Origin of the sequence: Thermodesulforhabdus norvegica, from assembly GCF_900114975.1 — a bacterium.
GTDB lineage: Bacteria > Desulfobacterota > Syntrophobacteria > Syntrophobacterales > Thermodesulforhabdaceae > Thermodesulforhabdus > Thermodesulforhabdus norvegica.
Genome location: NZ_FOUU01000009.1, coordinates 1 through 57671 on the forward strand (window position 1 = coordinate 1; position 57671 = coordinate 57671).

At 52.5% G+C, this 57671-nt stretch carries 51 protein-coding genes, 2 tRNA genes, 2 other RNA genes and 1 pseudogene (1 of these 56 running past the window's edge); 22 read left to right on the plus strand and 34 right to left on the minus strand.

Annotated elements, in window-relative coordinates:
* The 3 genes from BM091_RS11015 to BM091_RS11025 all read right to left on the minus strand — a co-directional run.
* The coding region (locus BM091_RS11015; RefSeq protein ID WP_093394564.1) for a helix-turn-helix domain-containing protein at positions 1 to 261 on the minus strand (261 nt) is incomplete at its 3' end.
* Positions 206 to 1057 (minus strand): exo-beta-N-acetylmuramidase NamZ family protein, encoded by an 852-nt coding sequence (locus tag BM091_RS11020; RefSeq protein ID WP_177193624.1) that lies wholly within the window; start codon positions 1055 to 1057, stop codon positions 206 to 208. The genes BM091_RS11020 and BM091_RS11015, both read right to left, overlap by 56 nt.
* The gene (locus tag BM091_RS11025) at positions 1047 to 1589 is read right to left on the minus strand and encodes a hypothetical protein (RefSeq protein ID WP_093395804.1); all 543 of its coding nucleotides are present in this window, start codon (positions 1587 to 1589) and stop codon (positions 1047 to 1049) included. Before BM091_RS11025 ends, BM091_RS11020 begins: the two co-directional genes overlap by 11 nt.
* Positions 1590 to 1694: 105 nt before the next feature.
* Here BM091_RS11025 and BM091_RS11030 point away from each other — a divergent pair, with 105 nt between their 5' ends.
* Together BM091_RS11030 and pyk are read left to right on the plus strand one after the other, a co-directional pair.
* Entirely contained in the window at positions 1695 to 3092 is a 1398-nt protein-coding gene (locus BM091_RS11030; RefSeq protein ID WP_093395805.1) for an FAD-binding oxidoreductase, read from the plus strand.
* Positions 3093 to 3143: 51 nt separating this feature from the next.
* On the plus strand, positions 3144 to 4589 hold the full coding sequence (pyk, locus tag BM091_RS11035; protein WP_218148885.1) for a pyruvate kinase: 1446 nt from the start codon (positions 3144 to 3146) through the stop codon (positions 4587 to 4589).
* A 51-nt stretch (positions 4590 to 4640) separates the two neighbouring features.
* On the opposite strand, the gene tyrS is transcribed toward pyk, so the two are convergent.
* The 16 genes from tyrS to BM091_RS11120 all read right to left on the minus strand — a co-directional run bounded on the left by tyrS (position 4641) and on the right by BM091_RS11120 (position 21932).
* The gene (tyrS, locus tag BM091_RS11040; protein ID WP_093395807.1) at positions 4641 to 5924 is read right to left on the minus strand and encodes a tyrosine--tRNA ligase; all 1284 of its coding nucleotides are present in this window, start codon (positions 5922 to 5924) and stop codon (positions 4641 to 4643) included.
* A 12-nt stretch (positions 5925 to 5936) separates the two neighbouring features.
* On the minus strand, positions 5937 to 7496 hold the full coding sequence (gene rny, locus BM091_RS11045; RefSeq protein WP_093395808.1) for a ribonuclease Y: 1560 nt from the start codon (positions 7494 to 7496) through the stop codon (positions 5937 to 5939).
* Positions 7497 to 7625: 129 nt separating this feature from the next.
* A non-coding RNA gene (ssrS, locus tag BM091_RS11050) (6S RNA) lies at positions 7626 to 7802 on the minus strand.
* Positions 7803 to 7980: 178 nt separating this feature from the next.
* A complete protein-coding gene (glmS, locus tag BM091_RS11055; RefSeq protein ID WP_093395810.1) occupies positions 7981 to 9825 on the minus strand; it encodes a glutamine--fructose-6-phosphate transaminase (isomerizing) in 1845 nt (614 codons plus the stop codon).
* Positions 9826 to 9906: 81 nt separating this feature from the next.
* Positions 9907 to 10323: a F0F1 ATP synthase subunit epsilon gene (locus tag BM091_RS11060; protein ID WP_093395812.1), complete on the minus strand. Its 417-nt coding sequence runs from the start codon at positions 10321 to 10323 to the stop codon at positions 9907 to 9909.
* Positions 10324 to 10344: 21 nt separating this feature from the next.
* Positions 10345 to 11751, minus strand: coding sequence for a F0F1 ATP synthase subunit beta (gene atpD / locus BM091_RS11065; RefSeq protein ID WP_093395813.1), 1407 nt, complete (start codon positions 11749 to 11751; stop codon positions 10345 to 10347).
* 35 nt (positions 11752 to 11786) lie between these two features.
* Entirely contained in the window at positions 11787 to 12662 is an 876-nt protein-coding gene (gene atpG, locus BM091_RS11070) for an ATP synthase F1 subunit gamma (RefSeq protein ID WP_093395815.1), read from the minus strand.
* 36 nt (positions 12663 to 12698) lie between these two features.
* Positions 12699 to 14222, minus strand: a complete 1524-nt coding sequence (atpA, locus tag BM091_RS11075; protein ID WP_093395817.1) for a F0F1 ATP synthase subunit alpha — start codon at positions 14220 to 14222, stop codon at positions 12699 to 12701.
* Positions 14222 to 14773 (minus strand): ATP synthase F1 subunit delta, encoded by a 552-nt coding sequence (gene atpH / locus BM091_RS11080; RefSeq protein ID WP_177193625.1) that lies wholly within the window; start codon positions 14771 to 14773, stop codon positions 14222 to 14224. Before atpH ends, atpA begins: the two co-directional genes overlap by 1 nt.
* On the minus strand, positions 14770 to 15342 hold the full coding sequence (gene atpF / locus BM091_RS11085) for a F0F1 ATP synthase subunit B (RefSeq protein ID WP_093395820.1): 573 nt from the start codon (positions 15340 to 15342) through the stop codon (positions 14770 to 14772). Before atpF ends, atpH begins: the two co-directional genes overlap by 4 nt.
* Before the next feature lie 22 nt (positions 15343 to 15364).
* Positions 15365 to 15793, minus strand: a complete 429-nt coding sequence (locus tag BM091_RS11090) for a F0F1 ATP synthase subunit B (protein ID WP_093395821.1) — start codon at positions 15791 to 15793, stop codon at positions 15365 to 15367.
* A gap of 262 nt (positions 15794 to 16055) precedes the next feature.
* On the minus strand, positions 16056 to 17180 hold the full coding sequence (gene rodA / locus BM091_RS11095; RefSeq protein ID WP_177193626.1) for a rod shape-determining protein RodA: 1125 nt from the start codon (positions 17178 to 17180) through the stop codon (positions 16056 to 16058).
* 521 nt (positions 17181 to 17701) lie between these two features.
* Positions 17702 to 19525, minus strand: coding sequence for a penicillin-binding protein 2 (gene mrdA / locus BM091_RS11105; protein ID WP_093395826.1), 1824 nt, complete (start codon positions 19523 to 19525; stop codon positions 17702 to 17704).
* Positions 19522 to 20016 carry a hypothetical protein gene (locus BM091_RS11110; RefSeq protein ID WP_093395827.1) on the minus strand — a complete coding sequence of 165 codons (495 nt, stop codon included), beginning with the start codon at positions 20014 to 20016 and terminating at the stop codon, positions 19522 to 19524. Before BM091_RS11110 ends, mrdA begins: the two co-directional genes overlap by 4 nt.
* Before the next feature lie 27 nt (positions 20017 to 20043).
* Positions 20044 to 20880: a rod shape-determining protein MreC gene (gene mreC, locus BM091_RS11115; protein WP_093395829.1), complete on the minus strand. Its 837-nt coding sequence runs from the start codon at positions 20878 to 20880 to the stop codon at positions 20044 to 20046.
* A gap of 20 nt (positions 20881 to 20900) precedes the next feature.
* Entirely contained in the window at positions 20901 to 21932 is a 1032-nt protein-coding gene (locus tag BM091_RS11120; protein WP_093395831.1) for a rod shape-determining protein, read from the minus strand.
* Between the two features lie 352 nt (positions 21933 to 22284).
* Between BM091_RS11120 and BM091_RS11125 the strand changes: the two genes are divergently transcribed.
* The 5 genes from BM091_RS11125 (at position 22285) to BM091_RS11150 (ending at position 27381) form a co-directional block, all read left to right on the plus strand.
* Positions 22285 to 22884, plus strand: a complete 600-nt coding sequence (locus BM091_RS11125) for a tyrosine-type recombinase/integrase (protein WP_177193627.1) — start codon at positions 22285 to 22287, stop codon at positions 22882 to 22884.
* Positions 22885 to 23037: 153 nt separating this feature from the next.
* On the plus strand, positions 23038 to 23247 hold the full coding sequence (locus BM091_RS11135; protein WP_143083139.1) for a hypothetical protein: 210 nt from the start codon (positions 23038 to 23040) through the stop codon (positions 23245 to 23247).
* Positions 23248 to 23795: 548 nt separating this feature from the next.
* Positions 23796 to 24401, plus strand: coding sequence for a transcriptional repressor LexA (gene lexA, locus BM091_RS11140; protein ID WP_093395837.1), 606 nt, complete (start codon positions 23796 to 23798; stop codon positions 24399 to 24401).
* 18 nt (positions 24402 to 24419) lie between these two features.
* Positions 24420 to 26966: a DNA polymerase III subunit alpha gene (locus BM091_RS11145; RefSeq protein WP_093395838.1), complete on the plus strand. Its 2547-nt coding sequence runs from the start codon at positions 24420 to 24422 to the stop codon at positions 26964 to 26966.
* The gene (locus BM091_RS11150; protein ID WP_093395840.1) at positions 26932 to 27381 is read left to right on the plus strand and encodes an OB-fold nucleic acid binding domain-containing protein; all 450 of its coding nucleotides are present in this window, start codon (positions 26932 to 26934) and stop codon (positions 27379 to 27381) included. The genes BM091_RS11145 and BM091_RS11150 overlap by 35 nt, the downstream gene beginning before the upstream one ends.
* 26 nt (positions 27382 to 27407) lie before the next feature.
* On the opposite strand, the gene BM091_RS11155 is transcribed toward BM091_RS11150, so the two are convergent.
* The 8 genes from BM091_RS11155 to BM091_RS11190 all read right to left on the minus strand — a co-directional run bounded on the left by BM091_RS11155 (position 27408) and on the right by BM091_RS11190 (position 32003).
* On the minus strand, positions 27408 to 27803 hold the full coding sequence (locus BM091_RS11155; RefSeq protein WP_093395841.1) for a hypothetical protein: 396 nt from the start codon (positions 27801 to 27803) through the stop codon (positions 27408 to 27410).
* A 159-nt stretch (positions 27804 to 27962) separates the two neighbouring features.
* Positions 27963 to 28040: transfer RNA gene (locus tag BM091_RS11160), tRNA-Pro, on the minus strand.
* Between the two features lie 59 nt (positions 28041 to 28099).
* Positions 28100 to 28654 carry an NUDIX hydrolase gene (locus BM091_RS11165; protein WP_093395843.1) on the minus strand — a complete coding sequence of 185 codons (555 nt, stop codon included), beginning with the start codon at positions 28652 to 28654 and terminating at the stop codon, positions 28100 to 28102.
* Entirely contained in the window at positions 28651 to 29397 is a 747-nt protein-coding gene (locus tag BM091_RS11170) for an SIR2 family NAD-dependent protein deacylase (RefSeq protein ID WP_093395844.1), read from the minus strand. The genes BM091_RS11165 and BM091_RS11170 overlap by 4 nt, the downstream gene beginning before the upstream one ends.
* Positions 29394 to 30188: an ATP-grasp domain-containing protein gene (locus BM091_RS11175; RefSeq protein ID WP_093395846.1), complete on the minus strand. Its 795-nt coding sequence runs from the start codon at positions 30186 to 30188 to the stop codon at positions 29394 to 29396. The genes BM091_RS11170 and BM091_RS11175 overlap by 4 nt, the downstream gene beginning before the upstream one ends.
* Positions 30166 to 30861: a hypothetical protein gene (locus BM091_RS11180; protein ID WP_093395847.1), complete on the minus strand. Its 696-nt coding sequence runs from the start codon at positions 30859 to 30861 to the stop codon at positions 30166 to 30168. Before BM091_RS11180 ends, BM091_RS11175 begins: the two co-directional genes overlap by 23 nt.
* Positions 30862 to 30901: 40 nt before the next feature.
* Positions 30902 to 31855: a tRNA (guanosine(46)-N7)-methyltransferase TrmB gene (gene trmB / locus BM091_RS11185; protein ID WP_177193628.1), complete on the minus strand. Its 954-nt coding sequence runs from the start codon at positions 31853 to 31855 to the stop codon at positions 30902 to 30904.
* Between the two features lie 73 nt (positions 31856 to 31928).
* A tRNA-Cys gene (locus tag BM091_RS11190) sits at positions 31929 to 32003 on the minus strand.
* Positions 32004 to 32204: 201 nt separating this feature from the next.
* Here BM091_RS11190 and BM091_RS14570 point away from each other — a divergent pair.
* The 10 genes and pseudogenes from BM091_RS14570 to BM091_RS11230 all read left to right on the plus strand — a co-directional run.
* Positions 32205 to 32369, plus strand: coding sequence for an IS1/IS1595 family N-terminal zinc-binding domain-containing protein (locus BM091_RS14570; RefSeq protein WP_425443313.1), 165 nt, complete (start codon positions 32205 to 32207; stop codon positions 32367 to 32369).
* A complete protein-coding gene (locus BM091_RS14575) occupies positions 32353 to 32478 on the plus strand; it encodes a helix-turn-helix domain-containing protein (RefSeq protein WP_425443314.1) in 126 nt (41 codons plus the stop codon). The genes BM091_RS14570 and BM091_RS14575 overlap by 17 nt, the downstream gene beginning before the upstream one ends.
* Positions 32459 to 33208 (plus strand): ATP-binding protein, encoded by a 750-nt coding sequence (locus BM091_RS11200; protein ID WP_177193629.1) that lies wholly within the window; start codon positions 32459 to 32461, stop codon positions 33206 to 33208. Before BM091_RS14575 ends, BM091_RS11200 begins: the two co-directional genes overlap by 20 nt.
* A gap of 31 nt (positions 33209 to 33239) precedes the next feature.
* Positions 33240 to 33836 (plus strand): SNF2-related protein, encoded by a 597-nt coding sequence (locus tag BM091_RS14145; RefSeq protein ID WP_218148886.1) that lies wholly within the window; start codon positions 33240 to 33242, stop codon positions 33834 to 33836.
* 90 nt (positions 33837 to 33926) lie between these two features.
* Positions 33927 to 36089 carry a helicase-related protein gene (locus BM091_RS11205; protein ID WP_218148887.1) on the plus strand — a complete coding sequence of 721 codons (2163 nt, stop codon included), beginning with the start codon at positions 33927 to 33929 and terminating at the stop codon, positions 36087 to 36089.
* The gene (locus BM091_RS11210) at positions 36086 to 39457 is read left to right on the plus strand and encodes an Eco57I restriction-modification methylase domain-containing protein (RefSeq protein ID WP_093395852.1); all 3372 of its coding nucleotides are present in this window, start codon (positions 36086 to 36088) and stop codon (positions 39455 to 39457) included. The genes BM091_RS11205 and BM091_RS11210 overlap by 4 nt, the downstream gene beginning before the upstream one ends.
* A 143-nt stretch (positions 39458 to 39600) precedes the next feature.
* The gene (locus tag BM091_RS14445; protein WP_093395853.1) at positions 39601 to 44676 is read left to right on the plus strand and encodes a DEAD/DEAH box helicase; all 5076 of its coding nucleotides are present in this window, start codon (positions 39601 to 39603) and stop codon (positions 44674 to 44676) included.
* Between the two features lie 169 nt (positions 44677 to 44845).
* Positions 44846 to 45157, plus strand: coding sequence for a type II toxin-antitoxin system Phd/YefM family antitoxin (locus BM091_RS13975; protein ID WP_093395855.1), 312 nt, complete (start codon positions 44846 to 44848; stop codon positions 45155 to 45157).
* On the plus strand, positions 45132 to 45578 hold the full coding sequence (locus BM091_RS11225; protein WP_093395856.1) for a type II toxin-antitoxin system VapC family toxin: 447 nt from the start codon (positions 45132 to 45134) through the stop codon (positions 45576 to 45578). Before BM091_RS13975 ends, BM091_RS11225 begins: the two co-directional genes overlap by 26 nt.
* Before the next feature lie 418 nt (positions 45579 to 45996).
* Positions 45997 to 46593 (plus strand): annotated as a pseudogene (locus BM091_RS11230) (DUF3387 domain-containing protein); the annotation flags it as partial.
* 110 nt (positions 46594 to 46703) lie between these two features.
* On the opposite strand, the gene BM091_RS11235 reads toward BM091_RS11230, so the two are convergent.
* The gene (locus BM091_RS11235; protein WP_093395858.1) at positions 46704 to 46958 is read right to left on the minus strand and encodes a hypothetical protein; all 255 of its coding nucleotides are present in this window, start codon (positions 46956 to 46958) and stop codon (positions 46704 to 46706) included.
* Positions 46959 to 47257: 299 nt separating this feature from the next.
* Between BM091_RS11235 and BM091_RS11240 the strand changes: the two genes are divergently transcribed.
* Together BM091_RS11240 and BM091_RS11245 are read left to right on the plus strand one after the other, a co-directional pair.
* On the plus strand, positions 47258 to 47689 hold the full coding sequence (locus BM091_RS11240) for a pyrimidine dimer DNA glycosylase/endonuclease V (RefSeq protein ID WP_093395859.1): 432 nt from the start codon (positions 47258 to 47260) through the stop codon (positions 47687 to 47689).
* The gene (locus BM091_RS11245) at positions 47686 to 48738 is read left to right on the plus strand and encodes a DUF4236 domain-containing protein (protein ID WP_093395861.1); all 1053 of its coding nucleotides are present in this window, start codon (positions 47686 to 47688) and stop codon (positions 48736 to 48738) included. The genes BM091_RS11240 and BM091_RS11245 overlap by 4 nt, the downstream gene beginning before the upstream one ends.
* 121 nt (positions 48739 to 48859) lie before the next feature.
* Here the strand turns inward: BM091_RS11245 and ssrA are convergent.
* Positions 48860 to 49219: a transfer-messenger RNA gene (gene ssrA / locus BM091_RS11250) on the minus strand.
* Positions 49220 to 49470: 251 nt separating this feature from the next.
* Between ssrA and BM091_RS11255 the strand changes: the two genes are divergently transcribed.
* Entirely contained in the window at positions 49471 to 50157 is a 687-nt protein-coding gene (locus BM091_RS11255; protein WP_177193630.1) for an HAD family hydrolase, read from the plus strand.
* Here BM091_RS11255 and BM091_RS11260 read toward each other — a convergent pair.
* From BM091_RS11260 to purM, 4 genes are read right to left on the minus strand one after another with little or no spacing between them, the layout of a single operon-like run.
* Complete coding sequence (locus BM091_RS11260; RefSeq protein WP_143083141.1) at positions 50154 to 52154, minus strand: transglutaminase TgpA family protein; 2001 nt, start codon at positions 52152 to 52154, stop codon at positions 50154 to 50156. The two genes, BM091_RS11255 and BM091_RS11260, sit on opposite strands and share 4 nt — an antisense overlap.
* Entirely contained in the window at positions 52120 to 52965 is an 846-nt protein-coding gene (locus BM091_RS11265) for a DUF58 domain-containing protein (protein ID WP_093395865.1), read from the minus strand. Before BM091_RS11265 ends, BM091_RS11260 begins: the two co-directional genes overlap by 35 nt.
* Before the next feature lie 32 nt (positions 52966 to 52997).
* Positions 52998 to 53948 (minus strand): AAA family ATPase, encoded by a 951-nt coding sequence (locus tag BM091_RS11270; protein WP_245735357.1) that lies wholly within the window; start codon positions 53946 to 53948, stop codon positions 52998 to 53000.
* A complete protein-coding gene (gene purM, locus BM091_RS11275; protein ID WP_093395866.1) occupies positions 53948 to 55030 on the minus strand; it encodes a phosphoribosylformylglycinamidine cyclo-ligase in 1083 nt (360 codons plus the stop codon). Before purM ends, BM091_RS11270 begins: the two co-directional genes overlap by 1 nt.
* A gap of 169 nt (positions 55031 to 55199) precedes the next feature.
* Here purM and mltG point away from each other — a divergent pair, with 169 nt between their 5' ends.
* Positions 55200 to 56288, plus strand: a complete 1089-nt coding sequence (gene mltG / locus BM091_RS11280; RefSeq protein WP_093395868.1) for an endolytic transglycosylase MltG — start codon at positions 55200 to 55202, stop codon at positions 56286 to 56288.
* Positions 56288 to 57130 (plus strand): NTP transferase domain-containing protein, encoded by an 843-nt coding sequence (locus tag BM091_RS11285; RefSeq protein ID WP_093395870.1) that lies wholly within the window; start codon positions 56288 to 56290, stop codon positions 57128 to 57130. Before mltG ends, BM091_RS11285 begins: the two co-directional genes overlap by 1 nt.
* Here the strand turns inward: BM091_RS11285 and BM091_RS11290 are convergent.
* A protein-coding gene (locus tag BM091_RS11290; protein ID WP_093395872.1) for an ABC transporter ATP-binding protein crosses the window boundary here: on the minus strand, positions 57097 to 57671 show its 3' portion. Its footprint extends 217 nt past the window's final position; the window shows 575 of its 792 coding nt (coding positions 218-792); the start codon falls outside the window, past its right edge; it ends in the stop codon at positions 57097 to 57099. The two genes, BM091_RS11285 and BM091_RS11290, sit on opposite strands and share 34 nt — an antisense overlap.

Here is a 57671-nt window from a genome sequence, read left to right on the forward strand (position 1 = left end):
CAGTTCACCGATCTTTTCCCTGTGCCGCTTGAGCTCCTTCTGGTAGACCGCCTCCATGGATTTCGGATTGACCTTGAGGGCCTGTGTGCCGAACTCAATGAACGTATCGATCCATTGCTGGATCTCGCTCTGCTTCAGATCGTGCTCGCGCGCCACGTCCACGATGGTCTTGTGACCCTTGAGGACCTCCAGCACGATCTCCCTTTTACGATTGGCTGTCCATCTTTGGATACGAACCGGCTTGACGACTTTCCCTTCCATCACGCTCCCCCTTTCCAGGACCAGATTTACCTCTTATTACTGGTCCAGTCCAGTTGGGGGTCACTATACCCTCCAATAAAACCATTCCCGGATAGACAAGAGCCGTCTCGTAAGACGGCATGTTCGGAGAAGGAAATATCCAGCGAAGACCCGTTTCCGGATGGTGCAAGTCCGGAGACCAATTCTCCATGGTTATTACCTGGATGTCCACGTCCAGACCTTTTTCCATGGCCACCCACAGTGCATACTCCCCGGGAGTCAGTCCATGGCGCATGGGAAGGAGATACCTACCGACAAAGGATCGATAGCCCGGCTCCACTACGTTGCCTTCAACGACATCTGTCCCGATCGGATTGGGACGATCCAGGATTATTACGCGCACATCGCGTCCGGACAGAGCCTCCAGCACCAGCCCCATGGTCGTCATGTAGGTGTAAACCCTTGTTCCTACATCCTGCAGATCTACAAGCAAATAATCGATATCTTCAAACAGCTCAGGTGGAGGGGAAAACATGGGCCCGTAAAGGCTATAGATGGGGATCCCAAGAGCGGGATGGAATTCGTGGCCGGACTCTATCATGTTTGCCTGTTTTTCCGAAAAGAAACCGTGCTGAGGTGAAAGGATAAACCGGAGCCTAATCCCGTTTTTTACCAGTTCTTCAGGAAGCGGCCGTAAAGTTCCCGTAACCGATGCCTGATTACAGAGCAGTGCAACGGAACCTAAGCGTAGCCTCCGGGGCAAATTTCTGATCAGCCTATCACAACCGAGAACCGTCGCGGCCATTTTAGAAATCAACCACGCCGGAATCTTCTAAATAGGATATCAATTCATTGGCCCTTTCGTAAGCCCTGTCGTTTTCCCTATCAGAAAATACGCTAACCTTTCCCGACGGTAAAACCGCTACCTGAAGGACAACCGTGTCAGTTTCCTGATCTTTCGGCTTTACCTCCAGAATCTCAATTCCCCCGGATGATGACTGTCTTCTCAGGACGGTATATTTATGCTCGAGCAACTCACACACTCTCTTGACGTAAAGGCCACCCGCATAGGTCCGCAAAATACGCCTAATTTCGTTTCCCCAGTCTTTAACTTTCTTTACGTAAAAAGGATGGGGTTCGAACTCAAGATTCCCGTCTTTAAAAAATATTTTACCACCTTCACACCTCAAAAGGATTCCTTCAAAGCTTTGCGGCTGATCGGGTGGCCGACCTGTTTTTTTCTTTACATATTCCGTAAGTATTAAAAGCACTGACTTAGGGGGAATAAGCTTGAGCAGGCCGGGTTCTCTCAGCTGGCCTATAGCCAAAGGCCTTCTGGCATCTGACATACTGTGTTCCTCCAGAATAAAAGACTTCAGAGCTTTTTAAAAAAGCCGATTGAATGTAGAATAATTTCGACTAAAAATCTACGGTATCCATGACCAGAGGGTAAAATGAATCCTGAGAAGTTCGTCCGGGAATTGGAATCCATATTTGATTCCGACGCTGTTCTAACCTCATCTGAGGATTTAGTTGCTTACGGCTACGATGCCAGCAGGCTTCAGGGAATCCCTTTATGCGTTGTCTTTCCATCATCGTCACAGCAACTCTGTGAGCTTTTTGATAGATCTGTCCGTTACGGAATTCCCGTCTTCCCTCGAGGTGCGGGAAGTGGAATGACAGGGGCGGCCGTGCCATTAGAGCGCGGTATTGTCGTTTCTATGGAAAGAATGAACCGGATCATAGACATTGATACGGAAAACATGACCTGCGAAGTCGAGCCGGGTGTGGTTACGGGAGTCCTTCAAGCGGAAGTAGAGAAATACGGCCTTTTCTACCCACCGGATCCTTCCAGCCTTCAATTTTCCACAATCGGGGGGAACGTGGCTACAGGAGCAGGAGGTCCAAGGGCGGTCAAATACGGTGTAACCCGCGATTACGTTATGTGGCTTGAAACGGTTGTTCCAATAGGGCGAGTTATAAAAACCGGGAGCAAGGCTATAAAAAGCGTGGTCGGATACGATCTCACAAGGCTGCTCGTGGGATCAGAAGGAACACTGGGTATATTTACCCGCATAGGTTTAAGATTAATACCTGCTCCGGACCCCTCCTGGCTAATACTTGTGACCTTCTCTTCTCCACATGCCGCTGCTGATCTCGTATGCAACATTCTCAAAAGCCGCTTTATTCCTTCCGCTCTGGAATTCATGGATTCCAGCGTTCTGAATATAGTCGACACATCAGGAATAGCCATACCACCGGGAACTGAGGCGGCAATTCTTATAGAAGTAGACGACCCTTTGTTTGTGCGTGAAAGGGTTATGAAAGACATTCATCACCTCTGCCGCATTGGCGGCGCTCTGTCGATTGAACAAGCCAGAAGCGACGAAGAAAAGGCCCGACTGTGGAAGCTGAGACGGTCAATCTCCCCGGCTTTATCCAAAATACGGATCGGGAAAATCAACGAAGATGTAGCCGTCCCCCGGAAGGTTCTGCCGGACCTTGTGGTCAGAATAAGGGAGCTCTCAAGAGAGGTCGATCTGCCCATACCCGTTTTCGGCCATGCAGGCGACGGAAATCTGCATGTGAATATCATGTACGATCCGAAAGATCCCGGCGAGCGCACCCGGGCTCAGACTGCCGTTTCGAGACTCTTCGAAATAGTTCTCAACTTAGGAGGCACAATATCCGGGGAGCACGGTGTTGGAATTGCCAAGACTCCTTTTGTAAGAAAAGAACTGTCCGATGACACCCTTGAACTGATGTGGAAAATAAAGCGGGCATTCGATCCCAGAAATATCCTCAATCCCGGGAAATTATTCATCCCTAATCATGCCTTCATAGGCCGTTAATTAAACCGTGGCAGAAGTCGTCCTGACAAAAGAAAACCACGGAGAAAACCGATGAAACCGGACATAAGAAGAACAAAGATCGTGGCAACCGTCGGGCCGGCCAGCTCTTCATCGGGCATGATAAGACAGTTGATAGAGGCGGGCGTTAATGTATTCAGGCTGAATTTTTCCCATGGAGACCACAGGTCTCATGAAGAAGTAATCGACACAATTCGCAGGGTTTCTTCTGAAAGGCACCTACCGGTAGGGATCCTGCAGGATCTTGGCGGTCCCAAAATTCGGCTGGGAGTGCTCAGCAGAGATCCCCTGATCCTGCCTTCAGGTACTTACGTGCATCTTTTCCCAGGATCAGTCTCCAATCGCGATGAATTTATACCCGTACAATACCACTTTCTGTTGGAAGATATCTCCGAAGGGGATCCGATCTTAATGGCAGACGGCACTATTGAGATGTTGGTGGAAAAAAAAGAGAAGGAATCGCTCATTGCGCGCATAATCGTGGGAGGGATCATTCGATCCTACAAAGGGGTTAATCTACCATCAAGCAATCTTCGTATCAAAGCTTTCACCGACAAAGACCACGACGATCTCATTTTCGGCCTCAAAAAAGAGGTTGACTTCATAGCGCTTTCTTTCATACGTCATGAAGATGATCTCAATCCCGTCTTTGACGCCTTAAAAGATCAGGACTACAGGCCGGCCGTAATTGCCAAGATCGAGAAACCTCAGGCCGTCGAGCGGCTGCAACAAATCCTACAGAAGGTCGACGGTGTAATGGTTGCAAGAGGGGATCTCGGCGTTGAGATGCCACTGGAAAGGGTCCCCATACTCCAAAAAGCCATTATTGAAGCGGCGCGTCTCAAGGCCAAACCGGTCATAACGGCAACACAGATGCTTGGAAGCATGACGGACAACCCCCGACCAACTCGGGCAGAAACATCCGATGTCGCGAATGCCATACTAGACGGAACCGATGCCGTGATGCTATCTGAAGAAACGGCCCTGGGACGGTATCCAATTGAAGCCGTTAAGACTATGCACAGGATAGCGGTGGAAACGGAGCGGCACATTCAACACCTGCTAAGGGGCGAAACGCTCCGTTCTTCACCAGGAGTATCATCAGGGGACAACACCGATGTTAATGAAGCCATCGGAAAGTCGGCCTGTACCATAGCGGAAGAGCTTGAAGCAGTTGCCATAGTTGCATCAACAGAATCCGGTACCACCGCACGCATCGTATCGAAGTTTCGCCCCAGAGCGCCAATAGTGGCAATTACCCATGATGCCTATACGTACAGAAAGCTGTCTCTATCCTGGGGGGTCTTCCCGGTTCTCACACCTAAATTTGCCACGACCGACGAAATGTTTGACCTAGCACGAAAATGGGCCGTGAGTCAGGGAATAGCGCGTTCTGGAGACGTTCTCGTTATCACGGCAGGCGTTCCTGTAGGAATCAGAGGCACAACAAACCTCATTAAGGTACTAAAGGTAAGTTAACCGGAGCCGTCTCCATCCCGTAAAGGTGAGTGTATCATCCCGCAATGCAGATTAAGCGACAACAACCCTCTTGATTTTTTTCTTCCCCGCTTTGAGAACAATTGAACCGTCTTTCACAAACTCACCGGTTACGACGGTGTTGATATCCCTGATTCGTTCTCCGTTGATGTAAGCTCCGCCTTGAGCAATAAGCCTGCGGGCAGCACTTTTCGATTCACAAAGCCCGGCTTCGTAAAAAAGATCGTAAACAGGTATGCCCTCCTCCAGACGATCCTTCGGCAGGTTCCAGGAAGGCATTTCCTTTTTATCCACCTCAATCCTTCTGGGAATTGAACTTCCGGGAAGAATATCAGGGGCAATATCTACGGTCCCGAAAGCACTACAGGCAGCCCTGTAAACCTCTTCGGCTTTGTCTTTACCGTGTATCAGCGCAGTTACTTCATAGGCAAGTATGCGCTTACAGGGAATAAGTTCTTCACCCTCCAGCGACGACAGAGCATCAATTTCTTCGACAGGCAGGAATGTGAACATCTTCAGGAATCGGACAACGTCTCTATCGTCTACGTTAACCCAGTACTGGTAAAAGTCAAAGGGAGACGTTCTCTCGGGGCTGAGCCAAACTGCACCCTGCGCAGTCTTTCCCATCTTGGCGCCGGATGCGGTAGTTACCAGCGGAAAAGTCAGTCCGTAAGCCTGTTTGCCCAGTTTCTTCTTTATCAAATCAATTCCCGCGACTATGTTTCCCCACTGATCTCTCCCTCCCATCTGCAGAAGACAGTCGTACTCCCGGGCAAGGTAATAGAAATCGTAAGCCTGTAAGAGCATGTAATTAAACTCTATGAAATTCAAACCCGTTTCCAGTCGCTGTCGATAGCTTTCTGCGGCAAGCATACGATTCACGCTGAAGTGACGCCCTATATCCCTCAGGAATTCGATATATTTCAGCTCCACAAGCCAGTCAGCATTGTTCAGAAAAAGAGCTTTTCCGTCAGAAAAATCGATCAACTGTGCCAGTTGATCCTTTATACACCTCGCATTATGTTCCAGTTCATCCCGGGTCATAAGCTTTCGCATTTCCGTTTTTCCACTGGGATCACCAATAAGCCCCGTCCCACCGCCCAGGATGGCGATGGGTCTATGGCCGTATCTCTGCATGTGAACTAGTGCAAAGATGGGCAGCAGGTGTCCAACATGAAGGCTATCCGCCGTCGGATCGAACCCCACGTAGCAAACGGCCGGGTGTGAAAGATATTCTTCCAATCCATCCCTATCGGTAACCTGCTCGATAAACCCACGTCTTTCGAGCTCGCCAAGAACCGTACCAGTTTTGCCCACCAGCAAACCTCCTTACTTAGCGTATTCAATGGCACGAGATTCCCGTATGACGGTGACCTTAATCTGACCCGGGTAGGTCATTTCGGCTTCAATGCGCTTCGCTATGTCACGACTGAGCAACACTATATCCGCATCGCCAACAACATCACTTTCAACCATAACTCTCAATTCTCTACCCGCCTGAATTGCGTAAGCCTTGCTCACACCGGGGAACTCACGGGCTATCCTTTCCAGCTCCTCGAGCCTTTTCACATAAGTCTCCAGCAACTCCTTTCTGGCTCCCGGTCTCGCACCGGAAAGGGCATCGGCAGCCTGTACCAGGACGGCCAGCACAGATTCAGGCGGTACATCATCATGATGTGCGGCTATAGCATGAACAATAGTCTGCGATTCACCGTACTTCTTAGCCAGGTCGGCTCCGATAAGAGCATGCGGGCCTTCAACTTCATGATCAACAGCCTTCCCTATGTCGTGCAGAAGCCCTGCCCTTTTTGCTTCCTTCTGATCCAGTCCGAGTTCTGCGGCCATAATCCCGCAGATAAAGGCCACTTCCAGTGAATGATTAAGCACATTCTGCGCATAACTGGTTCGATACTTAAGTTTACCCAGCAGGCGAATGAGCTCCGGATGCAGACCATAAACCCCTACATCAAAAGTCGCCTGCTCTCCTGCCTCCTTTATCGCCTGCTCCACCTCTTCGGTCACTTTCTCCACAACTTCTTCAATCCTTGCGGGGTGAATACGACCGTCGGAGATCAACCTTTCAAGAGAAATCCTCGCAACCTCACGCCTTATGGGGTTAAACGCCGACAGTATAACCGCTTCTGGAGTGTCGTCTATGATCAGATCCACCCCCGTTACGGCCTCAAGAGTTCTGATATTGCGGCCTTCACGACCGATGATCCGGCCTTTCATTTCTTCGTTAGGAAGAGTAACCACAGAGACGGTTTTCTCCGCTACATAATCTCCGGCATAGCGCTGTATCGCAAGGGCAATAATGTCACGAGCCTTCCTATCGGCAATCTCTCTGGCCTCGGCCTCAATCCTCTTAATAAGCATGGCCGCATCTCTTTTGGCCTCCTCTTCAATAGACTCTATCAGCATCTCCTTCGCTTCCTGGACCGACATTCCGGCTATTCGTTCCAGAGTCCGCCTCTGTTCCTCCATGATTAGCCGAATTTCCTCTCTCTCCGCAGCTATTTCTCGCTCACTCCGCTCAATCTCGCGCTCACGAGCCTGCAAGGCCTTTTCTTTCTGCTCCAGCTGTTCGGCTTTTCTCTCAAGGTTTTCTTCCTTCTGAACCAGCCGCTTTTCAAGGATCTGCAATTCCCGACGGGTATCTCTGGTTTCCCGCTCAAATTCGGCCTTCATCTGCAACAGCGTATCCTTCGCCTGAAGGATCGCCTCTTTTTTTATTGCTTCGGCCTCTTTTTTGGCACTGGCTACAATATCCCTGGCCTGATCTTCCAGATCCTGAATCTTTCTCTGCTGAACCAATCGATATACCAGAACGCCGGTAGCCGCACCCACAACGAGGCCGATTAAAAGAATCAACACCGTTCCACCTGACATATGCGTGTCCCCCACGACAGTTAATTTGAGCCACCCATCGGCGGCCGTAACAGTAAAACCGAACGAAAGGACCTGATATCTCGGATCAAACTATAAGGTGATGCTGGGAGGGCTACACAGGAAGAATAATCAGTCCCCGGGATGCCGTGTCGGCAGTCGGTCTTGAACCGATTCGTCTAGGTGGGCGCCACATTACTCCTTCAGGCAATTCCCGAAGGAATTGCACACCAGAGCAAGAGGCGGCTCCCTCGTCTCATGGTGTTGGCTCAGGGACCTTTCTACCAATCACCAACATCCCAGGGACTTCTTCAAATCCTCAAGCAACTTACCCTTGACTATATCCTAAAACCCTGAAACTTCAGGGCGTGCTCCCGATGCATCACCCGTTTATCCGAGCATCCTTGCACTAGAATTCTATGATTCTACTCGCCATTCAGTCAAGCGAATTATGCCACCTGGTGTCAATCACGACAAAGAAGGAGTTTCACTCAACGGTTACGCTTTTAGCCAGGTTTCTGGGTTGATCAACATCGGTGCCCCGTTCAACGGCAACGTAGTAAGCAAGGAGTTGCATGGGCAACACAAAAAGTAAAGGGCTCAGTAAATCATGGCATATCGGAACTTTGAAGATGTAGGAGAGCTTACTTTCAAGACCTGCCTCTTGGGCAGCAAGTTCGTCTGCTACTAGAAAGACTCTACCACCTCTGGCCTCAACCTCCTGAAGGTTGCTTCTTATTTTTTCGCCAATAACTCCGTGCTGCATGAGGCACACAACCGGAAGGTTTTCGTCTACCAGTGCTATCGGGCCGTGTTTCATTTCTCCTGCGGCATAGCCTTCCGCATGAATGTAAGAAATCTCTTTGAGTTTCAGAGCACCCTCAAGGGCTATGGGAAAGAGAACGTGCCTCCCCAGATAGAGAGCACTCAGAGCATGATGAATATCCATCGCCCAGTCCTGCAGTATTTCATGACTTCCCAGAATCTCTTCCATAAGTCCCGGCATCCTCAGAAGATCTTCTTTAAACCTCAGGTGCAAATCGGTTTCACCCGCATTCCTGACGCAGGAAGCGTAAAGGACCATTAAGGCAAGAGCTGCAAGCTGGGCCGTAAAGGCCTTGGTCGAAGCAACTCCAATCTCCGGCCCGGCATGGGTATAGATAACCGCATCGGTCATTCTAGCAAGGCTACTACCTACAACATTTACAATGCTGCAAGTGGGACATCCAGCATCCCGGGCCAACGATATTGCACCCTTCGTATCTGCCGTCTCTCCCGACTGGCTAATGCCCACTACAAGAGTTTTGCCGTCAAGAATCGGATCCCTGTAGCGGAATTCCGAAGCAAGCTCCACATTGCAGGGGATTCTGAGCATTGATTCGAACATATATTTCCCGACCAATGCCGCATGGTAAGATGTGCCACAGGCCGTAAAAACTATCCTCGACACATCTTTGAAAACCTCTTCCAGAAATGTTGCATACGGCAGGACGACCTTACCCGTTTCGAAGTTCATGTAGGGCTTTATCGTGTCCGAAACTGCCCTGGGCTGTTCGAATATCTCTTTCTGCATAAAATGCCGGTAATTGCCTTTCTCTGCAAGAACCGGGTTCCAGTCCACCGTCTCCAGAGGACGCGCTACCGGAGCACCGTCACGGTCGGTAATTTCAAACCCATTCCTCCTTATGACCGCAAAATCACCCTCCTCTAGGTAAACCACCCTGTTCGTAAAAGGAAGAAGGGCGGGAACGTCGGAGGCTACATACGTGCCGTCTTCAGAAGAACCAATGACCAGCGGGCTTTCCTTACGAGCTGCGAACAATACATCGGGCATGACATCGCACAGAAAAACCACTGCATAGGTGCCTCTGATATTTTCAAGGCACATTCTTATGGCCTCTCCAGGGCTTGCTCCCTGCTTCCAGAAGAGATTTGCAAGGTGAACCAGAACCTCCGTGTCCGTGTCGGACTCAAAGATACAACCCTGATCTTCAAGCTTTTTCCTGAGATCAAAAGCATTCTCTATGATGCCATTATGAACCACCGTGAAAGGCCCAGCTTTATGGGGGTGAGCGTTTAGTTCAGAAGGGGCACCGTGCGTTGCCCAGCGGGTATGTCCGATACCGACAGAACCACGGATTTCAACCTGCTCAACCTTACTCACCAGGTTCTCTATTTTTCCCTCCGACCTGACCCTAATCGTCGTTTTATTCCAGGGGTTCCATACCGCAATGCCGGCACTATCATAACCCCTATATTCGAGTCTTCTGAGACCTTCCAATAGAATCGGAACGACTTCACGAGTTCCCACATAACCTATAATGCCGCACATACCGCACCCCCATAAAATAAAACCCTCCCTCGTCATGACACGAGGGAGGGGACACCTCAAATAAGGTTGATCGACCTGCTTTTATCGTGCCGTTCCGGCCTTTTCTGCCACCTTAAGGCGTGCCAAAGCCCTTTGAAGTGCCGCCTGAGCACGAGCGAACTCCAACCTATCCTTGGCCTCCTTCAGGCGACGTTCGGCTCTTTCCTTAGCCGCTCTCGCACGTATCACATCGATATCGGTAGCCTCTTCAGCAGCCGACGCAAGAACCGTAACCTTGTCAGGGAGAACCTCAGCATACCCTCCCATAATCGCCACGTATCGCTCACGCCCGTCTACTTTAAACCTCAGCTCACCGATCTTAAGCTTCGTCAGAAAAGGGATGTGGTTCGCCAGAACACCGAACTCTCCCATTTCACCGGGAGCCACAACTATATCGACCATCTCGCTCACGACCTTGCGCTCAGGCGTAACTATTTCCAGTAAAATTTTCTCAGCCATCGTCTCTCCGCCTACATGCTATTAAGCAGCCATCTGACGTGCCTTCTCAACTGCTTCCTCAATGGTACCAACCATGTAGAAAGCCTGCTCCGGCAAGTCATCGTACTCACCGTCACAGATTCCCTTGAAGCCCTTGATGGTATCCTCAAGCTTCACGTATCGACCTGGAGTACCCGTAAAGGCTTCAGCAACATGGAAGGGCTGTGACAGGAACCTCTGAATCTTTCGGGCCCTTGCTACGATTATCTTATCTTCTTCGGACAGCTCATCCATACCCAGAATAGCAATGATATCCTGCAGGTCCTTATACTTCTGAAGGATCTGCTGTACCCTTCGAGCCGTCGTATAGTGTTCTTCACCCAAGATATTGGGATCCAGGATCCTGGAAGTTGAGTCAAGAGGATCAACGGCCGGGTAGATTCCGAGCTCAGCAATCTGTCGGGAAAGAACCACTGTTCCATCGAGGTGAGCAAAGGTCGTTGCCGGAGCGGGGTCCGTCAGGTCGTCCGCAGGAACGTAAACGCACTGAACGGATGTAATAGATCCCTTGGTCGTAGAAGTAATCCTTTCCTGAAGCTCGCCGAGATCCGTACCAAGAGTGGGCTGATAACCAACTGCAGAAGGCATACGACCCAGCAGAGCAGATACTTCGGCACCCGCCTGAGTAAACCTGAAGATGTTATCAATGAAGAGCAACACATCCTGACCTTCCACGTCCCGGAAATATTCGGCAACCGTAAGAGCCGTCAGGGCAACACGAGCTCTTGCTCCCGGAGGTTCGGTCATCTGTCCGTAAATAAGTGCTGCACGGGGCAAAACGCCCGACTCTTTCATCTCAAGGTAAAGGTCGTTACCCTCACGGGTTCGCTCACCTACACCTGCAAAAACCGAGATACCACCGTGCTCCATAGCAATATTGTGGATCATTTCCATCATTATAACGGTCTTACCAACCCCGGCACCGCCGAACATCCCCATCTTACCACCTCTGGGGAACGGAACGAGAAGATCTATGACCTTGACGCCCGTCTCAAGCACCTTAACGCTAACGTCCTGGTCGGTAAAAGCAGGTGCCGGCCGGTGAATGGGCCAGTACTCTTCGGCATGCACCGGACCCTGCCCATCAACGGGGCGACCAACGACATTGAGAACCCTGCCCAGCACAGGCTTACCAACAGGGGTTACAATGGGCTTACCCGTATCTTTGACGGGCATACCCCTCACAAGACCGTCGGTGAGGTCCATAGCAATGGTTCTTACAACGTTATTTCCAAGATGCTGGGCGACCTCAAGAACCAGGTTGTCTTCCTCATCGCTAATTCCCGGGTTGCTTACAAGCAATGCCGTCAAAAGAGGGGGAATTTTTCCCTCTTCAAACTCAACGTCAACAACGTTTCCTATTACCTGAGCGATCTTCCCGATATTCATACCTTTCAGGCCTCCTTATGCAGGCTTACCCTGCACTATTTTTTCTTCAAAGCTTCGGCTCCGCCCACAATATCCATCAATTCTTTCGTGATCGAAGCTTGACGTGCTTTATTGAAAACCAATGTTAAATCTCTGACCATCTCATTGCAATTGTTCGTTGCGTTGTCCATGGCGGTCATACGAGCGGCGTGCTCACTGACCGCGGTCTGATAGAAACTCTCCAGGATCTGCACATAAACATAGTTGGGCAGAAGATCATTCAAAAGCACTTCATGAGAGGGTTCAAAGATGTAGTCGATCTGACGATCCTCATCACCTCGAGACTCCGGCACCACAGGCAGCAGTCGAATGAGCGTGGGAACCTGCCTGAGCATGCTCACGAACTGAGCATAAATCAAATAGACCTCATCTGCCTCACCGGTCTGAAACAGCTCTATGACCTCACGCCCCAGATTGTAAGCATCCTCATAATTGGGCTTATTCAACAATCCCGTATATCTCTTCCTTATTGCAAACCTTCTCTTACGGAAATACTCGTGCCCCTTACGCCCCGCGCAGATCAGCGTAACTTCCTTGCCTTCAGCCGCCTTCTCTTCCATGAACTTCTCGGCCAGCATTATCAGGTTATTGTTGAAGCTACCACAGAGACCGCGATCCGCCGTAAGGAGCACCAGCTCGATCTTCCGCACTTCTTCGCGTGGGGTAAGCAATTCAAAGGTGCCGTCCTGCTCCACTCCGGCCGCAAGCCTTTCAATCACTTCACGAAACTTATCGGCATAGGGATGAAACTTCTCCATGTTGGCCTGCGCACCGCGGAGCTTAGCGGCCGCCACCATGTTCATGGCACGAGTAATCTGCGCCGTCTTCTTAACGGCTTCAATCTTGCGCTTTATGTCTCTCAACGTCGCCATAAGACCAACTCTCTTTCACTCTGTCGTGTCACGTTTCTACTGACCAGCCTGGAAGATCTCGCTAAACTCCTTGAGCGCCTTCGTCATCTTCTCGTCTAACTCCGGAGTGATCTCCTTCTTTTCCTTTATTTCCGCAAAAATCTCGGGATACTTGTTCTCAATAAAGGAATGCAACTGCTGTTCAAACTCCGTAACCTTTTCAACGGGCAGAGGATCCAGGAATCCACGAGTTCCCGCAAAGAGCGATACTATCTGTTTTTCAACCGGCATGGGCTGATACTGAGGTTGCTTCAGCAGTTCCACCAGCCTCATACCCCTGTTGATCTGCGCCAAAGTCGCCTTATCTAGGTCGCTACCGAACTTGGCAAAAGCTTCGAGCTCTCGATACTGAGCCAGATCAAGACGGAGCCTTCCTGCAACCTGCTTCATGGCCTTAATCTGAGCCGCACCTCCAACACGGCTTACCGAAAGACCGACATTGATGGCCGGTCGAATACCGGCATAAAAGAGACCCGCTTCAAGGTAAATCTGCCCGTCGGTAATGGATATAACATTCGTCGGAATATAAGCAGATACGTCTCCTGCCTGAGTCTCAACTATTGGAAGAGCAGTCAGGGATCCGGCGCCAAGCTCGTCGTTCAGCTTGGCAGCACGCTCCAGAAGCCTGGAGTGATTGTAGAAAATATCGCCCGGGTATGCCTCACGTGCAGGAGGACGCCTGAGCAGCAGCGACACCTGACGGTAAGCAGCTGCCTGTTTCGAAAGGTCATCGTAAATAATGAGGGCATGCTGACCACGGTCACGGTAATACTCGCCCATGGCGCAACCGGCATAGGGAGCAATGTACTGCAGAGGAGCCGGGTCGCTGGCGCATGCGGCAACCACGGTAGTGTATTCCATAGCACCATGGCGCCTGAGGGTTTCAACCACCTGGGCAACGGTCGATTTTTTCTGGCCGATGGCTACGTAGATACAGATAATCCCGCTGTCCTTCTGATTCAAAATAGCATCAATGGCGATAGCAGTCTTACCGGTCTGACGATCGCCGATGATAAGCTCTCTCTGCCCACGCCCTATGGGCGTCATCGCGTCAATGGCTTTAATACCCGTATACATTGGTTCGTTTACGGGCTGACGGGCAATAACACCCGGCGCCAGGACTTCGATGCGACGGAACTCTTTAGCTTCGATGGGACCCTTTCCGTCCAGAGGATTCCCAACGGGGTCCACAACACGACCGATAACGGATTCTCCAACGGGCACCTGAGCAATACGCCCGGTGCGCCTTACCAGATCGCCCTCCTTAATGTGGATGTCTTCGCCCAGAATGGCGACACCCACGTTGTCTTCCTCGAGGTTGAGGGCTAATCCGTAGATCGGTCCATGCTCGGTCGGGAACTCAAGCAACTCCATGGCCATGCAATTTTCCACCCCGTAGACTCGGGCTATACCGTCGCCTACGGAAATCACACGGCCAGTCTCGCTGAGCTCAACCGCCTTCTCGTACTCCTTAATCTGCTCCTTAATAATTTGGCTTATTTCTTCTGCTCTGATCTGCATTAACCCAACTCACCTCTCTTTAATGTTTCTTTAATATTCTTCAACTGCGTCCTAACACTTCCATCCCATACCAAATCGCCCACACGGGCGACAACTCCACCAATAAGCTCCGGATCCTTGTTAAACTCAACAACTATCTTTTTACCGACTACCTTGCCAAGAGCTTCGGCAATAAGATCAAGAGTGGCCTCGTCGAGGTCAACCGCAGCCGTAACCTGAGCACGAGCTATATTTTCACGCTCGTCCTGAAGCTTCCGGTAGTAGGAGACAATATCAGAAAAGAACTTTATCCTCTGCTTCTCCACCAGAAGGCGCACAAAGCGATACATAACCGGCGACATCTCGGTTATCTCGGCTACCCGATCAACCGTACTGAGCTTGACATCCTCGGGGTACATCGGACTTACCAGCACCCTCTCGAACTCCGGCACCTCCCGAAACAGGGCAAGAACCTGCTCGAGCTCCTGCCCGTACTCATCAACCCTGCCTTCCTCAACGGCGACCTCAAAGATCGCCTTAGCATACCTTTTGGCTATGGCTTGGTTTCTCACTTCGCCTCCACCACCTTTATCATGAATTCTTCAACCAACCTTGTCTGATCCTCATCACCAATACGCTCTTTTAACATATCCTCAGCAGCCTTAACCGTAAGCTCCGCCACTTCCGCACGCAGAGCCTCCTTGGCCGCCTTCATCTCCTGCTGAATGGCCAATTGAGCCTGCTGTTTGATATACTCGGCCTGACGCTCAGCAGCCTCAATAATCTTTGCCCTTTCACGCTCCCCCTGCTCTACGTACTCCTTTACTATCTTTTCCACTTCCTGATCTAAGAGCGCCAGCTTGGCCTTGTATTCGGCACACTTCCGCTCCGCCTCTTCTTTCCTCTTCTCCATCTCTTCGAGCAACTGCTGGATGTTCCTTCGTCGGGCAGTAAAGTAATTCACAATAGGTTTTTTCAACAACTTATAGAGCACTCCGACAAGAATTGCAAAATTTATGCACCTCAGAAGTAAATCACCCCAGTTGGCTCCGTGTTCGGCGCCCTCCGCCGCCCACACCCGCCCGGCAAGTACAACTCCCGTAAAAACAACCACCGTGCCATACCTGACCAAACCCTTCATATCAACCACCCCTTTAGTGTAATTAAACCACACTGCGCCCCAGGATCTTCCGGACCACCTCCAGGGAAAATACCTGAATCTGATCTCTCAGCTCTTGTATTGCCTTCTCCCTTTCTCTACTTATTTCTTCACGAACCTTTGCCACCTGTTCGGCTGCTTCCTGGTAGGCTTTCTGAAGCAACTCCTTCTCGTATGCCCGGGCTTTCTCTTTATACTCCTCAATCTTCTGTCGTCCCATTATTCTGGCGTTCCGAATTGTTTCCTCGAATTCACGCAAAGCCTGTTCAGCTTCCTGCTGCGCCTTCTCAATGTCGCTTTTCTGGCTCAAAACGAGCTTATTTCTCTTTTCGACAATCCTGCGGACCGGCCTGTAAAGCAAGATGTTCATTACTGCAAGAAAAACCAAAAAATTTACCATCTGGACCAAAAGAGTCACATCAATGCTTATCATCGCCCCATCCTTCCTCTTAGATCCCCTATCTGATTGAACCTGTTACTTCGAAAAGCGCTATTATCGAAGGGAGCGGCAACCGCTCACCCAATCGGCCAGATCTGCATCTTTACATGGCGTTGTCATACCGGCTATTGCCGTTAACACAATATTTAGATGATTGCAAGCAAAAAGTACAAAAAATCACAACGTAGTTAGCGCCTAAGGTCACACTTCACTGTCAGGTCCCCACCCATTAGAACCACTATTAACATTGCCACATCTACCTGCCTTTCGAAGCCCGATAGTTAAAGCGTCTCATAGCCACGTTTTCTATCAGGCCCACGGCAATCCAGTTGCGCACCATAGCAGAACCTCCATAGCTTATAAAGGGTAAAGGCATACCCACCACCGGAAGAAAGCCCAGGACCATCCCGACATTAATGATGACTTCCCACATGAAAATTGCCGTCACACCCATGGCAATCAACGATCCCATTCGATCCCTGGCACTCAAAACACACCAGAAACACCGATATAACAACAGGAGATAGAGGCTCAACACCGCACAGACCCCCGTAAAGCCGAATTCTTCGGCCCAAACGGCAAAGGCGAAATCCGTATGCCGCTCCGGAAGAAAACGAAGCCTGTGTTGCGTCCCCTTAAGATAACCCTTACCGGATAGTCCCCCTGAGCCGATTGCAATTTTAGACTGGCGGACATGATATCCCGTCCTTTGGGGATCTTTATCAGGGTTAAGAACCGCTTTTATTCGATCTTTTTGATATTCCTTCAATCCGTAATTCCAGACAGGATAAGCCACCATCAGAAGGAAAACCATTCCACCAATCAGCCACCTTTTCCTGACGCCCAACACGAAAAACATGGTACAGCAAATCAACCCCAGTGCCAGAGCCGTCCCCAGATCCGGTTCTATCGCAATCAGAATAAAAGGCACCAGCACCATGATGAGGAACTGTGCCACTTTGCCTGCACCGGGATACAGGGTGACTCCATCGGAAGCTCCCCAGGCCGCCACGGTTATGACCATTATAACCTTTACAATCTCAGACACCTGAAACCTGATCGGGCCTAAAGCAATCCATCGCAGAGCACCATGGCTTTCTTCACCAATAACAAGTACCAGAATCAGCAGTATCACTCCGATTACGTAAAGTGGTATGCTAACAATGCTCAGATGTTTGTAATCAAAAGAAACCAGACCAAACATGCAAATCAGCCCGATAACTATCCACAATCCCTGTTTCACCAGGTAAGAATTTAAAATACCTTGTGAGCCGGTCACATAGGTGGCACTGTAAAGATTGACCAAACCTACGGAGGAAAGAACAAAGGCAACGAAAAATATAACCCAATCGAAGTACTCAATCAGCCTGCGGTCTATCAACCGACACTTCCTGACTCCCCGAACTGCAAATCGCTGCAATTCGAGGCCGGGGTATTTGTCATCCGCCTTTCAGCACGGCCCGAAGCCCCGGCTGGCGGTATTTTCAGGCCGTCCGTAGCACCCGCACCGGATATAGGAGCCGATAATCTCGCCGCTCCGACAACCTTCCGACCCTTCTGCTCGGAGACTTATTCCCCTGTGTAGGTCCCCTCCGGGCAAACCGGATCACCCCCAAAGCCTTTATCCAGATGGCCCAAGCCATCTCCCAGTCCCTATATTTCCCAACCGGCTTTTCTGATCTCACCTCCAAGCCGGTTTCTTTTCCAGGAATTGCTCTTGTCCTCGAGCTTTTTATTCAATTTCTGCCGCCGTAAAAGAGCACATTCCAGAAACTCACCTTTCGTGAGAAGGTTTTGACAGTTCCGGGGTACCTCATGCCGGAAGCCAGGACCCCATATGGCATCCTGTGCAGTTAACCGAAACCGTTCCATACCGACTACAACTTTATCCTGCTCTACAGGTTAACCGTTGTGATTTTCCCGCTGTAATTGGAAATATTTTTCTATTACAGCTTTAACCACCGGAGCCGCTGCAGAAGACCCATGACCTCCGTGCTCAATGATCGCCACGGCTACCACCTGCGGATCATCGGGAGGTGCATAACCTGCGAACCAGGCGTGGTCTCTGAAATGCTCCGGCATCGACGATTCATCCCCGCTCAACTTAAGGCCCACAACCTGCGCCGTGCCGGTCTTACCCGCTATTGGTATGGCTTCACTCCAGATCCCATGAGCCGTACCACGAGGGTCCTTAACAACATCTTCAAGGGCTTTTTTTACAAGACTTAAGGCCTTCTCGTTGGTAATTACTCGCTCGTGAATTGTATCCTCCCGTGCACGAAAGCCGTTTCCCTCAATCCTTTCGACAATGTAAGGCCTGACGAGGTATCCATTGTTGGCTATTGCCGCATAGGCTCTGGCCAGTTGAAGGGGCGTAACCAGCACGAACCCCTGTCCAATTGCGACCGATAAGGTTTCACCTTTTTGCCACGGCACGCCGTAGTGCCTTTTTTTCCAGGAAGTTGTGGGTATTAACCCGGTCCGCTCACCGGGAAGCTCCACCCCGGTTAATTCACCAAATCCCAGGAGTTTGGCGTAACGGGCTATCGTATCAACCCCCAATCTGCTCCCCACCTGATAAAAATAGACATCGCAAGATTCCACAATGGCTCTATGTAAATCCACGTATCCGTGTCCTCCTCTTTTCCAGCACCTATAGGTTCTGTTCCCGAGCCTGTGATAACCGGGACACCAGATAGTTTCATCGGGTTTCACAGCTCCGGTATCAAGTGCCGCAAGGGCGACAAAAGGCTTAAAGGTGGACCCCGGCGGATAACCGACCTGAATCGCCCTGTTCAGGAAAACATGACGGGGATCTCTGTGCAGGTCATTCCACTCTTCGGAGTTTACACCCCGAACGAACAGATTGGGATCATAGGAAGGAGAGCTAACCATAGCTCGAATAGCCCCGGTCTTTACGTCCAGTACAACAAGAGCCCCTTCTTTATCCCTCATTATTTCGGATGCGTAACGCTGTAGCTCCCAGTCCAGCGTAAGCCATACATTCCTGCCCGGGATGGGGTTTTCCCTATCCAATACGCCCAACCGTCTCCCGAGGGCATCAACCTCAACGGCCTCCATCCCGTTTTTTCCCCTCAGAACGGACTCGTAAACCCGTTCCAGTCCGGTTTTGCCTATCCAGTCACCGACGACATATCCGGCATCCTCGAGCCTATTGAGTTCTTCCCGGTTAATTTCCCCCAGATACCCAACAATATGAGCCCCTACTTCCCGCCACGGATAGTTTCTAACAGGCTGGACGGAAACAAAAAGCCCGGGCAATTTGTGTTTATAGGCCTCAATACGGGCAAGACAATCTTGATCAACGTCGCCAAGAAGCTTTACGGGGATATGCTTTGGGATGTTCTGGTATTTCGACAATTCGTTCACCAGATCTTCCGTTTTTACATTACACAGATTTGAAACGGCCACGGTTATTCTTTCGACGTCGGCTTCTTCTCTGGTAATATAGATGTCATAAGACGGTCTGTTATCCACAATAACTCTTCCGTAAGCATCAAATATAACACCTCTGGGAGCAATAATTCGCTCAAACCTGGTATGGTTATTTTCAGATTTTTTCTTGTACTCATCCCACTTTATCACCTGGTAGTAGTAAAAGCCACACAAATACAGGACAATAACACAGCAGAATATTATCGCCAATGCGTAAACGTTAATCACAACGATATTGTTCTGCTCTCGAAGTATCACATTCTTATTCATGTTCTTTCCTGGTACATAAACCTTACAAGCGACGCAATAAATGGGATTCCTAAAATTGTTGACACAAGAACTTTAGCAAGCCATGCTTTTAAAAAAAACTCTATTCCAGCTTCAGGCCACAGTCCCTGAGCATAAAGAGCTATAAAGATCTGTTGCAGTGTGACGTAAGCAACAATCAGCACAGCATGAAAAAAAGGAGAATAGATATCCATATGGTCTGAAGAGACCCTCATTATCGAAGCAATTATTACATAGCTTGCCACATGGAACCCCCAGAGCTTACCGGCGAGGGTATCTACGAAATACCCGACTGCCACGGCAACGATAAGATGTGCAAGAGGTGGCAACATAAAACCAAGGGCAACGACGAAGTAGAAGAAGAGATCGGGCCTTATCGAGGCCGGGACATGCAGGTAAGCAACCAACCAGCTTAAATACAGGACCAGAAAGAATACTATCGTTATTCTGAGAGTTATGCCGGTTCTCGCCATTACGATTTTCTTCCAAGGACCTTATTTTCAGGGGAATCCAGGCGGCAACGATGGTTCCTTCAACAAAACGAGCACCTCATCGAGATTCCCTATCTCCATTACGGGCCTGACCTCTATGAACTGGAAAATCCCTACAGGATCCGGATAGACTTTGGTTACTATTCCGGCTTTAAGACCTCTGGGAAAGATCCCGTCTTTTCCGGTGGTGATGACAAGATCACCGGGTCTCACATCGGCATCATTTTTCACGTATTTCACGTAGCAGAGTCCCGGTTCCCCACCCACAAGTATTCCTCTAACGCGGCTACGCTGGACCAACACGTCAACGGCACTGGCGGGGTCCGTAACAAGCATAACCCTCGCAAAGCGAGATCCACTGTTCAATATTCTGCCCACGACGCCTTCGTAACACACGACGGGCATATCAGGCTTTATACCGTCAAGGCTTCCTTTGTTTATAATAACGGACTGGAACCAACCTGTAAAATCGTGAAAAATGATCGAGGCCGTAACCGAAGGGACTTGAAGCTGATCACGAAACTCGAGAAGTCGCCTCAGTCGCTGATTTTCCAGATAGGCTTCTCTATAATCAACAAGAAGTTGTTCCAATTGAGAAATTCTTTTCTTTAGTCTGTAGTTTTCTTCTCTGACTCCGACAAGATTTATATAGGAATCCCACAGATTATTTATCCCATTGGCAAGCCTTGTCCATCCCTCGGCCAGTGGACCCACACCGTGCAGAACCAGCCTCTGGAGAGTATCCAAGCGGCTTGTCTTAAAATTGAGGGAAAAGAGATAGAAGGCCACTATTATGAAAAAGAGCACGAAAAAAAAACCTCTAAGCCGCCGGATCAGTTCCCACATGCACCATCCTTAATCGGAAGTTACATCAGCACTTCTCTTAATCTATCAATATCTTCCAGAGCCTTTCCGGAACCCAGGACAACCGCCGTCAAAGGATCCTCCGCTACACTGACCGGCAAGCCCGTTTCACGTCTCAGAACATAGTCCAGGTTTTTTAAAAGGGCTCCTCCTCCCGTAAGCACTATTCCCCGGTCTACGATGTCAGCGGCGAGTTCAGGCGGGGTTTGTTCCAAAGCCATCTTAACCGTTTCCACTATTGTATCAATTTGCTCCTGGATGGCTTCTCTGACCTCATCGGAAGATATTTTAACGGTTTTCGGTATCCCATCAACGAGGTTTCTACCCTTAACCTCCATGTACTGCGGTTCCCCGTCCATATATGCATTCCCCAGGGTTATCTTGATCTGTTCCGCCGTGCGTTCACCAATCAGGAGATTATATGTTTTTCTGATGTACTGAAGAATTGCGGCATCCATTTTGTCACCACCGACCCTTACAGAGCGACTGTAAACAATCCCGGCGAGCGAGATTACCGCAACTTCCGTTGTGCCACCTCCAATGTCAACGATCATATTGCAAACAGGTTCTGTTATGGGAAGGCCGGCTCCGATGGCGGCCGCCATTGGTTCTTCTATGAGATAAACCTCTCTTGCTCCTGCAGATTCCGCCGATTCCTTAACCGCCCTTCGCTCCACCTGTGTCACACCCGAGGGCACGCACACAATTACACGTGGCCTCACAAGAGACCTGCGGTTATGTACTTTCCTGATAAAGTATCTCAGCATCGCCTCGGTAATTTCAAAATCGGCGATAACTCCGTCCTTCATGGGTCTTATGGCCACAATATTTCCCGGAGTCTTTCCGAGCATCATTTTGGCTTCCGTACCCACCGCAACTACCCTGTCTCCTCCTTGAGCATCTCGCTTTATTGCCACAACAGACGGCTCATGAAGGACGATGCCCCTTCCTCTTACGTAGACAAGCGTGTTGGCGGTACCCAGATCTATTGCAAGATCGTTAGAAAACCATCCCAGAATTTTACTCAAAATCATAGTCTATACGCTCCCCGTAATATTGTTATGCTGCATAAAAACGGTGCAATCATTTTAAAGAAGATATGAGGGTTTGCACAAGTTTTGTTTTCCAGAGGAAAGCAAACTGAAGTTTAGGGAATCATGAGTCTAAAGAAGGCGATGGTGCCGGAGCGGAAACCGTTGCCGTCCTGAAGTTCTGGAAATACGGAGCGTTAGCGTAAGGTGTGTTTCCAGTGATGGCCCGTCTGTTTGCCCTGGAATTTCTCCGGCGTGGCCCCTGCCGGCGCAGCCCGAAAGCCCGACCTTCACAGCCCGACTCTTCTTTCATAGGAAACCGGTGGGGAAATTTTAAAAACTGAGATTTTCTAAGTTGCTGATTTTACTGGTCGGGGCGAGAGGATTTGAACCTCCGACATCCTGCTCCCGAATCTGTCTGATTGCCCTTCACTGCGGCTTACGGTTCGGCGAGATAGCAAACCTTACCTGGGGAGACATAGACCTTGCAAGCGGGGCAATCTACATCCGGGACCCCAAGAATAACACCACCCGTGTGGCCTACATGACCGATGCCGTGTCGAAAATGTTCGCTTCCAAAACCTCCGGACAGCCGGACGAATTTGTTTTCAAAGACAAAAAACACGGCAGGAAGATCCAGAAAATCTCCAAAGCCTTCGTGAGAAGCGTAAAAGCCCTGGGGCTAAACGAAGGCATCCAGGATCCCCGAATGAAGGTATGCTTTCACACACTGCGCCACACGTTCGGGTCCTGGCTCGTAATAGCCGGTGTTCCGATCTACACCGTCAAAGAGCTCATGGGACACAAGACACTCGCCATGACGGAGCGTTACGCACACCTTGCAGCAGAAGCCCAGAGAAAGGCCGTAAAAGAGCTCGAAAAGGTAGCCGGCAGGGTAAACCCCGACAACGCAATATCCTTTGCAGAACCCGGGGAACAGGGCCATGAGCAATGAGTTAGAACACGTAAAGTACTGCTTGAACATTTTGCAGAAGAAAATCTGGAAGACGACACCGGCATATTCCTTCCCAGACACCTGCAAGCCCTGGAACGCTTTAGGAATCACCCCGAAACGAAAAAAATCCGGCTTCAGATCCTCCGGCAGGAAATGTGCCGTTTTTTTTTGCACATGATCCTTACGGTGCCGAACTATCCGGGGACAACGGCCGACATCGAATACCCGTACATGGTGCGCAGGATATTCGGTAAGACGATCACCGCCGTGGTTCGCATTGGCAAAAACAAACTTAAAGGAGACAGGGCCCGCAGGATGCGGGCTACCATAGGCGGCGGGGAGGGTACCCTCCGGAGCACTTGACCTTCAGAGCCTGCGTGCCGAACACCGTGAGCATACCGACCCACCATTGAACTTTGTTCTGTTTGAGATCCTGCTTGGGCGCCTCGTCCAGGGATGGTCTTGTGCCCCTTTAGGACTTCCGGCATGATATCTTTTTTACGATTGGCCCTTCACCTGCGGATACGAATCCGCAAACGCCTTTCCCTTTCATCACACACCTCCTTTGCATGATCGAATTTACCTCCTACTACCGGTGCGCTTCAGCCGGGGGTCACTATACGGACGCTTCGGATTTGCTTGCTCCGGTAGCCTGAAGCGGCCCCGGAGTCACGATGGGAATTTCAAAATCTGGGATTTTTACAAAATTTTTTATTCTTGCAGCAAAACCGAAAGGGGGGATAAGTCCGCAGGAGAATTGTAGTTTCGCCATGTCGCTTTTGGGCAGGTTCAAAGCGGATCATTGCTACAATCGATTTTAATTGCCTGCGGAAACAAAAATCTGTATAAATGTTAATGCATAAATATTTATGGTATAGAAATCACCGCACAGAACGACAGGGCTTACGATCATGAAAAAGCTAACCAGAAAGCAGACGGAAGTTTTGAACTTCCTCATTCAGTATCAGAAAGACCATGGCTTTCCTCCCACTATTCAAGAAATAATGGAAAAATTTGGTTTTTCATCGCCGAGAACGGCGGCCAGCCATCTGGATAGCCTTGAAAAGAAAGGGGCAATAAGAATCTCACGGGGGAAAGCAAGGGGAATAGAGATACTAACTGCCCCTTTCGGGGGTGTGCCCCTCGTCGGGAAAATCCCGGCCGGTTTTCCCGAAGAAGCCATTGAAGACTTTCGGGAGGTTATTCCAATAGATCCGGGCTTTTTCGGCTCAGGGGTAAAGTTCGCCGTCAGGGTAAAGGGTGATTCGATGGAAGGGGCTGGAATAAGAGACGGAGACATCGTGATTATTCGCCAACAGAGCAGCGCAGAGAATGGGCAGATCGTTGCGGCAATTGTTGACGGAGAAGTGACCCTGAAGAGGATTAAAAAATATCCCGACGGAAGGGTGGAATTGAGGCCTGAAAACCCTTCTTATAGGCCTCTTGTTTTCAGGCACCCCCAGTCGCCTCAAATTGTTGGAATAATGGTGGGTCTCATTAGAAAATCCAGTATTTAAAAAGCATTTGGGAAAATAATGTTTTGCCACCTCCATGTCAGAAGTGCTTTTACATTTCTTTTCGGAACTTTTACTCCCGAACAGCTTGTACGTAGAGTAAAAGCCCTGGGAATGTCTTCTGTTGCTATTACCGACAGAGGAGGGCTTTACGGTGCAGTAAAATTCGTGAAAGCAGCAAATCGTGCAGGTATAAAACCCATCCTGGGTATTGAAGCCCCCCTGTCGGATGGAAGCATACTGGTTTTGATTGTTAAAAACAAAGAGGGCTACAGCAACCTTGCCCGTCTTATAACCGCGACAAAATTGGCACAAAGGGACGTATTTTCTCTTGATGACATAAACACTTATCACCGAGGGCTCATTTGTCTTACCGGAGGTCGGGACGGAAGGGCGTGGAAGCTTATCAGAAGCGGGAAGCTTGTCGAGGCAAAGGAATTTCTTGGGCTTTTAAAGGATATCTTCGAAGCAGATCTTTATGTTGAGATACAAAATCACTCCATTAAAACAGACATAGAAGTTTCGGGTGAGCTAATGCGTCTGGCTAAAAAAATCGGTTCCAAAACTGTTGGTACCAACGCCGTAACCTTCTTGAAAAAGGAAGACTTCATAATTCATCAGATTCTCGTGAAAATACAACAGACAGTTCACCACAGAGCAATATCCCCTCTACCATGCGACGAATTTTATTTAAAAAGCGAACAGGAGATGTCCTGTGTTCTTCCTCCGGAAGTTTTTCACGCAATCGGTGAAGTGGTTGAAAAGGTCGATTTCACCATGGAACTTTTCAGGGTGCACCCACCGAAGGTATTTGACCGTGATACAGAAAGGCTAACAGAGCTATGTTTTAGAAATCTGGCTGTCAGGTACAAGCCGGTAACACTCGAGGTTCTGAGAAGGCTTGAAAAGGAACTTAATCTTATTTTTTCGAGGAATTTCTCCAGCTATTTTCTGGTAGTTTACGATGTCGTTTCCTGGGCAAGAAATCGAGGAATACGCTTGAGTATCCGGGGTTCTGCCGTGGGCTCTCTAGTAACCTATCTTCTTTTTGGAGGTCCTGACCCCATTGAACATAATCTTCTTTTTGAAAGATTTCTAAACGAAGGGCGCTTCGACCCACCCGACATAGATGTTGACTTTGATTCGGAACGAAGAAACGAGGTTATACGATACGTGTTCCACCGTTTCAAAGGCAAGGCCGCTTTCGTTTCAACCCTATCAACCTACAGGGCAAGAGGTGCTGTAAGGGATGTTGCGCGAGCCATGGGAAGGCATCTCGGAGAAGTCTCAGAACTTACAAAGTTTCTCCCGTATCATCTCCGCCCGAACGAAATTAACGAGGCTTTAAAAAAATTACCTGAGCTTGCAGAAAGCCCACTGCACGAAGAAAATGAGCTCGTGAGGCTTGTAGGAAACCTAAGCGGTCTTCCAAGACAAATTTCCACACACCTCGGGGGTATCATCCTCTCTGAAAGTCTATTGGACATGGTGCCTCTTGAGCTTTCCCCTTCCGGTTTTCCTTTATCCCAATATGACAAAGATGACATTGAAAAACTGGGACTTCCCAAGTTTGATTTTCTTGGACTTAGAATGCACACGGCCATTTCTAAAACCCTTTCCTACATAAAAGAAAACGGTAAAGCACTGGATTTGGATAACATCCATCTTAATGATTCAGACACCTACAGGTTATTATGCTCAACCGAGACTGTGGGTGTTTTCCAGCTGGAAAGTCCTGGCCAGAGGCAGCTTTTAAGCAGATTACAACCGAAATGTTTTTCAGACTTAATGATTGAAATTTCACTTTTTCGCCCGGGCCCGATGCAGGCAAAAATGGCAACCCCTTTCATAAGGCGCAAACACGGGAAAGAACCCGTGGAATATTTTTGCCCTGAGCTAAAGCCTATTCTTGAAGAAACCTACGGGATTCTCGTCTATCAGGAGCAAGTTTTGAAGATGGTGGCAAAGTTGACAAACTCCAGCCTGGAATGGGCAGATGTATTCAGGCGTTCCATGACCCATGATAGAAGCCCTGAGGAAATGGAAAAACTCAGGGTTGAGTTCATTTCAAGGTGTATCAAGTCGGGCTATTCACGTTTTGTTGCAGAAAAAGCATGGAAACAGATTTCTGCTTTCGCTTCTTACGGTTTTTGTAAGGCCCATGCTGCGGCCTTCGCATACATAACTTATCAGTCGGCATATCTTAAAGCTCATTTCCCTCTTGAGTTCTATCTCGGGCTGTTAAACTCCGGTCAAGTGGGCAGTTACCCACCATGGGTGATTCTAAACGAAGCAAGAAGGCGCTTCCCGGTGTACCCACCACACGTAAACTTCAGCCGTTTTGAATACACGATTGAAAGTAACGGCATCCGAGTAGGGTTTTGTGCGGTGAAGGGAATTGGGGCAAAAACGGCTGAGAAAATTGTAAAAGATAGAGAAGCTCACGGTCCCTTTAAGTCGATCCCGGAATTCCTTGCCCGTGTAAAGTTGAGCCGAAAAATTTTCTGTACGCTTTTCACCATAGGAGCTTTTGATGGGCTCGGAAACAATGAAGGAAAGGTCGCTTAAGGTTGCTATTGCAGAAAGGGAGTGTCTTACAGTAAACGTCAAGGTACACCCCCTTGAGCCATTCAGACATTTTTTGACGAGCAAAAACGCAATAAATAGTAAAAAACTGAGGAATATCCCGAATGGTCGCCATGTAAAAATACCGGGCCGCATTATTCTGGTTCACACACCACCGACTCGGAGTGGGAAACGGATAATGTTTATAACAGCAGAAGACGAGCTGGGCCTCATTGATTTGGTTCTCTTCCCTGATGCCCAGAAAAAGTACGCTAAAATTATTTTAGCAAACTCTTTATGCTTGTTTGAAGGTGCTGTTAAACGCATTGGTGAAAGAACATGCTGTGTAGTCATCTCTAAAGCCGTGCCTTTGGTTATGGATAAAAACATGACCTGCCGTTCGTGCGATACACTTTAGCGTGATTTGGCCGAAAGTTTTCATCTTTATGCCTTGCCGAGACGATTACCAAGGCGGTTTATGGCGGCCATGAGCACAAAATCCCCCGGCGAGATCCCACAGACCTTCCCGGGAACCACTCTGTTTATAATATCCCTCAGCCCAATTCTTTCTGCCACCTCAAAAAATGCCATGGGAAGGCCGAACTGCCGGGAGCTTACCTTTTTGGGTTCCTGATGCTTCCGGGCTTCTTCAATCAGCTTCAATATATCTTCTGCAGTGCCCGGGTAAACCTGCCGGGTCACAACCTTACTCTTTCCCGATCCCCTGGTCTTTCCCGTAGCATTTGGATCGACCTTTACACGATAGGATCGGGAGTAATAGTAATATTTCCTGTTGCCCCGTTTTCTTGCTATTATTGTTCTGGTTCCTTTTGTTTCCATAGCAATTACATTTTACAGATTACTTCCATACATTTCAAAAATAAAACGAATTTAAGTATACAGTTACACTATGTGGAACAATAAATCTTTGAAAACTCTAGAATTTCCAGTAGGCGTTTACAAAAAATGGAAAATTTGAGTTGAAATCATTGATTTTACTGGTCGGGGCGAGAGGATTTGAACCTCCGACATCCTGCTCCCAAGGCAGGTGCGCTATCCAGGCTGCGCCACGCCCCGACCTTTTTTCTCAACTAACACAGCTAATCGGGGAATGCAAGAAAAGTGTCCTAAAGGGGCTACAGGCTGAAAAGCTCCGGATACTGCAACATACAAAGGCCGAAAGCCGAAACAATCAATCCGTGGTTTATTTTGCCTTCACGAATCATCTCAGCAATTGTGCGTGCGGGAACAGTTATTACCTCAATATCCTCCAGCTCATCTAACTGCTGGTCATGGATCTGCTTTGCATTTTTCCCCAGGAACGTAAAACACCTGTTGGTTTGAATTGCAGGATTGGGATATACCATACCGACAGGTAAAAGCTCCTCGACTTCGTATCCCGTTTCTTCGCGAAGTTCTCTCAGGGCAGCTTCCTCGGGAGTATCTCCTGGGTCTATAACACCTCCCGGAAACTCCAGTGTAAAGTCTCGAACCCCATGTCGGTACTGTTTTACCAGGATAACATTCTTTTCAGGTGTAAGCGCCACGACATTAACCCAATCGCTCAACTGAAGAGCATAGACGTTATACCTTCTTTTGTTCCGAGGCATGATCACACTGTCAATACGCACCCTGAACATCCCCGCACAGTGCTCCAGCCTGCTGTCAACAACCTTCCAAGGACTGCTCATTTCTGCGAGATCTCCTCAAAAGTAAGCAATTCGGGTAATACCTCACCGGCCCTGCCCAATATGGTGCAGGCATAATAAGGAGATTGAGGCGTCCGTTCAAGATTAACCTCAACCACATAAGCGCCGTGAGATGCCGCGAAACGACCGAAAGAAGCGGCAGGTTCAACAACTCCCGAGGTGCCCACAATCAAAAGCACCTCGGCACTCATGAGAGCATCCAGAGCTCCCTTTAAAATCCCCTCGTCCAGGCTCTCTCCGAACCACACCACATCAGGCCTTTCCAGACCTCCACATAGGCTGCACACGGGCGGAAGATCCATCTCAAGCCTATCGTCGTCCCTAAGCCTCCCGCACTTCACACATCTTACACGCCATATGCTGCCGTGTATTTCCAGGACGTTCCTGCTCCCCGCCTTTTGATGCAGCCCATCAATATTCTGGGTAATTACAAGTACGGGTTTGTAGCTTTCAAAACCGGCCAGGGCCAAATGAGCGGGATTGGGTTTGCATTTCGAGATAAGCCGTCTCCTCCATAAATAAAACTCCCAGACGAGGACAGGGTTTTTCGAGAAGGCTTGAGGGGTTGCAAGGTCCGTGGCGCGGTACGATCTCCAGAGGCCACCTTCACCCCGGAAGGTGGGAACACCGGATTCGGCCGAAATCCCAGCACCGGTTAAAACAACCAGCTTCTTTGAATCCATGATTCGCTTCCTGATATTCCGGATCAGGTCGCGGTCCGTCAAATCCAGCCCTCCTTTTCGGCCCTTGAGAAAATCTTGTTGATGTCCAGCCCTCTGCGTCTGAAACCTTCTAAACCGTAAACCATATTCGCCTCTAAAACCAGATAAGACTCGCCTCGTGGTAATATATCCAGACCCACCTCATCAAAACCGCACCTTTCGGCTACCCATCGGGCAAACTCCAGGGCGTCTTCGGGTATATTTTCGAACTCCACACTGCCGCCCCGCGAAACATTATGCCTGAAATCACCCGGTTTACCGATTCTCCAGTAGGCGTGGATGACATGGCCTGCAAAAACCACGATCCTTAAATCTCTACTGGCGGGAATATACTCCTGGACGTAGGCCGGATGATACAGGCTAAGATAAGTTTCCAGTTCCTTTTCGTCACGGATGAGAAAGACCTCTTTTCCCTGAGAACCACCAACAGCCCGTTTGCCAACAAAAGGAAAGGAAAAATCACGGAGTATTCGCTCTTCTTTACGTGCCCCATAATAGATTTTGGTTCTCGGATGTGGAATTCCAAGCCATTGAAAAAGCAGAGACTGCCTTATCTTGTTCCCCATGAAGGAATAAAAATTTCCGGGAAAGACACGTTTGCCCAGGGCTTTAAAAAGAGGATCGAGAACCTGACCGGGATAAAAGACATCAGAAGCTTCACCAAGCACCCGATGTATCGTTTCTGAGTTAACGTCAAGGTCTAAAGCCTCCTTCGGTTGCCTTATGCTCCTGCAGACCCTCAGGTGTCTTCCCAGAGCGTACTTAACGCGGCTATTTTCCAAGAGCCCTGGCAACCCGGTAACCCTCCGCCGTCAGTGCCATAGCAGGAAGATTCCAGCGGGTTTTAACAACAACGACCCAACCCGATTCTTCCAGCACCCTGAGAGCCCTTTCCAGCGTTGCCATGGTGGAGCGAAACCTTCCGGTTCCCATGTCCTCCATCATCCGCTCCGGAGTAATGTTTGCGGGCACATGAGGTCGATAGAAAAGCTCTGCGGCAATTTCATGAAGGTACACATCACCCCTTATAGGCCCCCTTGCCCTTATGCACTTACACCTGGAGGTGCTGATCTGCTTTAAGGGGATATCACCATCCGGATCATGAATAACAACGGTGATGAGCCAGCCCGTTAGTGGAGCAATCTCTTCTTTCACCTTCTCGTACATGAGTTCAACTAGATTTTTTCGTTCGTCCTGAGCAAATAGAAAACCGACCTTCTTTTCCCACAAGACCACTTTCCACTTTGCATAACCGGCCGATTCGAGCAGATGTTGATACTGAGCCAGCCTCCCTTCGATATACCCGGGCTTTAAAACCTCTCTTGTAATCCTGGATTCAAAAACACCGAGAAGTCTGTAAAGGGGTGTAGAAGTCCTGCGTATATCCTTCCGCCGTAGTGCACTGATTAACATGATTTGCTGAAGCCTTGGAATGCTTTTCCCGGGTTCAGAGTCTTTCTTCTTCACAGGCCCGGTTCCTTAAAAATTAATCGGTGCCTTAATAACATTACGACTGTTTCGCGGCCCCGGTTTGCTCCGATCTTTTCGTACAGTACGCATAGACGGCATCGAGGGCTTTCTGAAGTCCTACGGTTGGAATCCAACCACAACCCGATGCCGGCTTGATATGCCATCTACCGTCCCTGGATCTTGATATTTCAATCCAGAAATCCTGAACAAATTCATCTTCCACAACCACCGCCCGCAGAAGAGCCTTTCCCCTGTTGGAATCGTACAAAAAATCCTTGAAGTCAACAACTACATTACCTCTAACCGGATCCGGATAAAAGTCATTTGGATAGAATTCGGAAACTCTATAGGTCCTCACGATAATCTCTCCCTCGGGCATAAACAGACTATCCTGTTTTTTTATAAGAGTGATCTTGTGAAATTGCCGCAATCCTTCGTTTACCCATTTTGTCTCGTACTTAGTTCCAAAGGAAGGGGGTATAAATTCGTGCAGGACCTGAAAACCCGACCCTTCTGATTGTTCCTTAATCCAGTTTGCATAAACATCATCGTCGGTAACAATCCACAAAACGCCACCACCCACAAGACTGTTGTTTAATCTCTTAAGACACCGATTTGAAAAAAGCCTTCTAGACACATGTCGCTCTTTGGGCCAGGGGCACGGAAAAAGGCTGTAGATTTCCGAAAAAACACCGGTACCCATAAGGTGATGCACAGCCCATCGAGCATCTGCTTTCAAAAGGCGAACGTTTGAAAGTTGATTTTGAGCAATTCGCCTCAAAGCCCTCCATACGGACTGCCACTCTTTTTCGATTCCCACAAAATTCTTATTAGCCTCTGTTTTCGCCCTGCGGATAAGATATTCACCATTTCCGAAACCTATCTCCAGAACTACCGGGTCGTCGTTCCTGAAAACTTCATTCCAATCGATGGGTCTGTTTACTCTTCTCCAATCGATTAAAGGACCGAGCGAAATATATCTTGCCTTCACCGGGAAACCACCACAAATACGGTCATTCAACAAAAAAGGGACGACCTTGCGATCGTCCCCTTTATGGCCTCGTTGGAGGCGGCAGCCGGATTCGAACCGGCGAATAACGGTTTTGCAGACCGCTCCCTTACCACTTGGGTATGCCGCCTTACCACTATAGTTTGGTAGCCGAACAAAGTTTTATTGTCAAGCCCGTTTGGAACCCGTTGTTAGCAACACATTAATTGTCCGGTTTTTGTAGCATAAGCGGGTGGTTTGACCATGGGAAGTTTTCTTATGGGGCTCACGGAGATTTTTGATCGGTAGGGATTTGATAGTGATGGGCAGGCGCAAGTTTTTCAGAGAAGATATGAGATGCCCGCACTGCGGTAACAACTGGTGCAAAAAGAACGGGAGGTCAAATGGGAAGCAGACTTACCTTTGCAGGCATTGCAATTATAGATTTACCCCTGAAGCTGAGAGGCATATGCATCCGAGGTGGCTAAAAGAAGAAGGCTATTGGTATGTATCTTGAGGGCATGAATATCTCTAGTATAAGTAGGGTTTTGGCTATCAGTTTAGCTACTGTGTATTCATGGATAAAAAAAGCCCTATGGGCTTTATGTGACATGGCTGTTCCGTAAAGATCGGGGGAAAGTCCAAAAAGTGGACCACCTGCTCTACAAATTGCTGGCGCCCACGGAAGGAACCCGGCCGTTGGTGGTCATTGACCTTTCACAAGAACAGGCGAAGCAAGTCCCACATGACCTTTCCTCGTTGCCGCTGTTCGGAGGCGACAAGAGCCCAGGGGATCAAGAAACTATCCTCTGGAACGAAACAATACAAGCGCTTGTGATCAAAAGGGTACTGCAAGGAATTCGCACAGAAGCTGAGAGGACCTACAAAGAAGGGCGCCGTCTCAACAACTTAGTCCCCATGGACGAAGCTCACTGGTTGGCGCCCATGGAAAAACCGGAAAATCAGGAAAAAGAGGCTATTCACAGCCTGCTTATTGACGCGGCCCACACCACCCGTAAATATGGGGTGGGATGGATGTTTATCAGCCAAAGGCTCTACAGCCTGGATAGTGGCATTGTGGAACAATTGCGCATATTCTTCTTCGGCTTTGGTTTGGGAATGGGTGAGGAGTTCCGGGCGTTGATTGAACTCGTAGGGGGACGGGGCAAAGCCTTGGACCTTTACCAGTTGTTCAGAAACCCGCATTCCACTTTTGAGATCACCTCGCGGGTGTACCACTTTATGACCATCGGCCTGGTTTCTCCCCTCTTCTTTGCCGGCACGCCTCTTTTCTTCAACGCTTTCAACACGGCGGAGGAGTTTTTAGAGGCCAACGTGTGGTATGATACCCGGTAGCAGAAGGAGCCAATCGAAAAGGAGACAGACCATGCAACCCGGTTCTATTGTAAGCTTTCGCAACCGCGACTGGGTTCTGCTCCCCGCAGAGGAGCCGGATGTGGCCCTCTTGCGGCCCCTCACAGGGACGAGCGAGGACGTGGTCGCGGTGCACCTGCCCTTGGCCCAGCTGTTGGGGTACACGTTTCCCTTTGAACGCCTCTCGCCCTCCCGGTTCCCGTGGCCTTCCTCGGACGAAGTGGCCGATGCCCAGAGCGTGCACCTGCTCTGGCAAGCCGCGAGGTTGCTCCTGCGGGAAGGGGCCGCGCCCTTCCGCTCCCTTGGCCGCATCTCCGTCCGACCTCGCACATACCAGCTCGTGCCCCTCATGATGGCCCTGCGCATCTGGCCCGTGCGGCTGCTCATCGCCGACGACGTGGGCGTGGGCAAGACCATCGAAGCCGGGCTCATCGTCCGCGAGCTCTGGGAGCAGGGAGAAATCCGTCGCTTTGCCGTCCTCTGCCCGCCCTACCTGTGCGACCAGTGGCAAAAGGAGCTTCAGGAGAAGTTCCACTTCGACGCGGTGGTGATCAACTCGGCAACCGCCGGCCGGCTCGACCGCCAAACGCCGCCGGGCCGTAGCGTGTAAGCACACTTCCCGGTACAAGTTATCAGCATCGACTTTGTGAAGTTTCCGCGCAACAAGCACCAGTTCCTCGTCCACGCGCCGGAACTCATAATGGTGGACGAGGCCCACGGCGCAACGCCCGGCCGCGGCACGGACCGGCATCTGCGTTACGAACTCGTCCGGGAGCTGGCCGCTAACCCCAATCGCCACCTCATCCTGTTGACCGCCACGCCCCACAGCGGCATCGCGGAGTCCTTCCAAAAACTCCTGGGTCTCCTGCGGCCGGAGTTCGAAGCGTGGGACCTTACCGAGCTCACGGAGTCGCAGCGCCGGGAGCTCGCCAAGCACTTTGTGCAGCGCACCCGCATGGACATCGAGAAGCAGTGGAAAGGCGCGCCCATCTTCCCCAAACGGGAGACGGTCGACGCCACCTATACCCTCTCCCCGGCTTACCGAGAGCTCTTTGAAGCCGTCTACCGCTTCAGCAAGAACATCGTGAAAAGCGGGTTGGCCCTTGCGGCCCACCAGCGCCGCATGCGCTGGTGGAGCGCTCTGGTGCTCCTGCGCTGCGTGATGTCCAGCCCCCGGGCCGCGGCGGTGGCCCTGGCCAAACGCCGCCAGGGCGAAGCGCTTACCGCCGAAGAGGACGTGGAAGATGTCTCGCCGATCTACGAGCCCAGCGACCGCCGGCCCAGCGACGAGGTGCCCACGCCCTTGCTGGAGCAGACCGAAGCCGACCTGATGCCCACGGAACAGCGTCGGCTCCGCGAGCTGGAGCGAATGGCCGCCGCGATTTCTGAGGCCGAGGACAAAAAACTGCAGGAGGCCATTCGCCTGGTGCGCCGCCTCCTGCAACAAGGCCACAACCCTGTCGTCTGGTGCTACTACGTGGACACCGCCGAGTACGTCGCCGAAAAGCTGGAAGCGGCCCTCGCGGCGGAGACGCCATCCGCCCGCGTCCTTTGCGTGACCGGCCGCCTGGGTGAGGAAGAGCGCCGGCTCAAGGTGGAAGCCTTCATGCGGGAACCCGGCCGGCGGGTGCTCGTGGCCACGGACTGCCTCAGCGAGGGCATCAACCTGCAAAAAGGGTTTGACGCCGTCATCCACTACGACCTGCCCTGGAATCCCAACCGCCTGGAACAGCGGGAAGGGCGGGTAGACCGCTACGGCCAGCCCAAACCGGTGGTGAAGGCCGTGCGTTTCTACGGCCGCGATAACCCCGTGGACGGCGCCATTATTCGCGTCCTTCTCGACAAGGCGCGGGAAATTCGCCGGATCCTGGGCACCCATGTGCCCGTGCCCGAAGAAGAACGGCTCATCATGGAAGCCCTTGTCCACGCCCTCTTCCTCGGCCGTGAACAAATCTATCGACAGCTGACCCTGCTCGAAGGCCCGGTCCCCGAAATCCACCGCAAGTGGGAACTGGACGCCCAGCGGGAGCGGGAGAGCCGCACCCGCTTTGCCCAGCACGCACTCAAACCTGATATCGTGCGCCGTGAACTCGAAGCCACCGACCAGGTCCTCGGCGACCCGGACGCGGTCCGCAACTTCGTGCTCACCGCGCGCCAGAAAGTGGGCCTGCAGGTCGGGCCAAGGGGCCGGTACGCCGACGTGTGGGAGGTGATCACCGAAGAAGCCGCGCTGGTGAGCGTCCCGGCCGCAGTGCAGCACGCGCTCCCCAGGGACCGGTCGGGACGCTGGGTGATCACCTTCACGAGTCCGACACCGGAAGGGGCCGAGTACCTGGGCCGCAATCACCCCTTCGTCACCGCGTTAGCCCGCTATCTGTTCGAGCAAGCCCTGGAAGGGAACGGGGTGGACCACAGCGCCCGCGCTGGCGCCATCCGCACCCGGGCTGTCGGTCACCTCACCGCGCTGCTCCTGCTCCGGCCTCGATACCTCATCCACCGGCCGAACCGCAACCCGCTCCTGGCCGAAGAAGTGCTGGTCGTCGGGTGGCGGGCCTTCAGCGACCGGTGGCTGGCCCCAGAAGAGGCCCTGCCCTTGCTGACAGCCGAGCCCACGGCCAACATGCTCCCGGCTGAGAAGCGGGAGCTGGTCCAGGACGTGCTGGAGGCGCTGCAGCCCTTCTTCGCCGAGGCCGATGCCTCCCCGCTGCCGAACATTCTTGCAGCACGGGCCGCCCAGCTGGAGGAAGCCCACCGCCGGGTGCGCCAAAGCGTGGGCGAACAGGTGCGCGGGCTGAAGGTCGAGCCCCACTGGCCGCCCGATATCCTGGGCATTCTGCTACTGCAACCGGAGGTGATGCCATGAGTGTGGTCCTGGTCGAGCCTCGCATTGCATTTCGTGTAGCCGTGAGCCAGCGCGCGGTGTACTTCGCAGGTGGGCTCTTCGGCCCCGACTTCCTGGAGAAACTGGAGGCCGCCGCGCTGCCCGGCCAGCGTCCGACCGACTTTGGCCTGCCGGCCGGACGCTCCGTGCTGGACGAAGCGGCCGCCCTCTACCGGGACGCCCGCAAGATGTGGCAGGTGTTCCGCCATCGCCTGGAGCGCCTATCCGAGAAGGAATCGGGCACGAGTGAGACGCGCAACGCGTGGGTGATCCCCTTCCTGAGCCTCCTGGGGTACGACCTGCATTACAATTCCAGGGCCTATGTGGTAGGCGACATGGCTTACCACATCTCCCACCGTGCCGGGGAGAAGGAGGACGCGCCGCCCGTGCACATTGTAGCCGCGCGCAAGGAACTGGGGCGGGTTGATCCCGACGGCCGCCCGCGCATGTCCCCCCACGCGCTGATGCAGGAATTCCTCAACCGGTCGGAGCACCTTTGGGGCATCGTCACCAACGGCCGCGTGCTCCGGCTGCTGCGCAAGTCCCCCTTGCTCCGCCAGCAGGCCTACGTGGAGTTTGACCTGGAGGCCATCTTTGAGGCCGAAGGCGACGCCCACTTCAACGACTTTGTGGTCCTCTACCGCCTGCTCCACCGCACGCGGCCGCCCCAGGGCATTGCCGACGCGGCCGAGTGTCGGCTGGAACTCTACTACCAGCAGGCCCTGGAGGAGGGGAACCGCGCCCGTGACCGCCTGCGGGACGGCGTGGAGGCGTCCTTGCAGGTTCTGGGGACCGGCTTCCTGGGACTCAACTCCGAACTACCCTACCAGGATGGCGACTTGGCTCGCGGCCTGTACGAGGATCTGCTCCGGCTGGTCTACCGCTTGCTCTTTCTCCTGGTCGCGGAGGAGCGCAACCTCCTGGGTGGCACGGACCTCTACCGGGACCACTACAGCATCACCCGTCTGCGCCGCCTGGCCGACCGCCGCGAGGCCTACACCGACCATGAGGACCTCTGGCTCTCCTTGCGGGTGCTGTGGGAGCTCCTCCGGGACCCCACGCCGAAGGCCGACGGACGGCCCCTGGCTGCGCTCCTTTGCCTCCCCGTGCTGGACGGCGGCCTCTTCGCGCCCATTGCGCTGGAAAACCTGCGCCTTACCAACCGGGACCTCCTGGAAGCTATCTACTACCTCTCCTACTACTACGACGAGGAGTCCCTGGCCTGGCGCCGGGTAAACTACGCGGCCCTGGACGTGGAGGAACTGGGTTCGGTCTACGAGAGCCTTCTGGACCACCATCCCATCATCGTCCAGGAACCCGAGGGTCCCGCCTTCCGCTTCGCCACGGGCACCGAGCGCAAGTCCACTGGCTCCTACTACACCCCGCCGGAGCTGGTGCAGGAGCTGATCAAGAGCACGCTGGAACCGGTAATCGAAGAGAGGCTGAAGGGATCCTCAGATCGTATTGCTCAGGAGAAGGCCCTCCTTTCCATCAAAGTCGTGGACCCTGCCTGCGGCTCCGGTCACTTCCTCCTCGCGGCTGCCCGCCGCCTGGCCAGGGAACTGGCCCGCATGCGCACCGTAGAAGAGGAGCCTTCCCCTGAGGCCGAGCGGGAGGCCAGACGGGAGGTCATCGCCTACTGCATCTACGGCGTCGACAAGAACCCCCTGGCCGTGGAGCTGTGCAAGGTGGCGCTGTGGATTGAAGGCCATGTGCCGGGCAAGCCCCTCACGTTCCTGGACCACCGCATCCGCTGCGGCGACAGCCTGGTGGGCGTCTTTGACCTGAGCGTGCTGAAGGAGGGCATCCCCGACGCCGCGTATGCCCCTGTTTCCGACGACGACAGGCCCCTGGCCCGGGAGATTAAGAAGCGCAACGCGGTGGAGCGCAGCGGCCAGCTCGCCGTATCCGCGCGCCTGCTGGACGAGGCCCTCTTCGAATGCGCTCTGGCCACCCTGGAGGTGGAGGCGCTCCCCGACGATTCGCCTCAGGCCATCGCGGAGAAATCCCGCCGGTACGAGGCGCTGCGCGCGAGCCAGGAGCCCATCCGCCAGGCGTGCGATTTGTGGACAGCGGCGTTCTTCCAGCACCTGATGTCCGGCAAAAATGCGGTTACCACCGACGCCGTCCGCCGGGCCCTGGCCGGCCGGCCCGTCCATGGCCAAGTGAGCGGCATGGCGGAAGCGGTGGCCCGGCGCCTCCGCTTCTTCCACTGGCCCTTGGAGTTCCAGGAGGTCTTCGCCGAGGGGGGATTTGATGTGGTGTTATGTAATCCACCATACGGTTATCTCTTCACAGCTCGTAGTGCTAAGTTTGCGAAAGCACAATGTATGTACTTACAAGCGCGATCTTCTAAAAACATGGCCTCGTACTTTGTTCTCCTAGCATTGAATATAGTCAGGTCCGATGGTCGCATTGGGTTTGTTATGCCTAAATCGTTCACATACTCAGATGCATGGCGTGAAATGCGTAGGTACATGTTGCCCTATATTATATCTGTTATCGACGTTGGACAAGCATGGAAACAAGTTCGTCTTGAACAAATTATGCTTACACTGCAACTTAGCAAAGGAACAAGTATAGTACCACAGATTAAGGTAGGACGTATTACGGGTGATGGGCATTTTAACACTCACTTTGTTCATAGAGAAAAATGCAAAGAACTGGATGTAATACCATCTGGAGTATCTCCCAGGGATCTAGAGTTACTTGAAATTATCGAGACATCGGAACACTGTATGTTAAGCGATATTTGCACAACAAAGAGAGGCGCTTCAATAAAGAGAAACCTGATTAAGCCATCTGGAGACATTCCTATAGTACAAGGACGTAATATTAGGGAATTCCAAGAACCAACACCCTCTGGGTTTATTAGATTAGAAGACATCGACAAGGCCAGTTTATTCGTCACTCCATCCAGCACACCACTATTTCAAAACATAGTTGCGCATATTAAGTATCCCCAAGAACATATTCGTATTATTGGTACAATTTGCAGCAGTCCAGTAGTGTGTACAGATACTGTAAATATTTTGACGGTCACGCTCGTTGGCATAGATCCTTTTATCATCACCGGTTATCTCATGTCTAATTTGATTAACTGGTACGTGCATGTGTTCATATTCAACAGAGCTCAGAGAACTATGCATTTTGACGGTTACGTTTTAGCTAGGATACCTATACCGCTCGATAAACTGGGCAGTCTCTCAGAGGTTTGCGTAGGCCTCCAGCAGGAACCAAATGGCAAAGAGCTGTGGGATGCCTTAAATTCCATAGTTTATAGCGCATTTGAGATTCCGATGCGTCTGCGCCAATACGTTGACTCTATACATAAACCAAGATATCGATAAGTGTTCGCTGTAACAACCATGGCCAACACCTCGGTGAGCACCGCACACGACGGCTGGTGCTGGAGGCTTGGGAGAGGCTTGAGAGGGAGAATAGACGCCAATAGGGACACCGAGCGCTATGCTTCGATAATGGAAGAGGCGCCATGAGTATCTTCACCTTCCACAGCCAGGTCATGCAGGATTACGCGGACTTCGTCCGCTCCTTCGTCAACATTGCGGACGACCGCCTGCGGGAGTTCGTGCGCCAGCTGCTGGAGGAAGAGCAACGGCTCTGGCCCGAGCCACTGGTGCAGCTTTCCCCCGCCTATCGCCGGGACGTGACGGTGAAAGAACTGGCCCATAAGGCGGTGCTTCACCCGGAAACCGCCCGCATCTTCCGTCGCGCCGATGGCCTTACCTTCCGCCTCTACCGCCACCAGGTGGAGGCCATTCGCAAGGCCGTCGCGGGCGAGAGCTTTGTCCTCACCTCCGGTACCGGGTCCGGCAAGACCTTCGCCTACTTCATCCCCATCGTGGACACGGTCGTCCGTCAGGCCGACATGCCCGGCCCGGTCGCCATCATCGTCTACCCCATGAACGCGCTGGTCAACTCCCAGCTTCAGGCGCTAAAGGACCTGCAGCAGCGCTACGAGTCCCGCACCGGCCGCTCCTTCCCCGTCCGCTTCGCTCGCTACACAGGGGAAACCCCGGAGCAAGAACGGGAGGCCATCCGGCGGCAGCCGCCCCACATCCTGTTGACCAACTACGTCATGGCCGAACTGATGCTCGTTCGGCCGGAAGATCGTCCCCTGATTGAACCGCGGCCGGACGTGCCCCTCTTTCTGGTCTTTGATGAGCTACACACCTACCGGGGCCGTCAGGGCGCGGACGTGGCCATGCTCGTGCGCCGTCTGAAGGCCCGGCTGGAGCGGCGGCGCGTCGTGCACATCGGCACCAGCGCCACCCTGGTCGCCCACCCTGACGCCACGCCGGAAGAACGCCGCCAGGTGGTGGCCGAGTTCGTGGGCCGCTTTTTCGGCATCTCCATGGAGCCCGACCAGGTCATTGAGGAAACGCTGGAACCGGCAACTGAAGGCGGTCCTCCCTCTATAGCCGAACTCCGCGCGGCCCTCAACGGGCCTTTGCCGGAACAGCCCGACCTGGAGACCTTGCGGCGTCACCCCCTGGCCCGCTGGCTGGAATACGCCCTGGGCATTGAGCCGGAGGGAGAAGGGCGTTACCGCCGCCGCGCCCCGCGGGCCCTTTCCGAAGTGGCGGGGGAACCCGCGAGCCAGATCTGCCTTCCGGAGGACCAATGCCGCCGCGCCCTGGAAGCCTTCCTCAACCTCGCGGCTGCCCTCAACCAGGAACTAACCCGCCAGGGGCAGGAGCCCTTCTTCGCCTTCAAACTCCACCAGTTTATCTCCCAGGGCCGGGCGGTCTACGCTACCCTGGAGCCTCCTGAAAGGCGGGCGTTCTCGGCCGAAGGCCAGGTCGCCGCGGAGCGTCCCCTTTACCCGTTGCGCTTCTGCCGCATCTGCGGTCAGGAGTACTACTGGGTGCTGCGAGACAACATGCAAGGCCGGTTCCTCCCCCATCCGACCGGCGGGGACGTGGAAGAAGGCCTGCAGCCGGGGTACCTTACCTTTTTCGAAGAGTGGGACGAGAGCCAGATTCCCGAAGAGTGGCTTGACGCCCGGGGCCGGGTCAGCGCCACCTGGCGGGGCCGCGTTCCTCAACGGGTCTGGGTGCAGCCGGATGGCACCATCGCCCCTGACGCGGTGGAAGGCGCGGCTCCGGTCTGGTGGCAACCCCGCAAGTTCTGGTTGTGCTTGCGCTGCGGCGAGTACTACACGGAACGGGAGGCCGAGTTCACCAAGCTCTCCCCTCTCTCCAGCGAAGGCCGATCCTCGGCCACCACGGTGCTGGCGACGGCGGCTCTGAGCCATGCGACCGCAAGCCAGGTGGTGCGCGACAAGCTTCTCACCTTCACCGACAGCCGTCAGGACGCCTCCCTCCAGGCGGGCCACTTCAACGACTTCGTCCACATGGCCGTGCTGCGGGCAGGCCTCTACCGGGCCCTGCAGGCGAACAGGGAACTGCGCTTCCACAACGTTGCCGAGGAAACGGTCAACCACATGGGCCTGGAAATCCAGGACATTGCCCGGGAACGGTTCCTGGATCCGACCTCCAAAGTGGCCCGGGAAGTGTGGGAAACGTTCCGCGACCTCACCGAGTACCGGCTTTACATGGACCTGCGCCGCGGGTGGCGGGTCCTGCAGCCCAACCTGGAGGATGTGGGCCTCCTGCGCATTGCGTACGATGGGCTCGACGAACTGTGCGGGCAGGACCACCTCTGGCAGGAGGTGCCCGTTCTCTCAGAGGCTTCTCCGGACGACCGTCTCCGGATTACGAGAGCCTTCCTCGACTACATCCGCAAGCGCCTGGCCATCGACGTGCGCACGCTGGAAGCCGAGTTCCTGCGGCGGCTGGCGCGCCGCGCCCAGCAGTACCTCAACGAGTTCTGGGGCCTGGACCCGGACACGGAGTACCTGCGCGAGGCCGCGGTGTGCGTTCGCCCCACAGACCAGGCCGGCTCCAAACCACGAGACGGGTACATTTACAGCATGACTGCGCGGTCACCCGTCGGGCGCTTCTTGCAGAACGAACTGACGCCCGAGGACTTCGACGCCTTCATGGCCGCTTTCCTGGACATCCTCGTCCGACACGGCTTCCTCAGGCGCGCGGTCGGCGATGACGGCTGGGAACGCTACCGGCTGGACGCGGCGCGCATGGTGTGGCAGCTTGGCGACGGCACATCCCCGCCACCGGACCCGGTGTACAGCCGCCGGGGCCGGGAGCTGTCCGCGCCGGCGAACCCCTTCTTCCAGCGCTTCTACAGCACCGCCGGGCCCGAACTGCGCACCCTGGAAGCCCGCGAGCACACGGCGCAGGTGGTCACCCCTGGCGAGCGAGAACGCCGTGAGCGCCGCTTCCGCTGGCTGCCCGAAGACCAAACAAACCCCGAACTGGGCCGGCGCCTGCCCTACCTCGTGTGCTCGCCGACCATGGAACTGGGCATCGACATCGCGGACCTGGACACGGTGCACATGCGCAATGTGCCGCCCACTCCGGCCAACTACGCCCAGCGCAGTGGCCGTGCAGGACGGCAAGGGCAGCCTGGGCTGATTTTCACCTACTGCGTGGCCGGCAGCAGCCACGACCAGTATTTCTTCCACCAGCGGGCTGAAATGGTCGCGGGCGCCGTGCGCGCGCCGCGACTGGACCTGACCAACGAAACCTTGATTCGAGCCCACGCTCAGGCCGAATGGCTGGCGGAGGTAGGCTTACCCCTCCGCCAGTCCATCGAAGAGGTCGTGGACACCGAGACCTACCCGGACCTGACGTTGCGGCTCCACGCCAAACACAGCCTTCACCTGGGGAAAGAGCGCTGCGGCCGCCTGCGCGATCGCCTGGAGCGTATCCTCTCCCCGGACCGGGACCTCCTTGTGCAGTCCGGATGGTTCGACGACCAGTGGCTGGGCAGGGTGCTGGACGAGGCGCCGGAACACTTCGACCAGGCCTTCGACCGCTGGCGGGAGCTCTTCCGCATTGCCACGCAGGAACTGGAGCACGCCCAGCAGGAGATGTACAGGGCGCGGACCAAAGAAGCCCAGGACGAAGCCCGCCGCCGACAAACGGAAGCCCTGCGCCAGCGGAACCTCCTGCTGCAGATTGACGTGGCCCGGGAGGAAAGCGATTTCTACCCCTACCGTTACCTCGCCTCCGAAGGGTTCCTGCCCGGGTACAACTTCCCGGCGCTGCCGGTGCGCGCGTGGGTGCCACGCGGGGAAGGCGAATTCATCTCCCGCCCGCGGCACCTGGCTATTCGGGAGTTTGCGCCCCACAACATCGTCTACCACGAGGGGGCCAAGTGGCAGGTACGGGCCTTCATGCCCCCACCCGGCGGCCTGGAAGAGCGCCGGCGGATGATCCGGCTGTGCTTCACCTGTGGGGCGTTCGCCGAAACGGGCATGGAGCGATGCCCCCTCTGCAACACCCTCTTCGAGGGCGTTAACAGCGAAGCGATGCTCCTCCTCGACCTCCCCAACGTCCGGCTGGTCCGACGGGAACGCATTACCTGCAACGAGGAAGAGCGGGTGCGCATGGGTTACGACCTCGTTGTGACCTATCAGTTTGCCCGATCTGGGGTTGGACCCCGCACGCTGGAGGCGGATGTTGTGGTGGGAGGCCAACCCCTCTTCCACCTGACCTATGCGCCTGCGGCGACCCTGCTTTACATCAACCGCGGCTGGCGAGGTCGGCCAGTGGGCTTCGTTGTTGACCTCGCCTCCGGAGACCTCCTCACCGACAACGAGGCCGAACGCGAAGCCCGCGCGCCGCGGCGAGGCGGTCCACCTTCTCAGAGTGCCAACCGGGAACGGCTGGCGCTTTCCACCTGGGAAACGCAGAACGTGCTCCTCGTGCGGCCGCACGACCCCACCCTCTGGAAGGACCCGCGTGTGGAGGCCAGTCTTACCTACGCGCTGAAACGGGGTATCGAACAGGCTTACCAGCTCGAAGAACAGGAACTGGGCGTGGAGCGCGTGGGACAGGATGCACACCGGGCGATACTCTTTTACGAGGCGGCAGAGGGCGGCCTGGGCGTGTTGCGCCGTTTTGTCGAAGAGCGGAATGCCATGGCCCTGGTGGCGCAAGAAGCGCTGCAGATTTGCCACTTTGACTTACAGGGCAACGACCGGAAGCCCGAATGCCGGGAGGCCTGCTACGAGTGCCTTCTGAGCTACACCAACCAGCGTGAGGCGCTTCACCTCAACCGCCGGCTGGTGCGCGATCTGTTCACCCACCTCCTGAATGCCGAAATCCGCCCCCGCACCGGGAATGTCAGCTGGGAGGACCACCTGGCCTACCTGCAAAGCTGCACCCAGTCCGAGTTCGAACGCGCCTTTCTCAACTTCCTCGCCGAGCACGGGTACCGTCTTCCCGACGACGCACAGAAGTCCTTCCAGGACCCCCGCTGCATTGCCGATTTCTTCTACCAGCCGAATGTGGTGGTGTTCTGCGACGGCCCACCCCACGACTCGGGGTACCAGCGTCGCGTCGACGAGACCACCCGCAAGGCCCTTGTGGCACGTGGGTACCGGGTCATCGTCATCCGCTGGGGCGAGGACCTGGCCGCTCAGGTGGGGCAATACCCGGATGTGTTCGCCTCGGGTTAAAAGACGGAATCCCTTGTCGGAGGCGTGGGGGTGTCCTCCCACTCTCCCTTTCCGCCAAATGCGGCCTTGCATCACGAGTGAGGTGAGCCCATCTTTCTTGCCCCCCATCAAGAGAAATCCTATAATCAGATTGAGTGATGAACCAATTGATTAATCCCAGAGGCGAACGATGGAACGTGTGGTTAGCGCCACCGAGGCCCGCATCCGCTTCGGCGAACTGATGCGCCGGGCAGTGGAAAACCGGGAAACCTTTATCGTCGAGCGGGGCGGCAAGCCCTATGTTGTTGTGCTCTCCGTGGAAGCGTACGAGCGGCTACGAAAGGGACAGCCCCAAGCAACCTGGCAGGAAACGCTGGAGCAAATTCTTCAGTTGGGAGCCCGGATTAAGGCCCGTAGAGGGGGAAGTCCGCTTCCACCGCCGGAGGAGGTCATCCGTCAGATGCGGGAGGAGCGAAGTGCTCAACTCACCGGTTTGCCTTGACGCCAGCTTCGTCCTGCGGTTGCTACAAAGCGGCACCCCCAACGCGACCGCTGTACAGTTGTGGAGGGAATGGCAGGAAACAGGGCGGTTGCTGATTGCACCCGCTCTTGTTTACTACGAAATCACCAACGCTGTTTATCGCTACGCAGTTCATGGTGAGTTATCTCCTCAAGAGGCCTCGGAGCTCCTGGATATGGCCCTGAACCTCGACATCGAGCTCTACGGCGACGGTGACCTGCACAAACAGGCTTTGGAAATTGCACGCCGTTTTTCCCTTTCCGCTGCCTACGACGCCCACTACCTGGCGCTGGCCGAGCGGCTGGGCGCCGAATTCTGGACTGCCGACCGACGCCTGGTTCGAGCCGTTCAAGACGCGCTACCCTGGGTGAATCTGCTTGAGGAAACCGACCCGGAGCAATAGCATAGACGCCTTCACTTTCCACCACCGCAGGTTGAGCGACTACCAGGCCCACCTGTGCAGCTTCCTCAACATCGCTGGCAAGCGCGTCCGCGCCCTCGTGGATACGCAACGGCACCAGGGCAGGTGGTGGTCCCAACCCCTGTTGCAGCTCAACTCGGCCTATCCCAAGACGGCCACTTTTTCGTACGAAGGAGCACATCATGGGAATCTTTGGGAAGCGCTTCGGAAAGTGTTCCGCATCGCCGCATTCTGCGTTGACGGCAGAGGTGGCGCGTCAGCAGTGTCAGCAGTTCTCTGCGTCATTTTTCTGAGTACCAGCAGTTTGGACAAACTTTGCGGGAACAGGCGCGGTTTTCATACCTCTTTCCGGCTGAGAAGGACAATAATCAATGGTGGGCCTGGTTGCCACGATATGAAAGTGGACATTTTCGCGGCGGCCTGCCTGGAGAAGCCGGATATTTCCATCCTTTCAGGTGAGTTCCTCGTCGAAGTGCGTGCTCTGCCCCATAAGAACCTGGCCGTGAAGACGCTGAAAAGGCTCCTTCAGGACGAAATTCAGGTGCGCTTGCGCAAGAACGTTGTGCAATCCCGGGCGTTCTCGGAATTGCTCGAGCAGGCGTTGAACAAATATCACAATCGAGCCATCGAAGCGGCGCAGGTGATCGAAGAACTGATCGCCATTGCCAAGCAGATGCGCGAAGCCGCTCGGCGGGGCGAGGATCTAGGACTATCCGAAGACGAGGCGGCGTTCTACGACGCACTGGCTTCCAACGAGAGTGCGGTGCAGGTCCTGGGGGATGAGACACTGAGGAAGATTGCCCAGGAGTTGGTGGAAAGGGTACGTGGAAGCGTCTCGGTGGATTGGAGCAAGCGGGAAAATACCCGTGCCCAGCTGCGGGTGCTGGTCAAGCGCATCCTGCGAAAATACGGCTATCCGCCCGATAAGCAGGAGCAGGCGACCGAACTGGTCTTGAAACAGACAGAGGTCTTGTGTGAAGAGTGGGTGATGTCCTGAGGACCGCTGGCCGTCGGCTTTTGTTCTCCCTTATGCAGTCTTTTTCTGAATCTTAACTATCCCGTGCTCGCGATGCCCGATCTTACCTGTCTTAATGGCTCGTTCAATATTCAAATAAAGCACACGCAAAAGGGTTCGACGACAGCATAACGAAGGAGTTCATCCTTAGTCATGTGTTCGAAATCACGCCTGAAGTCATGAAGGAGCCATCGTACCCGTTTTGGATTTTGCTGTGCCGTCATTACCACGGCCAACAAACTCCGGTTATCATCGATGAGCATTTCATAAAAATTCTTTATCACAAATCGGCAACCCTGCCCTTTCGTCTCTGGAGTCACCGGAGTGTTCATCGATGGGCCTTCCATAGGACTATCTCCCCCCTCATCTCACCAAGACGGGCTAATTTCTTGCGGACAGGTGAAACCTTCGTCGGTCATGTAGCTATTAGTTGCGACAAACTGCTCGTCCCTCTTTTCCAGATCGAAAGACCATAAGACAAGAAGCGTAACGGATCATTCGCTTTCAACACATTTCTCCATTTTAAGAGGCTGTTTCCGTTCTGGCTAAGCCCTGTTCCCATGGATTATTTTATTGCTGGAACCAAAGGGTTAGAGTTATTCTGACACGGCATAAACCCGGGATTTTTGACGGCGAGGAATGGACGATGAGGCTCTGGTCACTGCATCCGAAGTACCTGGACGCCAGGGGATTGGTGGCCCTGTGGCGTGAAGGGTTGCTTGCCAGGGCGGTGCTGGAAGGGAAGACACGGGGTTACCGATCGCACCCTCAGCTCCGGCGCTTTCGGGAGCACAAAGACCCGATTGCTGCAATCAATGCGTATCTCCATGCGGTACTCGAGGAGGCTCGGCGCCGCGGTTATCGTTTCGACGAAACCAGGCTTGGAGCTGTCGTTGAAGTCAGCCCAATAGAAGTTTCCGTAGGGCAGCTTCGTTATGAGTGGAGACATCTTCTTTACAAGTTGAAAAGACGGGATCCGGAGGGTTTCCGAAACCTTTGCAGGATTGAAAATCCCGATCCACACCCGTTGATGAGGGTCGTTCCGGGAGACGTGGAAACCTGGGAGGTGGTAAAATGAGTTTCCGCTTCTGGAAAAGGGTCCGAATCGCTCCGGGCGTGACCCTGAATCTCAGCAAGTCGGGCGCATCCGTGTCCTTCGGGCCACGCGGGGCGAAGTTCACCATCGGTCCGAGGGGTAAGCGGGCCACGGTAGGCATCCCGGGAACGGGCATCTTCTACACTACCACGCTTTCGGGCAGGAAGTCCGGTGCCGGGAGGAGCGGAGCTCACTCTACCCCGACCGCCCCAACGGTCCCGCCCGAAGACCGGCTGACGCTGGGTTTCTTGAAGAGGCTTATCACTCCGGACGACGAGGAAGCGCTGGTGGACGGCTGCCGGGAACTGATCCGCGGCAACGAAGATAAGGCCCTGGAACACTTCGAAAGGGCCCTTCACCTGGCCGACTGTGCGTGTCTCGCCGGTTTCCTGGCCCTGAAGAAAGGCCGTTTGCAGAAAGCTGCCGATTACTTGACCATGGCCGCAGAGAAGCACGACCGGCTGGGACGTCACCTCTCCAGGTACGGGATCTCCGCAGTCACCAGCTTTCCCATTACCGACGAAGTAACCGTTCATGTAAGACCAGATCTCAGGGGGGTATTGCTGGGCCTGGTGGAGGTTTACCAGCGTCAGGAACGCTGGAAAGACGCAATCGTCTGCCTGGAAAGACTCAGAGAGCTCGAACCGGACGACGTGGTGGTGAGGCTTTCTCTGGCGGAGCTCCTACTTGCCGCCCATCCGGGGGATAAAGACGCCTGTCGCAGGGTGGTGAGCCTGGCCGAAGGCATCGGGAACGACACGCCGGTTCATACCGCGTTGCTCCTGTATAAGGCCAGGGCTTTGCGCGGGCTCGGACTCCTGACCGCGGCCCTTGAAACCCTGACGGCCGCCTTACGCCGGAAGAAAGGCAGGTCTGAGGAATTGCTTCGGGCACTTCGGTACGAACGGGCTCTGGTCTACGAGGAACTCGGCCGGCTTCGGCGGGCACGTAGCGAACTCGAAAAGCTCTACGCCGAAGACCCCGATTACGAGGACGTGGCAGCCCGGTTGGGATTTTTCGTCAAAACGTAATCAAATGATGATAAGCCGATAACACCAACGGACCAGGATGAACTTTTGCGGCTAAGATCACGCTGAGTCCCTGATTTATGATTGGTTCTCTAACAAAGACGGATTTTAGCGGATCATAGATTGGTGGAGGCGGCGGGAATCGAACCCGCGTCCGGAAGCCTTCAGCCTAAGCCTCTACATGCTTAGCCCGGGTATCTAAATTTCGCCCTCGGGACTCCACCCGAGCAGGATTCCCTTCGGGCTAGCCTGCCTGAATATTCGCCTTCCGGGATGCAGGCATTCCCGGAAAGCTATCCCGCATACCCGACGCCTCTACCGGCTCAGCGGGAACTTGCCGGCGAGACGGCAGCCGGTCTTAGGCGGCTGCTGCGTAAGCGTAATCGTCTGCGGTTATGTTTAACCCTGACCGTTTTTACGAGCCGTCAGGTCGCTCGGCATGCAGCTTAAGCCTCTTGACCCCCGTCGAACCCAGATCGCCCCCTTCCAGGACCATCTATCAACCAACAAGGTATTTTAAATTTAAAAGGCTACTTACCCTTAGTCAAGCCTCCGTCTACTTCAATCGCTTTTCCTAATGATTTTTTTGTATTATACCACACCGATGGGTGTCCGTGACCATGGCATTTACGCGCCGATCTCAAAAAAGGTTCCTGTGTAATAAAAGCAAGAGATCGGCTGAATCGTAGAATGCAAGATCGCCGAAGTTTAAACGTTGCACAAGGGTTTTTCACAATGGGAAGAATAGAGGCTATTTTCTTCGATTGCGACGGTGTTATAGTCGATACAGAACCGGTTCACTACAGAAGCTTTCTCGAAACATTGAAGCCTTTCGGGATATACTTTACCTACGAAACCTATGCGAAGAAGTACATTGGTTTTGACGACCGAGACGGCTTCAGGGAAATATTGCGAGAGCACAATGTTCGGCCTGAACAGGCCCTTATCGAAAGGTTGATAGCGGAAAAGAATGCAAAGGTCCTGAGATACGCTTCTGAGGTAAAGCCCTTCGACGGGGTGGTGGATTTTATAAAGGCAGCAAAGGCTTCCAATATGAGTCTCGCTCTCGTTTCCGGAGCCTTACGTAACGAAGTGCTGGCCTTCCTGAAATCCATTGGCCTGTACGACGCCTTTGACGTTTTCGTAACCGCAGAGGACGTAACGAAAAGCAAGCCAGACCCGGAATCTTACCTGCTCGCGAGGAGAAAACTTGAGCTCTTACTGGGAAGAACCCTGTCTCCGGAAAAATGTGTCGTTTTTGAAGACACGCCATCGGGTGTTGAGGCGGCCAAAAAAGCCGGCCTTCAGGTAATCGCCGTTACAAACTCCTTTCCTGCAGAAAGCCTTGGAGCCGCCGATATGGTCATCGCGGGTTTTTCCGGGATGACTCCGGAGAAATTGGGTCTGCTGTTGGATGATTAGCGGGTCGTACCCGCACCTTTCCTCAGCTCTTTAACTATTTCTCTCAGCTCTCTTACATTTTCTTCGGAAAACCTCGAGTTTTTGTAAAGACACTCGGAATAGAGATTCACAAAGCGTCTGGCCTGCTCTACCACTGAAGCCGGCGCCTTTCCCTCCAGGAGAGCTACAAATTCCTCAAGACTCATACCCGGAGGACGCTCCAGCCCGTAACGCCAGAGACATCTCTCGAAGGCTCTGCAAAGCCTTGCGTGCTCAGGTAAGCGATGCTTTCGGACTCTAAGTGCAACAATAAAACCTCCGGAAATAGCCAAAAAAAACACGATCATCATCAATGTCTGCTTAGCTTTTTTAACGTCCGGCCACTCCATTTTAAAGTGTCTTCCCAGCTTCATTCGAAACCTCACAAGATTTACCAGCTTCATTTGTTTCGAAACGTCATATAAAATTACCACCTGATCCCAGTAGTAAGAGATGATATCACCGTATAGACGGAGTTTAAGCCAGAAACCCGAAGGCTTTTGCATTCCTGCCACTTCCGATACCGCAAAAGAAACAGGATCAATTCTGACCCAGCCCTGCCCGTCGATATAGGCTTCAACCCACACATGAGCATCCCTGTGGAGTACCAGGTAATAGCCTCCAAGGGGATTGTATTTACCCCCTCTGTATCCTCCGACAAGTCTCGTCGGAATTCCGGCTATACGAAGCATCACACCAAAAGCCGAAGCGAAATATTCGCAGTTTCCACGCCTGGTTTTAAAAAGAAATTCCCGAAGGGGGTCTTCTGAAACCGGGAGGTTCGACAGGTCGTATATGAACCTGTTATCACGGAACCACTTTGCGAGATGACGTAGCGTCAGTTCCGGCCTCTCAGGAACCGCAAGCTTCTCTACAAGCCTTTTTACGTCTTCAGAAAGGTTACGAGGGAGCTGAAGATATGGAGCAAGAGACCGGGGTTCTGGAATTGGCCTCTCTTCTATGAGAGACTTACAGGTGTATTTTATCCGCGACCATATTGGGTGTCTGAACATAAACACAACAGACTCTTTTGATATCAGCACCTTTTTCCTTGCAGTCACCACCTCAACCGGCACATCCAGACACACCAGATAGGGTTCACCATGAGGCTCAAGAAGCACAACCTGTACAACCTGTGAATCCGGGTTCCGGTAATTTCTTTCGGAAAGTTCTTCGTCAGGGCGTACTGCCTTACTTGCATACCATCTTTTTCCGTCAAAAAAGTCAAAAACGATTGCCCTCCAGTAAAGTTTATCGTCGGGCAACTTTTCCGCAGTTGCTCTGAAGGCAATGGACTCGCTTTCCTGTATTTCTCCCACCTCGCCCAGTGAAATATTATCGGTAAAGCCCGTCCTCCCGACAGATGGCTTCTGAAGAAAGGCCAGAATGGGTGTGCTCGTCCGGGGCAAAATGAAAAAAAGCAAGGTCGTCACAGGTAGCACGAGTATCATTTGCAATGCCGATACCATAAAGCTTCGTTTCAGGAACCCCGATTCCAGCCGCGTAAGGCTCTTTTCACCGTCAAAGGCCGTAAGGAGCAAAAGTGTAAGGGTTCCCAGATAGAAGACCGCCAAAAGTATGATGAAAAAAGTGATGTCAAAGGTATAAAAAGCATAAATAACGAGCTGAAATAGCGACAGGGCGATCATCTGAAGGTAATCCCGGGCGTTCCTTCGCTCCACCCATTTGATAACCATGAGCAATAATATACAATCCACAAGTGGAGGCAGCGGATTTTCCCATGAAAATCTCGTAGCCGTTAGAATAACACAACCAATTCCCAGGGCGTTCAGCAGCCAGCGAGGTATGGGCAGAGAGGCCCCGTAGGCTACACGGTAGGCTATCTCAAGGGCCAGTCCGATAGATGAAATTATGGTCAGGGCAGTATTGGCAATTCGCCAGTTCAAACTGACGGTAAAGACCGAGAGAAACAATATAAGAATGTCAATAGCCTGTCTGAGGTTCATTGTACGTTGCAAGAACCGTGAGAATCCTTCTCACGTGATCTCTTCCCGTTCCCGGAGGAATAAACACCTTCGGGGTTTTAACCCCCAGCGGTACGCCTGACCTGGAAAGTTCAAGGATAAGGTAGGTATAGCAACTTAGCAACTCCTCATAATATTCTTCGGGAAGGCCTATCAGATCAAATACGAACGATCCCGGCCTGCCTGAATCAAGCTCGTTCACCTTTAATTCCCCGGTTTTGGCGGTTGCTTTCCAGTTTATGAATTTCCAGGGATCGCCGGGAATATAATTCCTTATGGAAACCAGGTTCTCAAAATCGTAAGTCCTTTCATTTTCACGACCCCCATCCTCAGTTCTTTCCGGATCCTGAAGGGCAGAGAGGTCACATTTTTTAGGCTCCGGGAAAACGGTGATCTCCACGGGATCGCCTGCATATCTCATACGTGTAAAAAAGTTAAACGGAAAAGACGAACAAATTCGAGGGGCGGGCATTCGATTAATGCCTCTATGAGTACATTTATCGTAAAGCGTGAGGCTTATCGTTGCTCTAGAAGGAACCCAGAAGAGAAAGCGACCAGCATCACCGACTTTTACATCGATGAAGAAGGACGGAATAAATTTTTTTCTGTTCTGTACGTGGACGAAAACAGGAAAAGCAACATTGGCAAAGATTTCGTCCGGATATCGGACGTGGATCACAATCCCCTTAAGGTTAAGCTGGGCAATCCAGCCGGAAATGAGCATGTAAGCCAGGAGGAACGAGGCCGTCAAATAAATGAGGTTATTTCCCGTGTTTACTCCCGCAAGGGCAATAAGAATGGTCATTCCGATGTAAATGTGTCCGGCTTTATTAATTTTCAGTACACGGGTACGGGTACCTCTTCCAGGAGTGATCTCACCACCTCCATCCGATCCACAGATCTATATTCCTCTCTGGGAAGTATCCTGTGAGATATCACATAAGGCGCAACGGATCTAATATTTTCGGGGCTGACGAACTCTTTTCCCTTGAAAAAGGCATCAACCCTGGAAGTATGAAGTAATGCAAGGGCGCCGCGAGTGGAAAGGCCGGCCCGAAGCAACGGGCTTGTCCTCGTTAAGGCAACGATGTTCTGCAGGTAGTCGAGCACCAGATCGGAAACATGCACATTTTTTCTGGCACTTTCCTGAATCTCCAGGATTTCCTCCTGTGTAAGAACCGGATCCAGTGAGTAAAGCTCCCTTCTTCTGCTCCCACCTCTTAGAATTTCCCTCTCGGCCTCACGGGACGGATACCCTATACTTATCTTCATCATAAACCGATCCATCTGAGACTCCGGCAGGGGAAAGGTCCCAAAACTCTCCAGGGGGTTCTGAGTTGCTATTACGAAGAAAGGTACCGGCAGCGGGTACGTACGACCTTCGACGGTTACCTGCTTTTCACCCATGGCTTCAAGCAAGGCGCTCTGAGTTTTAGGGGGAGCTCTGTTTATTTCATCAACCAGAACTATGTTGTGAAAAATCGGCCCCGGTTTAAACTCAAAGATACTCCGTTGTTGATCAAAGATGGATAATCCCGTCACATCCGACGGCAAAAGATCACTGGTACATTGGATGCGCCCGAAATCCATGCCCAGGGCTCTGGCAATACCTATTGCAAGTGTCGTTTTACCAAGTCCCGGAAGGTCCTCAATGAGAAGATGCCCTCTTGCAAAGAAGCAAATCAGGGCCAGTCTGAGAGCCTGTTCTTTGCCGTGAAGAAAGTTGGATAAAACGTCAATTACCCGACGTATGCCGGGGTGTACGATCGAATCGCTCAGGGCAACCACTATACAGAAGACCTTTTCCTAATGTGAATCTGGGGGCAATTGTCATCCTTCCGCTGTTCTACCGTTCCGATAACGTAGGCCTTTATCCCCATTGCGGCACACTGCTCCAGCGCCACATTTGCGTCATCGGGATCGACAAAAAGCACATAGCCTATACCGTTATTGAAAACCCGATACATTTCCTGATCAGAAATCCCTCCCCTTTCTTTCAAAAAAGCAAAGATAGGAGGTACATTCCAGGAACCTTCTTCAATAACCGCCACGCAGGCGTTAGGAAGTACTCGGGGTATGTTGTCAACCAAGCCGCCACCCGTAATGTGGGCCATTCCCTTTACGGCTACGTTTCTCAAGAGCTTAAGAACCACCGGAACGTAGATCCTGGTAGGCTTAAGAAGTTCTTCGGCTACAGTACATCCGCATTCGGCAATAATGTCGTCCGGGGTCATTTTCAGTTCACCGAAAACGATCTTCCTTACGAGGCTGTATCCGTTGGAATGTAATCCGTTTGATTCAAGCCCTATTATAACATCACCGAAGTGTATCGACGCTCCGTCCACAACTTCACCCTCGTTTACCAGGCCCACTATAAATCCTGCCATGTCGAATTCACCGGGATCGTAAAAATCGGGCATCTCGGCGGTTTCACCGCCTATTAAAGCACATCCAGCCTGCTCACATCCTTCTGCAATCCCGTAAATAACCTGTTCAAGCACATCCAGATCTATTCGGCCCATGGCAATGTAATCGAGAAAGAAGAGAGGTCTGGCTCCATGAACGAGGATGTCGTTGGCACACATGGCAACAAGGTCTATGCCAACGGTATCGTATTTTTTTGCGAGAAAAGCGACTTTAAGTTTCGTCCCCACACCATCGGTAGAAGACACGAGCAGGGGTTGTTTCACTTCATTCGGGTCAAGTGCATAAAGGGCTCCAAAACCTCCTATGCCCCCTCTTACGCCTTTACGGTAAGTCTTCTGGGCAAGCGGCTTAATTCTGTCGACAAGAGTACTGGCTTTTTCAAGGTCAACTCCTGCTTCCCTGTACAAATCGGCTCCACGAGTTTCATTGTCACGATGGGTCATATCAAAATGCTCCCCGTCTCAAACTGAACTAACCGTGTATCACACAGCCCCTATCAATTATTACACAGGGAGTCGCTATATGGCAATTGCGATGATCTGCCGTTTTTGTTTGAATTGTGGTCACGATCCGTGTATGTGAAAAAAACCCGGTGTTCAAGAGGGGGCTTTCGTGAGGAGATTTTGTAGCCTTCTTATACTTCTGATACTGACGGTCACTTCAGCAGCGCTGATCTTTACTGCCTGTTATATAGTACCGTCCGTCCTTTTCGTCTATCGACCCTTTGCTATAAACGGTGAATACGTTTACAGTGTCCCAAAGGGCGCAAAGGCATCTCAGATCGTCACAGGCATTGCCCGGCTTTTGAACATGTCTGACCGGGACAGAGAAAAAATTTACTGGTTTGTGAAAATATCCGGTTACGCCAGGGGTCTTAAAAGCGGTGAGTATGCCGTATACACCTTCAGCACACCGAAAAGCCTCATAGAGAGGATATTTCGAGGCGATGTCATTCGCTACATCGTAACCATCCCCGAAGGGTCAACGATCTACGAGGTGGCAGAACGTGTCAACAGGACCGGACTTGCCAAAACCGAAGAAGTCATAAGGCTTGCTTCCGATCCACCGTTCATACGGTCTCTGGGAATTAACGCGACGACACTCGAAGGATATCTTTTTCCCGACACTTACATCTTCACCAGACTTGATAACGCAAAAACGATCTTGAAAACCATGGTTAGGACTTTCTGGAGGCGATTCCCGTCTGAGGGAGAAAGCAGAGCAAAAAAGCTCGGTATGACGTTACACGACGTTGTCACCATGGCATCCATCGTAGAAAAGGAGGCGGTAATGGATGATGAACGCCCGATCATTGCTGCCGTTTTTTACAACCGGTTAAAAAAGGGGATGCCTTTGCAGAGCGACCCAACGGCAGTTTACGATATACCCTTTTTCAGAGGGCCCGTAAAAAGGGACCACATCCTGCGCAAAACTCCCTATAACACCTATTTTATACGAGGATTGCCCCCTTCACCTATCTGCAATCCCGGCCTTGCATCGATAAAAGCCGCACTGTATCCTGCCAACGTTTCTTACCTTTATTTCGTGAGCCGGGGAGATGGACGACACATTTTCTCTGAGACCTACAGGGAGCATCTCCAGGCAATAAGAAGAGTGCGTGATTCAGAAAGGGCTTGCCAGGACCTTACCAGATCGGAAATAGAACCGGGAAAAACCGACGAGAACCCCACGGAGGAGTAATGGAAGAGGTAACCAGAGAGTCTTCCGGTGAGGAAGTCACAACCCTGATCCTTGCGGCCGGGCGTGGTACTCGAATGAAGGGTTTTTTAAACAACAAAACACTATTACCTCTTTTGCCCGGTACCAGTATCTTTGACGGTTCAAGGCCCTTCATTAAAGAGATCATTTCGCAGGTTCCAAAAGGCAGGGTTGCTATAGTCGTTCACCATGATGCGGAAACGGTTAAGGAGACACTGAAGGAGGAAAAAGTAGTTTACATTTATCAGCCGGAACTGAACGGCACCGGTGGTGCCCTTCTTGCCTCACGTGAATTTCTCGAAAAGGTCGAGACAAAATACGTTCTGATTACCATGGGAGATGTACCTCTTGTGCGATCTCACACCTATCGGCGCCTCATAAAGCACATCGACGCTACGGGATTTGAAGCCGCTCTGATAGCCTTCAGACCTTCGGATCCCAAGCAATACGGCCGGCTTTTGACGGAAGGTGAAAAAGTAAAGAGGATCGTCGAATGGCAATACTGGAAAGATCTGAGCAAGTCCGATCTCGAGATGATGAACCTTTGCAACGCCGGGATTTACGCCCTTCGCCGTGGTGAACTGCTGGCCTGCTGTAACGAGCTTTTCGATCGGTATCATTCGGTCAAAAAAAATATAGACGGAACCTGGCGGGAAATTAAGGAATATTTTCTCACCGATCTCGTTGAAATTATGAACGAAAAGGGAATGAACTTCGGCTTCATAGAGGTACCCGAGTGGGAGGTTATAGGAGCAGACACACCGGAAGCGCTTAGGAAAATTCAGGCTCTTTATGCCGGCCTGATAAGGTCAACGGTGCAATAAAGGGCAAATCTTCCGTTATGGCGCAAGACCTTCACGGGCACGTTGAAAGCTTCCTTCAGTATATCGTCCGTTAAAACCCGGTCGCTGGAGCCGCTGGCTATAAATCTGCCGGCCTTCATAACAACCGCTCCGGTAAAAAAAGGAGCGACCTCTTCAATGTGATGAGTAACCAGTAGTACGGCCATGGTCTTACGCCGGCCTGCTATGTGCTCCAGGGTTTTTAAGAAATACTCACGGGCCACAACATCAAGCCCGGCGCAGGGTTCATCCAGCAACAAAAGGTCTGGTTCGGAAATAAGGGCTCTTGCAAGAAGTACTCGTTGTTTTTCGCCCTGTGAAAGCACTCCGTAGGGTTTGTCCAGTAAAGAATCACACTGTACCACCCGGGCCCATCTTTCAACTGCATCAAAAGGAACTTCGCAACCGTAGACCTTCCCGAAAGAAGCCGAAACACCACCCGCTATTACATCAAAAACCTTCTGACCCGGTGGGATGAGTTCCTGAAGAAAAGATCCGACCCATCCTATTTTGCGCCTGAGGA

What these genes read in the sequence shown, in the direction of transcription:
- purM (WP_093395866.1), bottom strand. Translation starts at nt 55,030, where the DNA reads ATGACCCATCGTGACAATGAAACTCGTGGAGCCGATTTGTACAGGGAA.
- BM091_RS11240 (WP_093395859.1), top strand. Translation starts at nt 47,258, where the DNA reads ATGAGGCTCTGGTCACTGCATCCGAAGTACCTGGACGCCAGGGGATTG.
- BM091_RS14570 (WP_425443313.1), top strand. Translation starts at nt 32,205, where the DNA reads ATGAGATGCCCGCACTGCGGTAACAACTGGTGCAAAAAGAACGGGAGG.
- BM091_RS11205 (WP_218148887.1), top strand. Translation starts at nt 33,927, where the DNA reads ATGGTGGACGAGGCCCACGGCGCAACGCCCGGCCGCGGCACGGACCGG.
- BM091_RS11145 (WP_093395838.1), top strand. Translation starts at nt 24,420, where the DNA reads ATGTTTTGCCACCTCCATGTCAGAAGTGCTTTTACATTTCTTTTCGGA.
- atpD (WP_093395813.1), bottom strand. Translation starts at nt 11,751, where the DNA reads ATGAATATCGGGAAGATCGCTCAGGTAATAGGAAACGTTGTTGACGTT.
- atpF (WP_093395820.1), bottom strand. Translation starts at nt 15,342, where the DNA reads ATGAAGGGTTTGGTCAGGTATGGCACGGTGGTTGTTTTTACGGGAGTT.
- lexA (WP_093395837.1), top strand. Translation starts at nt 23,796, where the DNA reads ATGAAAAAGCTAACCAGAAAGCAGACGGAAGTTTTGAACTTCCTCATT.
- BM091_RS14445 (WP_093395853.1), top strand. Translation starts at nt 39,601, where the DNA reads ATGAGTATCTTCACCTTCCACAGCCAGGTCATGCAGGATTACGCGGAC.
- glmS (WP_093395810.1), bottom strand. Translation starts at nt 9,825, where the DNA reads ATGTGCGGCATTATAGGTTATGTGGGAACTCGTGAAGTCGTTCCGATT.
- atpA (WP_093395817.1), bottom strand. Translation starts at nt 14,222, where the DNA reads ATGCAGATCAGAGCAGAAGAAATAAGCCAAATTATTAAGGAGCAGATT.
- BM091_RS14145 (WP_218148886.1), top strand. Translation starts at nt 33,240, where the DNA reads ATGCAACCCGGTTCTATTGTAAGCTTTCGCAACCGCGACTGGGTTCTG.
- mrdA (WP_093395826.1), bottom strand. Translation starts at nt 19,525, where the DNA reads ATGAATAAGAATGTGATACTTCGAGAGCAGAACAATATCGTTGTGATT.
- BM091_RS11245 (WP_093395861.1), top strand. Translation starts at nt 47,686, where the DNA reads ATGAGTTTCCGCTTCTGGAAAAGGGTCCGAATCGCTCCGGGCGTGACC.
- BM091_RS11165 (WP_093395843.1), bottom strand. Translation starts at nt 28,654, where the DNA reads ATGAGCAGTCCTTGGAAGGTTGTTGACAGCAGGCTGGAGCACTGTGCG.
- BM091_RS11030 (WP_093395805.1), top strand. Translation starts at nt 1,695, where the DNA reads ATGAATCCTGAGAAGTTCGTCCGGGAATTGGAATCCATATTTGATTCC.
- atpG (WP_093395815.1), bottom strand. Translation starts at nt 12,662, where the DNA reads ATGGCGACGTTGAGAGACATAAAGCGCAAGATTGAAGCCGTTAAGAAG.
- BM091_RS11155 (WP_093395841.1), bottom strand. Translation starts at nt 27,803, where the DNA reads ATGGAAACAAAAGGAACCAGAACAATAATAGCAAGAAAACGGGGCAAC.
- BM091_RS11090 (WP_093395821.1), bottom strand. Translation starts at nt 15,793, where the DNA reads ATGATAAGCATTGATGTGACTCTTTTGGTCCAGATGGTAAATTTTTTG.
- BM091_RS11210 (WP_093395852.1), top strand. Translation starts at nt 36,086, where the DNA reads ATGAGTGTGGTCCTGGTCGAGCCTCGCATTGCATTTCGTGTAGCCGTG.
- rny (WP_093395808.1), bottom strand. Translation starts at nt 7,496, where the DNA reads ATGTCAGGTGGAACGGTGTTGATTCTTTTAATCGGCCTCGTTGTGGGT.
- BM091_RS11150 (WP_093395840.1), top strand. Translation starts at nt 26,932, where the DNA reads ATGGGCTCGGAAACAATGAAGGAAAGGTCGCTTAAGGTTGCTATTGCA.
- BM091_RS11110 (WP_093395827.1), bottom strand. Translation starts at nt 20,016, where the DNA reads ATGGCGAGAACCGGCATAACTCTCAGAATAACGATAGTATTCTTTCTG.
- BM091_RS11120 (WP_093395831.1), bottom strand. Translation starts at nt 21,932, where the DNA reads ATGATTTTGAGTAAAATTCTGGGATGGTTTTCTAACGATCTTGCAATA.
- BM091_RS11025 (WP_093395804.1), bottom strand. Translation starts at nt 1,589, where the DNA reads ATGTCAGATGCCAGAAGGCCTTTGGCTATAGGCCAGCTGAGAGAACCC.
- BM091_RS13975 (WP_093395855.1), top strand. Translation starts at nt 44,846, where the DNA reads ATGGAACGTGTGGTTAGCGCCACCGAGGCCCGCATCCGCTTCGGCGAA.
- BM091_RS11255 (WP_177193630.1), top strand. Translation starts at nt 49,471, where the DNA reads ATGGGAAGAATAGAGGCTATTTTCTTCGATTGCGACGGTGTTATAGTC.
- BM091_RS11265 (WP_093395865.1), bottom strand. Translation starts at nt 52,965, where the DNA reads ATGACCATTCTTATTGCCCTTGCGGGAGTAAACACGGGAAATAACCTC.
- BM091_RS11235 (WP_093395858.1), bottom strand. Translation starts at nt 46,958, where the DNA reads ATGGAAGGCCCATCGATGAACACTCCGGTGACTCCAGAGACGAAAGGG.
- pyk (WP_218148885.1), top strand. Translation starts at nt 3,144, where the DNA reads ATGAAACCGGACATAAGAAGAACAAAGATCGTGGCAACCGTCGGGCCG.
- mreC (WP_093395829.1), bottom strand. Translation starts at nt 20,880, where the DNA reads ATGTGGGAACTGATCCGGCGGCTTAGAGGTTTTTTTTTCGTGCTCTTT.
- BM091_RS11060 (WP_093395812.1), bottom strand. Translation starts at nt 10,323, where the DNA reads ATGGCTGAGAAAATTTTACTGGAAATAGTTACGCCTGAGCGCAAGGTC.
- BM091_RS11135 (WP_143083139.1), top strand. Translation starts at nt 23,038, where the DNA reads ATGTGCCGTTTTTTTTTGCACATGATCCTTACGGTGCCGAACTATCCG.
- BM091_RS11285 (WP_093395870.1), top strand. Translation starts at nt 56,288, where the DNA reads ATGGAAGAGGTAACCAGAGAGTCTTCCGGTGAGGAAGTCACAACCCTG.